35 protein-coding genes and 2 rRNA genes (1 of these 37 running past the window's edge) are annotated in these 57671 nt (G+C 61.1%); 12 read left to right on the top strand and 25 right to left on the bottom strand.

The features are described 5' to 3' along the window. The 10 genes from pgaB to BLL38_RS07505 form a co-directional block, all read right to left on the bottom strand. On the bottom strand, positions 1-1125 hold the 5' portion of the coding sequence (gene pgaB / locus BLL38_RS07550) for a poly-beta-1,6-N-acetyl-D-glucosamine N-deacetylase PgaB (protein ID WP_076961994.1). The gene continues 876 nt to the left of window position 1, outside the view; the window shows 1125 of its 2001 coding nt (coding positions 1-1125); its start codon is at positions 1123-1125; the stop codon falls past the left edge of the window. Between the two features lie 12 nt (positions 1126-1137). After that, positions 1138-3588: a poly-beta-1,6 N-acetyl-D-glucosamine export porin PgaA gene (gene pgaA, locus BLL38_RS07545; protein ID WP_076961993.1), complete on the bottom strand. Its 2451-nt coding sequence runs from the start codon at positions 3586-3588 to the stop codon at positions 1138-1140. 256 nt (positions 3589-3844) lie between these two features. Then, positions 3845-5341 (bottom strand): YdgA family protein, encoded by a 1497-nt coding sequence (locus BLL38_RS07540; RefSeq protein ID WP_076961992.1) that lies wholly within the window; start codon positions 5339-5341, stop codon positions 3845-3847. A 151-nt stretch (positions 5342-5492) separates the two neighbouring features. Continuing rightward, positions 5493-6125, bottom strand: a complete 633-nt coding sequence (locus tag BLL38_RS07535) for an NADH:ubiquinone oxidoreductase subunit N (RefSeq protein WP_076961991.1) — start codon at positions 6123-6125, stop codon at positions 5493-5495. A gap of 81 nt (positions 6126-6206) precedes the next feature. Further along, positions 6207-7649, bottom strand: a complete 1443-nt coding sequence (locus BLL38_RS07530; RefSeq protein ID WP_076961990.1) for an efflux transporter outer membrane subunit — start codon at positions 7647-7649, stop codon at positions 6207-6209. Continuing rightward, positions 7646-8536: an efflux RND transporter periplasmic adaptor subunit gene (locus BLL38_RS07525; protein WP_076961989.1), complete on the bottom strand. Its 891-nt coding sequence runs from the start codon at positions 8534-8536 to the stop codon at positions 7646-7648. The genes BLL38_RS07530 and BLL38_RS07525 overlap by 4 nt, the downstream gene beginning before the upstream one ends. After that, positions 8533-8742, bottom strand: a complete 210-nt coding sequence (locus BLL38_RS07520; protein ID WP_057438946.1) for a DUF1656 domain-containing protein — start codon at positions 8740-8742, stop codon at positions 8533-8535. Before BLL38_RS07520 ends, BLL38_RS07525 begins: the two co-directional genes overlap by 4 nt. After that, on the bottom strand, positions 8739-10817 hold the full coding sequence (locus tag BLL38_RS07515) for an FUSC family protein (RefSeq protein ID WP_076961988.1): 2079 nt from the start codon (positions 10815-10817) through the stop codon (positions 8739-8741). Before BLL38_RS07515 ends, BLL38_RS07520 begins: the two co-directional genes overlap by 4 nt. Continuing rightward, on the bottom strand, positions 10814-11245 hold the full coding sequence (locus BLL38_RS07510) for a MarR family winged helix-turn-helix transcriptional regulator (protein ID WP_076961987.1): 432 nt from the start codon (positions 11243-11245) through the stop codon (positions 10814-10816). Before BLL38_RS07510 ends, BLL38_RS07515 begins: the two co-directional genes overlap by 4 nt. Before the next feature lie 290 nt (positions 11246-11535). Further along, positions 11536-11778: a DUF2789 domain-containing protein gene (locus tag BLL38_RS07505; RefSeq protein ID WP_076961986.1), complete on the bottom strand. Its 243-nt coding sequence runs from the start codon at positions 11776-11778 to the stop codon at positions 11536-11538. A 149-nt stretch (positions 11779-11927) separates the two neighbouring features. On the opposite strand from BLL38_RS07505, the gene BLL38_RS07500 reads away from it, so the two are divergent. The 5 genes from BLL38_RS07500 (at position 11928) to BLL38_RS07480 (ending at position 16959) form a co-directional block, all read left to right on the top strand. Then, complete coding sequence (locus BLL38_RS07500) at positions 11928-14084, top strand: PA5441 family protein (protein WP_076961985.1); 2157 nt, start codon at positions 11928-11930, stop codon at positions 14082-14084. After that, positions 14081-14794: a DUF3142 domain-containing protein gene (locus BLL38_RS07495; protein ID WP_076961984.1), complete on the top strand. Its 714-nt coding sequence runs from the start codon at positions 14081-14083 to the stop codon at positions 14792-14794. The genes BLL38_RS07500 and BLL38_RS07495 overlap by 4 nt, the downstream gene beginning before the upstream one ends. Positions 14795-14864: 70 nt before the next feature. Continuing rightward, the gene (locus BLL38_RS07490; protein WP_076961983.1) at positions 14865-15590 is read left to right on the top strand and encodes a hypothetical protein; all 726 of its coding nucleotides are present in this window, start codon (positions 14865-14867) and stop codon (positions 15588-15590) included. A 14-nt stretch (positions 15591-15604) separates the two neighbouring features. After that, on the top strand, positions 15605-16291 hold the full coding sequence (locus BLL38_RS07485; RefSeq protein WP_076961982.1) for a hypothetical protein: 687 nt from the start codon (positions 15605-15607) through the stop codon (positions 16289-16291). Further along, positions 16288-16959, top strand: coding sequence for a protein phosphatase 2C domain-containing protein (locus BLL38_RS07480; protein WP_076961981.1), 672 nt, complete (start codon positions 16288-16290; stop codon positions 16957-16959). Before BLL38_RS07485 ends, BLL38_RS07480 begins: the two co-directional genes overlap by 4 nt. A gap of 50 nt (positions 16960-17009) precedes the next feature. Here BLL38_RS07480 and BLL38_RS07475 read toward each other — a convergent pair whose 3' ends face one another. From BLL38_RS07475 to BLL38_RS07430, 10 genes are all read right to left on the bottom strand, one after another. After that, positions 17010-19463 (bottom strand): TonB-dependent siderophore receptor, encoded by a 2454-nt coding sequence (locus tag BLL38_RS07475; protein WP_076961980.1) that lies wholly within the window; start codon positions 19461-19463, stop codon positions 17010-17012. Positions 19464-19690: 227 nt separating this feature from the next. After that, positions 19691-20647, bottom strand: a complete 957-nt coding sequence (locus BLL38_RS07470; RefSeq protein ID WP_076961979.1) for a FecR domain-containing protein — start codon at positions 20645-20647, stop codon at positions 19691-19693. After that, positions 20644-21153 carry a sigma-70 family RNA polymerase sigma factor gene (locus BLL38_RS07465; RefSeq protein WP_076961978.1) on the bottom strand — a complete coding sequence of 170 codons (510 nt, stop codon included), beginning with the start codon at positions 21151-21153 and terminating at the stop codon, positions 20644-20646. The genes BLL38_RS07470 and BLL38_RS07465 overlap by 4 nt, the downstream gene beginning before the upstream one ends. A 73-nt stretch (positions 21154-21226) precedes the next feature. Further along, on the bottom strand, positions 21227-22672 hold the full coding sequence (locus tag BLL38_RS07460) for an efflux transporter outer membrane subunit (RefSeq protein ID WP_076961977.1): 1446 nt from the start codon (positions 22670-22672) through the stop codon (positions 21227-21229). Then, on the bottom strand, positions 22669-23727 hold the full coding sequence (locus tag BLL38_RS07455; protein ID WP_076961976.1) for an HlyD family secretion protein: 1059 nt from the start codon (positions 23725-23727) through the stop codon (positions 22669-22671). Before BLL38_RS07455 ends, BLL38_RS07460 begins: the two co-directional genes overlap by 4 nt. Positions 23728-23752: 25 nt before the next feature. Continuing rightward, the gene (locus tag BLL38_RS07450) at positions 23753-25288 is read right to left on the bottom strand and encodes an MFS transporter (RefSeq protein WP_076961975.1); all 1536 of its coding nucleotides are present in this window, start codon (positions 25286-25288) and stop codon (positions 23753-23755) included. Between the two features lie 232 nt (positions 25289-25520). Continuing rightward, a complete protein-coding gene (locus BLL38_RS07445) occupies positions 25521-26441 on the bottom strand; it encodes a LysR family transcriptional regulator (protein WP_076961974.1) in 921 nt (306 codons plus the stop codon). Positions 26442-26774: 333 nt separating this feature from the next. After that, positions 26775-28136, bottom strand: coding sequence for an HlyD family type I secretion periplasmic adaptor subunit (locus BLL38_RS07440; protein ID WP_076961973.1), 1362 nt, complete (start codon positions 28134-28136; stop codon positions 26775-26777). Further along, on the bottom strand, positions 28126-30282 hold the full coding sequence (locus BLL38_RS07435) for a type I secretion system permease/ATPase (RefSeq protein ID WP_076961972.1): 2157 nt from the start codon (positions 30280-30282) through the stop codon (positions 28126-28128). Before BLL38_RS07435 ends, BLL38_RS07440 begins: the two co-directional genes overlap by 11 nt. 41 nt (positions 30283-30323) lie before the next feature. Then, entirely contained in the window at positions 30324-31685 is a 1362-nt protein-coding gene (locus BLL38_RS07430) for a TolC family outer membrane protein (RefSeq protein ID WP_076961971.1), read from the bottom strand. A 337-nt stretch (positions 31686-32022) separates the two neighbouring features. Between BLL38_RS07430 and BLL38_RS07425 the strand changes: the two genes are divergently transcribed. Continuing rightward, a complete protein-coding gene (locus BLL38_RS07425; protein WP_076961970.1) occupies positions 32023-44703 on the top strand; it encodes a retention module-containing protein in 12681 nt (4226 codons plus the stop codon). A gap of 160 nt (positions 44704-44863) precedes the next feature. Next, on the top strand, positions 44864-45202 hold the full coding sequence (locus BLL38_RS07420) for a tryptophan synthase subunit beta (RefSeq protein WP_076961969.1): 339 nt from the start codon (positions 44864-44866) through the stop codon (positions 45200-45202). 15 nt (positions 45203-45217) lie between these two features. Here the strand turns inward: BLL38_RS07420 and lapD are convergent, their stop codons facing one another. Both lapD and lapG read right to left on the bottom strand, forming a co-directional pair. After that, positions 45218-47164 carry a cyclic di-GMP receptor LapD gene (gene lapD, locus BLL38_RS07415; RefSeq protein WP_076961968.1) on the bottom strand — a complete coding sequence of 649 codons (1947 nt, stop codon included), beginning with the start codon at positions 47162-47164 and terminating at the stop codon, positions 45218-45220. Positions 47165-47178: 14 nt separating this feature from the next. Continuing rightward, on the bottom strand, positions 47179-47871 hold the full coding sequence (gene lapG / locus BLL38_RS07410) for a cysteine protease LapG (RefSeq protein WP_076961967.1): 693 nt from the start codon (positions 47869-47871) through the stop codon (positions 47179-47181). 276 nt (positions 47872-48147) lie between these two features. Between lapG and BLL38_RS07405 the strand changes: the two genes are divergently transcribed. The 5 genes from BLL38_RS07405 to BLL38_RS07385 all read left to right on the top strand — a co-directional run bounded on the left by BLL38_RS07405 (position 48148) and on the right by BLL38_RS07385 (position 54981). Then, the gene (locus BLL38_RS07405) at positions 48148-48858 is read left to right on the top strand and encodes a GntR family transcriptional regulator (RefSeq protein WP_076961966.1); all 711 of its coding nucleotides are present in this window, start codon (positions 48148-48150) and stop codon (positions 48856-48858) included. Between the two features lie 544 nt (positions 48859-49402). Continuing rightward, positions 49403-50167: a DUF3050 domain-containing protein gene (locus BLL38_RS07400; protein ID WP_076961965.1), complete on the top strand. Its 765-nt coding sequence runs from the start codon at positions 49403-49405 to the stop codon at positions 50165-50167. Next, entirely contained in the window at positions 50164-51111 is a 948-nt protein-coding gene (locus BLL38_RS07395; protein ID WP_076961964.1) for a diiron oxygenase, read from the top strand. The genes BLL38_RS07400 and BLL38_RS07395 overlap by 4 nt, the downstream gene beginning before the upstream one ends. Then, a complete protein-coding gene (locus tag BLL38_RS07390) occupies positions 51108-54497 on the top strand; it encodes an amino acid adenylation domain-containing protein (protein WP_076961963.1) in 3390 nt (1129 codons plus the stop codon). The genes BLL38_RS07395 and BLL38_RS07390 overlap by 4 nt, the downstream gene beginning before the upstream one ends. 22 nt (positions 54498-54519) lie before the next feature. Then, a complete protein-coding gene (locus BLL38_RS07385) occupies positions 54520-54981 on the top strand; it encodes an SRPBCC family protein (RefSeq protein ID WP_076961962.1) in 462 nt (153 codons plus the stop codon). A gap of 51 nt (positions 54982-55032) precedes the next feature. Here BLL38_RS07385 and BLL38_RS07380 read toward each other — a convergent pair whose 3' ends face one another. From BLL38_RS07380 to rrf (BLL38_RS07370), 3 genes are all read right to left on the bottom strand, one after another. After that, a complete protein-coding gene (locus BLL38_RS07380) occupies positions 55033-56913 on the bottom strand; it encodes a methyl-accepting chemotaxis protein (protein WP_076961961.1) in 1881 nt (626 codons plus the stop codon). Between the two features lie 263 nt (positions 56914-57176). After that, positions 57177-57292, bottom strand: a 5S ribosomal RNA gene (gene rrf, locus BLL38_RS07375). A gap of 109 nt (positions 57293-57401) precedes the next feature. Then, positions 57402-57517 (bottom strand): 5S ribosomal RNA (gene rrf / locus BLL38_RS07370). Positions 57518-57671 lie beyond the last annotated feature (154 nt).

The raw sequence follows: 57671 nt of genomic DNA, 5'->3' as shown, positions 1-57671 counted from the left end.
GCGCATCGGCAGATGGCGGTTGGGGAAGTACAGCGAACGCACCAGGCCATCGCCCTTGGGGTCGGCGAATGCCTGGAGGAACACCGTGTCGACCCCCATGTCCAGCACCCGCTGGACCAGCGCGTCGAGGTTGCGCGCCTCTTGGGCCTTGTCCGGGTCGTAGACATGATCGAGGTCCACATGCAGCACGCGCATCGGCGCTTTGACCTGTGCCGAGACCATGCTGTTGGCGAAGTCTTCGGCGTACGGGTCGTTGTCCACCAGAAAGCGCGGGCTGCTCATCAAGTTGCCGAGGTTGTCGAGGCCGTCCTCCAGGGTCAGGGCCATCTGGTAACCCTGCTCACCCACCACCGCCAGGGAGGTGCCATCCGCCGCGCCATACGGCCATACCCACACACGCGGCGCCTTGCCGGTGACCGCGCGGATCTTGTTGGAAATCGCCACCACGTCGGCACGCATCCGCGCCTGGAACTGCGCTTCGGACTCATAACGGTGGGTGGCCGGGTCATAGCGCCGGGTGGCGGCGGCCGGTTGCAGGTTGCCCTGGGGGTTGGCCAGCACGCCCTTGTGACTGGCGTCGGTGTGGGCGGCGATCTCCACCAGGCCCGATTGCGCCACTTCGCGCACTTGTTGCCAGGTCAAAAATTCCGCGCGGTTACGCGGCACGCCGGCAAAATCCACCGGCTGGTTCAACGGCGTATCGACCCAACTGCCCACCGGCGCCAGCACAGCCGGCCACTGGTAGGCCCGCAAAATCGGCATCACACGGGTGTAGAAGCTCGAATAGCCGTCGTCGAAGCTGAGCATGATGGCTTTGGGCGGCAGCTGTGGCCCGCCTGCGCGGGCGGCGAGGACCTGGTCGACGCTGACCGCCTGGTAGCCGTTCTCGCGCAGCCAGGACAACTGTTCGATCAGGCGTTCGGTACGCACCGCCACCACTCTTTGGTCGGGGTCGCGGTCGTTGACATCGTGGTAGGCAATGCCCAGGAAATGGTTTTTCGGCCACGGCGCTTCGTTGACCGGTTTGAGTCGTTCGGCAGGTGGCGTGAAAGGCGCGGGTGACTGGGCACAGGCACTGCTCAGCAAAAAACCCAGGGCCAGCAGGCAACGGGAAACAAGGGTCATGATCGGACTCTTCTAGAAACGGTAAGTGAGGTCGACGAGCAGGCGCACATCGCTTTCGCGCTCACCGTCATAAGGTCGGCTGATCCAGCTCAGGTTGGCGCCGGTTTCCAGTACGTCGTTCCAGCGATAACGCTGGCCATAACTGAGCAAACCGATTGCGCCGGTGGAGTAATCGCGCTGGCTGTAGCTGCCAGCACCGGCCTGGAACTGCTGACTCCACTGGGTTTCGTAGCGGTGATAGAGCACATGGTTGACGCTCACCGTGGGCAGCACGCTGAAGTCTGAGCGTGGGTTGAAATACGCGGCCTCTTCCTTGCTGTTGCGGCTGGTGCCGACTTCCAGGCCAAGGTCCACTTGCACATCCGGCGAGCGGTAGACGCCCTCGCGCCCGGTGAGCAACGCTTCGACACGGTCGTTGCCGTCGCTGAAGTGGGACGGGCTCAGCGCCAGTCTCCACTCACGGCTTTCATTGGCGCGCCAGCGGATAAAACCGCTGCCGCCGTTGGCGGTGACGTTGGCATTGAGTGCGCGCAACGGCGTGCTGGCGGCCAGGTAGTCAAGGCTGCCGCCGTACTGCCAGTGGTCGTTGATGTCACGGGCAATCGCCAGCCGCGCGCCTTGCTTGGTGCCTTTGCCGTAGGAGTGGTTGGAGACTTCGGCCTCCAGGGTCATGTCGCGGGTACGCCGCTCCACACCCAGGCGCTGCCAACGGTGGTGGCCCGTGCCTTCCTCAAAGTCGGCGGTGGCGTAGCCGATACCGCCGAATATCCGCCAGTCTTCATCGATGGGCGGGCTGTAGAGCAGGGTTTCGATCCCCCAGTCGCGGCTACCGGCAACCGCCCCGCCGCCATTACTTTTGCCGGTCTCGGCTTCGATGCGCAGCTCGGCCATCTCATGCACCTTGCGCAGGCGCTCAAGGCGTTGGACCTGGCGATTATCCGGGGCGCGGACGACTACGTCATCGGCCAGCACATCGAGCTGGCGCCACTCCTGCAGCACCAGGGCGTTGTAGCCTTGGGAGACTTCCAGGTCGATGTGGCGCGGGGTCTGGTTTTCGGCGTCCTTGAGGGCCCTCTCGGCACGCCGGGGCCAGGCGCGGGCGCGGAACATATCCGCCTGAGCCACACGCATGCCGACATTGCCGGGCGAGGTGCGCACCAGGGTCTCCAGGTTTTTTTCACTGGTCGGCAGATCGGCGCCGTAGGTCGCGGCCTGGGCTGCCAGTTGCTGGGCGTCCAGCCAGGCGTTATTGGGGTTCCCGAGGGTCAGCCCCTTGAGTTCAACCCGAGGGTTTTGCGTGCTCGCCAGGTGGTTTGCGAAGGCACGGGCTTCGCTGGTCTGGTCGTTTTCCAGCAAGGAGTAGTAAAGGGCAGTGCCGTCTACAACCTGGTTGCTGGGGTCGGCATCCGGCGCGGCCACCGCCTGGCGATACAGCGGCGCGGCCTTCTCGGGCAAACGTTGGTCGAGATAGGCCGCCGCCACCCAGCGCAGGGCGTAGTTGGGCAGTTGCACACCCTGGGCGTCCAGGGCTTCGTAGTCGTGGATCAGCTCGGCGGTGCGCGCACGGGCCTTAAGCGCGCCCAGGCGGTCGATGCGCCAGCGCACCACATCGTCATGGGCACTGGCGTCCGGGCCCCAGGTGGCGAGCAGTTGGTCGTAATCCTTGAGGGCACGGTCGGCGATCACAAAGCGTTCACTTTCACTGCGCGTCGGGAATTCAGCCAGGCGCACGCGCTCAGCAGCCAGGTCGCCTTCCAGGCGGCGCTGGATCACCGGGTCCAGCAGACCCGGGTGGCGGGCGCTCAGGCGCAGGGCCGGCTCAGGCATACGGGCACGTTGCAGGGCAATGATGTATTCGCGCACCACCTCGGGCCGGTTGCCGGCGCGGATAAACGCCTGGTCGAACTCGAACAGTGAATCAAACGGTTCCCCGGCCCGGGCCAATGCATAGCCCAGGGTCATGCGCCGCTCGACATCCTCGGGCTTGGCCGTCACCAGGGTGCGGGCACGCTGTACGGCTTCGGCGGTTTTGCCGCCATCGGCCAGGGTCAGGGCCAGGCCCAGTTGCAGGTCCGGGTTGTTCGGTTCGCGCAGCAAGGCCTGGCGATACACAGCCTCGGCAGGCGCCCAGCGCTGTTGATTGCGGTAGGTGCGGGCCACGACGGTCAGCGCTTGGGGGGTCAGTTGGCGCTGGCGTCCCTGGGTTTCATAGACCTTGAGTACTTCGTCATCCTGGCGTGCCCAGCTGGCAATCAGCAGGTGATCGCTGACCTGGCCAGAGGTCTGGCGCTCGGCAGGCAATTGGCGCAGCAGGTTGAGCGCCGGGGTGTAGTGACCGGTACGGGCCTGGCGAATCAGGGAATCGTAGGCAGGATCGGCCACGGCCAGGGTCGGCAGCAACAAGGCGGCACCGATCAGTAGACGCAGTCGGCCAGGGCCGGAGGGGCAGAAATTACGCAGCATGTCGTCAGCTTCCTTACTCGGAAAGCTGTAGCGATAGGTTCGCCTGTACAACACGCATCAGGCCGCCGGTGTCTGATGACCCGGCCAAGCTTTCCTGGGATGTAATATCCCTGAGCGGGGTAAGGAATAGGACAAATCAGTACAATTGTTCAGAATCGTCCTACAAGCCAGTGAAGATCAAATGTGGGCTTGTGTGGGAGCCAGCTCCCACACAAGCCAGCTCCCACATTTTGGTTCGGTGTTGGCCTACAGAGCCTTACTGCGCGCCGCTGACCGCCCCCAGCTTGCCGAGTACGCCGCCGATAAACTGCTCGACGGTCATTTTCTGGCCATTGAAGGTCACTTCATTGTTGGCGTAGTGCAGCTTGGCCAGGATGTCATTGCCTTCCAGGGTCGCCAGTTGCGTGCCCACGGCCATGTTGCTGAGCATCTCGCTGGCCATCTGCGATTGCTGCTCGATGGCTTTCGGGTCGGTCACGCCACCGATCTGCGCTTGCAGGCCGGCCACGTCAGCGATCATTGGCTTGGACAGGGTCAGGTTGGCATCCAGCAGCGTGATCATCTGCTTGCCCAGCTCAACCGGCGGCAGCTCCATGGTGGACGGCTTGGTCAGGTCCACCACCAGGTTGAAGCGGCTTTCGCCATTGGCGGTCTTGAGGGACAGGTTTTCCAGGGCCATTTGTGGTTTGGCGGCCAACAGCTGCTCCACATTGGCCTGGGCCAGCACTTGTTCGGCTTCGCTCAGTTGCAGCTCGGGGATCGGTTGGCCGGCCGCTTGAGCGGCCTGCACCGGTTGCATTTTGTCTTGATACAGCTTGGTCAGCACCATGGTTGCCGGCACGTCGATGTTCTTCATGCTCACGGCCATGGCCGCCGAACCCACGGGTTTGCCCTGGTAACCGATCTCGGCGATTTTGTAGTCGACACGGCCGCTGAGGTTGTTGTCCCGGGTCTCGCTGCTGTCTTTCTGCTCGAAGCCTTTGACGGTCAGCACCGCTTGTTGCGGGCCGAAGGTGAACTGGGTGTTGCTCAGTTCGATGGTGTTCTGGCCGACGTAGAAGCCGAAACTGCTCTTGGACAGGTTGCTGGCCACGGTCAGGCCGTTGAGGTGCGCCTGGAACGGTGCGCCATCCGGGTCGACCAGGGCGACCTTGAGGGCATCCATGTAGCCGTTGACCTTGATCTCTTCACCCTTGGCGGTGTTGAAGTAATCAAGTTTCAGGCCCGAAAAATTAACGCTGGTGGTGGCGTCCTTGAACTCCAGGGGCAGTAGTTCCAGGTTGCCGCTCACCGAACGGTTGAAGGCGATGTTGGCCACGCCCTTGATCGGCGAAACGTCTTGGGTGGCGGCGAACCATTTTTCGGTGGTCGGGTTCTTCTCCAGCGCCAGGTGGCTGGTGGCCAATACCGGCCACCACTTCAGGGTGACCAGGCGCGAGACAGGCAGCGGGCCGTGTTCGATACGGTCGACAAACAGCAGTTCACTGTCTTTGTGCTCTTCGCCGAACACCGCGCCCTGGGCCTTGAGGCGGAAGTGACCGGTGCTGCTGAACCAGCCGCGATCCAGCGAGACCATTTCCAGGGTCACTTGGCCATCGATGCCGGCCATGGAACGTTCCATTTCCTTGTTGACGTCTTCAATCGAGGTTTTCAACACCCCTTCCAGCTGAGTGCCGGTGTACCAGGCGCCACCGGCACTGACCACGCCGACGGCGGCAACAAAACCCAAGAGTACAACGGCTGATTTATTCATGAAGTGTCCTGATCCAATCCTGTGCGAAGTGGGCTGTCTTCCCTGAGCCCCGAAGTGGGGCGTCGGCTCAAGCCCGCCGAAACCGGGGCAAGGTTAGCACTGGCGAGGGGGCTTGTCGCAAGGCCCGGCACCGACAAGGCGCGGTGGGGGGTCAGGAATATTCCATCTCGATCTCATCAAGTTGATGATCAAAACTCTTCAGTCGTGCGGTCCAGGTGTACACCAGCACTTCAAACTCGCGGTGAATCACCGCATTGCCCGGGGTATCGGCCTTGGGGTCGTAGAAGTCCAGTTGGTAACGCTCGCGGGCCATGGCCGTGGCGACGTCGGACAGCTCCCGGGCGTTGTTCAGCCAATGCCGCCCTTCGGCCACTTGCCGGTCGAGTACCACGCATTGTTGCTTCAAGGCTTCGAGGCTTTTTTCCAGAGGGGTGCCGGTCAACTCGCCCATGACTTCCTGGAACGTGCGCCCCGGCTGCCAGTAGCTGCCCCAGAAATAGCGGTCGAACACGGTTTCGACCCGGCGCAGGGCAACCTTGGTGTCCCAGATCGCCACCCGCGTCTTGCCTTGTTCGAGGATTTTTTTCTGGGTGCGCTGGCCCTGGTAGGACGCCCAGGCCACCATGCCGACAGACAATGCGGCGATCAGCGCGCAGGCGCTGTCGAGGAACACCATGGCCTTATCCAGTTGATGGGCCAGCATGACGCCGTAAAAGTAAGTCGCCGATAACAACACCAGTGCGAAGAGCACGCACCAGAACGCGGGAGCATAAGGGTTTTTCATTATTGGAATCCCCATGAGCAACGCAGGCAGTGATCAGCGGGCCATCACGCAAGCCCGACTGATCAAAGCATAGCAATCGCCTCAGGGTTTGCCGGGTTCTGTGCCTTGCGTTCGTCCGCTTTCCCAGCCACCGCCCAGGGCCAGGAACAGGTCGATCTGGCTCATGGCTACCTGGCTATTGGCCTGGGCCAGTTGCGCGCGCATATCGGTGTAGGTGCGCGTGGCTTGCAGGTCGGCGAGAAACGACTCGCGGCCGGCCTGGAAGAAGCGGTGCGTCTGGTCGGCGGCCTGTTGCGCCGACTGCTCGGCCTCGGCCAGGGCATCGCGGCGCTGCAATTGCGCGGTGTATTGCGCCAGGCCCGTCTGGGTCTCGCGGATGGCGTTGAGCACCACCCCGTCGAAATGCGCCAGGGCGCCCTGGGTCGCGGCTTCGGCTTCATGGATGCGCGCACGCGAGCCGTTGGACGGCACCGTCCAGCTCAACAGCGGGCCGAAGCCCCAGCGGTTGGTGGCCGGTTTGCCGAGGTTGTCGATAATGCCCACGGTGCCGATGGAGGCGCCGATGCTGATATCGGGGTACAGCTCGCCAGTGGCCACGCCAATGCCCGCCGTTGCGCCGGCCAACTGGCGTTCGGCCTGGCGCACGTCGGGGCGGCGCTTGAGCAGGGTTGCGCCATCGCCCACCGGCAGCAACTGGGCGATATGCGGCAGTTCGGCGCAATCGTCGGTGCCGGTGGGCAATTGGTCCAGGGGCTTGGCCAGCAGCATCGACAGGCGGAACAACCCGGCCTGGCGCGCCGCCTCAAAGCGCGGCAGTTCGGCGCGCAAAGACTTGAATTGGGTTTGCGAGCGGGTGACCTGGGTTTCATCGCCACGCCCGGCATCGCGCAGGCGCTGGGTCAGGCGCGTGCTTTGCGCTTGCAGGTCGAGGGACTGGCGGGCGATGTGCAGCTCTTCGTTGGCCGCGCACACCTGGGTGTAGGAGCGCACCACGTCTGCCACCAGGGTGATGCGCGCGATATCCACGGCGGCCTGGGTCGCGTCGGCATTGGCCTGGGCGCCTTCGATACCGCGCTGCAGGGTGCCGAACAGGTCGAACTGATAGGAGGTGGTGAGGCCGATATCACCGACATTGGCCACCGGCACCTTGTCCGCCTGCAAGAAAGCCTCGCCGGACTCCTGCAAACGCTGGGCGCCAAGCTTGACCCCGCCGCTCCAGCCGCCCGCCGATTGCGCCTCCTGCACCTGGAAGCGCGCCCGTTGCAGGTTGGCCGCCGCCACGCGCAAATCGGTGTTGGAAGCCATGGCCTGGCGCACCAGTTCATCCAGGCGCGGGTCTTGGTACAACTTCCACCAATCGGCGGGCACCGGGGCCGAAACGACGTGATTGCCCTGCCCGGCCAGTTGGCCTTGCAGGTCGCCACGCTGGACTGCCGCCTCGTCCGGCACGTGGTAGTCCGGGCCCACCACCTGGCAGGCGGACAGCAGCAGCCCCAGCCCGGCGCTCGCCAGCAGTCGCTTCATGGCTGGTCTCCGGGCGGGGGCTGGTCATCGATGATCGAGACGGTGGCGGTTCGCCCGGCAATCATGCGGAAATCCGCCGGCACATCGTCAAAGGCAATACGCACCGGGATCCGTTGGGCCAGGCGCACCCAGCTGAACGCCGGGTTGACGTTGGGCAGCAGGTTGGCACCGCTGGTGCGGTCGCGGTCTTCAATGCCGGCGACGATGCTCTGCACATGCCCGCGCAAGCGCGCGTTGTCGCCGATTACGCGGATATCCACGCGCTGGCCGACCTGAATGCCGTCCAGCTTGGTCTCTTCAAAATAGCCATCGATATGGAAGGAGTTGCTGTCCACCACCGACAACACCGGGCGCCCGGCGGTCACGAACTCCTGGGCCCGGGGCGCACGGTCGTTGACGTAGCCGTCCACCGGGCTGCGGATCACCGAGCGGTCGAGGTTGAGCTGGGCGCTGTCCACCGTCACCTGCGCTTGGGCCAGGGCCGACTGGGCGCGGGCCACGCGGGACTGGCTTTCTTCCAGTTGCTCGCTGGCCACCAGGTTGCCCAGGCCACGGTTGCGCCTGGCTTCGCGCTGGGCCTGGGCCAGGGTTTCCTGGCGGTCGGCCACGGCGGCCTGGGCCTGGCGCAGGGCAAGCTTGAAGCGGTCCTGGTCCACCGAAAACAGCACCTGGCCCCGGGTCACCAACTGGTTGTCGCGCACGTCCACTTGCTGGATCAGCCCGGACACGTCCGGGGCGATCTGCACGATGTCGGCGCGGATATGCCCATCGCGGGTCCAGGGCGCGAACATGTAGTACATCACCATGCGCCAGACCACGACGCAGGCGAAGGTCACTACCAGTAGCGTCAGGACCACACGGCCGATCGTCAAAAAAGGTTTTTTCATGTCATCAGGTATCGACTGAGTGAGTCCACAGCGCCCAGCAACAGCGCGTAGAGGGCCACATTGAATAATGCCCGGTGCCAGACCAGGCGGTAGAAGTGGACGCGGGTCAACAGCCCGTGCACCACCAGGTAGAAGCCATACGTAATGCCCATCAGCACCAGCAGCGTGGGCAGGAACACCCCGCTGATATCCAGGTCACCGATCATAGAGGCGCTCCATCGGGTAACGGCGCGTCCATCTCGCCGGTGCTGACAAACTCCACACCCGGCAACAGCGCCAGGCGCAAACCACTGAGGGCATGCAACAGATGCAGGCGGGTTTCGCCCTCGCCTTGCAGGCCCTGGCCATTGAGGGCGCGGCGAGTGCGGTCCAGGGTCATCAGCAGAGCGCCGGGGGCCGGCAGGCGCTCGCCGGCCTTCAGGCACGCCTCGAAATACACGCCGACCTCGGCCACCACCTGGTCGAGCAACACCCGTGGCACGCCCAGGATGCGGGGGGCGTAGGCCAGCAGGTCGAGCAGGTTCAGCGCCACGCGCACCTCGCGCAGGGCGATGCCGGTGTCCTGGCCGGTCATGGCCAGGCGCGGCAGGTGCTGCATCAGCCGATCGAGTATCTGCACCCCCAGCCGTCGGTGCTCGGCGAGGGTGGCCGGTTGCGTAAGGCCGACGATATCGCGCCAGCTGAAACGGGTCAGGCGCTTGGCCGCCAGTTCGGCGCCAAAGGGCCGGGCGATCAGGGTCCAGACAAAGGCAAACAGCAAGCCGACGGGGCCGGCGAGGTTGGCGTTGGCGAAGCTTAAAAAGTCCGCGTCGTAGGCGCCCTGGATGCTGATAAAGGACGATGTGTTGACGATGGTCAGCAGCATGCCCAGGTAGAAGCGCGGTTGTACCGTCAGGGTGCCGACCCAGATAAAGGGCACGGCGAAAGCCAGCACCAGCATCGGGAAATCATGCAGGTTGGGCAGGATCAAAAACAGGTAGAGGCTGGCGAACAGCACCGACATCGCGGTCCAGAAAAAGAACCGGTAGATCTGCGGCGCCGGGTCGTCCATCGAGGCGAAGAAACTGCACGCCACGGCTGCGAGGATCACCGCGCTGCCACCGTCGGTCCAGCCCAGCAGAATCCACAATACCGAGGCAACGATAATCGCGCTGACCGTGGAGAACGCCGAGTAGAGCATCAGGCCACGGTCAAGGAATGGCGTCAGCCGGCCCAGGCGCCAATGGCGGTAGACCGCGCGCCACGGCGCCTGGTTTTCACTGTGGATGGCGGCTTGCAGGCTGCGGCAGTCTTGCCACAGGTCGATCCACTCGCCGAGGCGATACAGCGCGTTGGAAAACAGCAGCTGATGACGGTCGTCCAGGGCCTCGGCGGCGGGTTGCAGGGCTTCGAGCTGGTCTCGCAGGGCGCGCCAGCGCTCCACCGGCGCCTCACGGGTGGTGCTTTGCAGCCACTCGGTGGTGGCCGCCAGCAGCGGCGCGAACTTGCCGACCAGCTCCGGGGTGCGGCGTTCCAGGGCATACAGCGCGTCATCCAGGGCATCCACCACCGGCAGCAGATGGATCATGCGCCCGCGCAGCTCCTTGGTGTTGCGCACCGTTTGCGGCCGTGCGCCTTCGTGGGGCAGTTGGCCGATCATCAATTCCAGGGTGTTGAAGGTCGCCACCATGCCGCCGCGCAGGCTGCTGACTTCCTCGGGCTGCACGTTGCGCTTGAGGAAGCGCTGGCTGTAGACCGTCGCGTCGGCAAACCATTTGCGCACCGAGTCATCGAACACCGGTGCCAGGCGCCGTGGCCAGAACATCGCGCCGACCACTGCTGCCACGGCGATGCCGAGGAAGATTTCTTCGGTGCGCGCCTCGGCCACATCCCACACCGCCAGGGGGTTATCCACCACCGGCAAGGCGATCAGCGGCAAGGTGTAGCCCGCCAGCATCAGGGCGTAACTGTTGGCGGTGCGCAAATGCAGGGACAGGAACAGCAAGATGCCGGTCCACAACGCAATCACCACCACCAGCAGGAACGGCGTCTGCACAAACAGCGGCACGAAAAACACCGCCGCCATCGCCCCCAGCAGGGTGCCGGCGGCACGGTACAAGGCTTTGGAGCTGGTGGGCCCGACAAACGGGCTGGACACGATATACACCGTGGCCATCGCCCAATACGGACGTGGCATTTGCATGAGCATGGCGATATACAAGGCGATCATCGAGGCGGCAAAGGTGCGCACACCGTAGAACCAATCCCGGGCCGGCGGCACGCCGGTAAAAAATCCGTTCAAGAAGCCACGACCACGGGCGGCAGGCTGGCGTCTTCAAACGCGCGCAGCACACGCAACGCCACGGCCAGATCGGCAGGCGTCAGGTCCGCCAGCACTTCATGACGCAGGCGTACCAATTGCACTTCCACCGCCTGCACCAACGCCCGGCCACGCTCGGTCAGGCTCAAGGCCTTGGCGCGGCGGTCGTGCTGGTCTTCGGCACGGCACACCAGCCCTGCGCTGCACAGTTGGTCGAGCAGGCGTACCAGGGACGGGCTTTCCATCCCCGAGGCCTGGGCCACCTTGACCTGATGCACACCGTCGCCGAGACGGCCGATCATCAGTAAAGGCACGGCACAGGCTTCGGAAATACCGTAGCTCACCAGCGTGGCCTGGCAGATTCTGCGCCAGTTACGGGCGCCCGCCACCATGCTGCTGCTGAGGCTCATATGTAGGGTTTCGAGGGTTTGAGGCACGGGATCATTCGCATACAGTTAGTTTGCTAACTATCAATATGGTGGAGGAATGGAATCTCGTCAAGTTTTGATACAAATTCACAGATAGGTGGTGGGACCACCCAAATAAAGCGCCCACCCTGTGGGAGCTGTCGAGCCCCAGCGAGGCTGCGATGGCGGCGGTACTGCTTGCATTGATGTTGGCTGATCCACCGCTATCGCAGCCTCGCTGGGGCTCGACAGCTCCCACATTCAATTGCCGCTATCTTGAACAATGAGTTCACTTAAGCACGGCCGCTGCGCAGCAGCACATTCAGCTCATCCACCACTTCCGCCCAATCCGCATCCTCCAGAATTTCTTCGCGCAAAAACGCCTTCTGGCTATCCGTCCAGAAAAACGCATCTTCAAGTTTCAACTCCGGCTTGAGCGGTGAATGCACCGTAACAAAACGCTCAATGCTGGTGGCGTCATCGGGCAGCCCGAGTTGCTTGAACAAGGACGGCAGGCTGTGAACAGGCGATTGCATGACAACTCCAAAAATAAGTGATCGCCTACAGTCTAGACCGATAAAGCCCACAGATTGGCGGCCACTCGTGCAACATTTTGCAATGTTCACGCTATCATCCCCATCTTTAGCCCAGCGGCATTCACGGACTCCCGGAATAAGGACAATTCATGCGCATCGGTCTTCTGTCATCCCTGACCCTGGCACTGTGTGCCGGCGTTTCCCTGCAAGCCCAGGCCAGTGGCGACGACTCGTGCTACCCCGACTGGCGCGTGTCCCGGGATTCGCTGACCGCCTGCAGCAACATGCCGTTCCTGAGCCCCGGCAATGACAGCCGGACCAACCTGCGCCTGTTGCTCGCGGCAAAAAAGCATGCGCCCCTGACCCCCAATGCGCTGGGTGAAGACGACCTGGCCCAGGGCTTTGGCCCGGTGCCGTTCCCGGTGTATCGCCTGGTGCCCCACCCGCCCGAGGGGCCGACACGCGAGGAACAAGGCGCGGAACTTGCGCAGCTGCTGGCCTCGCTGGGCATCCAGCGCGAGGCCACGGCGGCGGCGGGCGACCAGTTTTTGTGGGGCGAAGGCAGTCGCTGCCGCAGCAACAATGTGCAGAGTGCCACCGACTTTGTGCGCCAAGTGATCAAGGCCGATGTGCCGGCGAATGAGCGGGCGCTGCTGGCCAATGCACGCCTGAAGTTGCTCGGCACCTGCGACTGGCAGGGCGAAGTGTTGCTGGAGCCGCAGTTGATCACTTCCACCCAGGGCCGCGAACTGACCACTTACCTGCTCGCCGCCTCTGACTTTTACAGCGGGCGCTTTGTCTATGCCGAGCGCGGGTTTGCCGCCGTTACCGTCACCGCGTTGCCGTGGCTGAAGGAAACGGCGGTGTACATGATCGCCCGTGCGTCGCTCAACCATGCCCAGGAAAACGCCTTCGATGAATACGGCATGCCCCAGCGCGAGGCTGTGGATAAGTCTGCCCTGGAAGAAGCCGAGCACAGCTTCCTCAGCTACCTGAAAACTTATCCACAGGGTGAATATGCTGCCTCCGCGCGCGGCCTGCTGCGCCGGGTGCACTGGTTGGCCGGCGATGCAACCCGCCTGGCGGACGACTACGCCTGGCAACTGACCGAGGCCAGCGATGCCGAGCGCAACGGCTCCATCGATGAACTGGTGGAAGAAACCGACAACAAACTGCTGACCCACTACGCCGAGACCATCCGCAACCCGTTGCTGCTGGTGATCAACGACCTGATGTGGATGCGCGCCAACAACCCGCCCAAGCTGACCCGCGCCATTCTCGACGGGCAAAAGGCCGCGTTTGCCAATGAACCGGCGCTGTACGACTACCTACAGGCGGCGTTCGCCCTGTATGTCGAGCACCAACCCGACCAGGCCTTAAAGCGTCTGCCGCAAGACGTACCCTCGAGCCTGGATTACTTCACCTTCAGCCAACAGACCCTGCGCGGCCTGGCCCTGGAAGCCAAGCAGGACTGGAATGCTGCCCAGGCGCTGTGGCTGCAACTGCTGCCCCTGGCCAAGCAGCCCCTGCAACGCGACCAACTGGAACTGGCGCTGGCGATGAACTACGAACGCAGCGGTCAAGTGGCCAAGGTGTTCGCCGCCGACTCACCGATCCAGACCCCGCAAGTGCGCTATAGCCTGTTGCGCAGCGTGGCCGGCCCCGAGTTGCTGCGCCAGCAGATCAGCCAGGCCAGCGACCCGCTGGAGCGCAGTACCGCGCAATTTGTCTTGCTCTACAAAGACCTGCTGCGTGGCCAGTTCGCAACCTTTGCCGAGGACTTGCAACAACTTCCGGCCTCCCCGGCGGCTGACAAGCTCGGCACCAGCCTGGGCTATGTGTACGACGGTGGCCAGGCGCTGACGTTGTTCCGCTGGAGCGGCGACAAGGCCGCCTCCGGCTACACCTGCCCAACCATCGCGCAAACCGCCAGCACCTTGCAGGACGACGCAAAAAACCCGCACGGCCTCAACTGCCTGGGTGAGTTCATCCTACGCAACGGCCTGGACGGCATGCCCCTGGAAGAAGCGCGCTCGGCCGGTAGCCTGGGCAGCACCGCATCGGCCTTCAAAGGCGAAACCTTCTCGCGGCTCGATGGTTACCAACAGGTGATCGCCAACCCCAAGGCGCCCCGTGACGACAAGGCCTACGCACTGTTCCGGGCGATCAACTGCTATGCGCCTTCGGGCTATAACAGCTGCGGTGGCGAAGATGTCGACAAGGCGGTGCGCAAGGGCTGGTTCCGCCAGTTGAAAACCGGGTTTGCCGACACCCAGTGGGGCACGTCGCTGCAGTACTACTGGTGAAACACCTGTGGCTAGGCTTGCTGCTGTTGGCGAGCCCGGCCTTCGCCACCGTCGACGCCCACGACTATGACGCTTTCTGGCTGTGGAGCGGCGTCGCGCCACAGCCGGTGCTCAAGCAGGCCAAGACCCTGTATATCCTCCAGGGCCAGATCAACTCCACCCGCCGCCAGCCCGAACGCGGCGTGCAGTTCATCGCCCAGGGCATGAGCGTGCCGCGCATCCGCCAGGGCGAGGTGTGGGTCGTCTATCGCGCCCACACCTTGCGCTGGCCAGAGCCGGTCTACACGAAACTGCTCGGGCAGGTGCAACGCTGGCGCGCAGCGGGCAACCCGGTGGTGGGCATCCAGATCGATTTCGACGCCCGCACCCAATACCTGCACGAATACGCCGCCTTCCTCAAAGACCTGCGCCAGCGCCTGCCAAAGGATTTGCGCCTGAGCATCACCGGCCTGATGGACTGGAGCAGCAACGCCGACCCGGCCGCCATCGCCCAGCTCAAGGGCGTGGTGGATGAAGTGGTGGTGCAGACCTATCAGGGCCGCCACAGCATCCCCGATTACGCGGCGTACCTGCCCCGGATGAACCGGCTGGGAATGCCGTTCAAGATCGGTTTGATCCAGGGCGGGGAATGGCAGGAGCCCGAGTATTTGCAGGGGAGTGAGTGGTTTGGGGGGTATGTGGTGTTTTTGCAGAATCCGCCAAGACCTTGACACCATTGCAACGTCCGTGCAATACATTGTCCACAGTCCATGGACAGTGGACGGATCAGGCCGGTTGCAAATGAAAAGTCAAGATATCGTAATCCTCTTCAAGTTGATCAGCCTGAACCTCCAAACCAGAGGGGAGCGGGTCAAAAAACGCAATTTCACTGTCTCCCTTGACCATGACGAGGCCATGGATCGGGTGCCGATTGATTCCCAGGATTATCTGGATCGCTTCCTTGACCTGCGCATGACGGGAAATATCGAGAAAGTCGACCTCTCACAGGGCCAGCGCTGGGAGGGATGGGAAGATATTGAGGAGGACGCGACCCCACCGAATATGGAGAGTTACTCCGTCCGAGCACTCGCGGCTTCACTGGCATTAAGTAAAAGTGAGGTATCCAATTCGCTGAATCGCTGCCGTGACATCGGCCTTATTCATACCGACCGCCTGAGCGGTCTACCGATTGTCAGGGCCCAAGCGCTTCTGGATTTCGTGAAATATGGGGTGCGCTATGTGTTCCCTGCCAAACCAGGCGCGATCGTGCGAGGTATCCCCACAGCATTTGCCGCGCCGATTATGGCCGGCAAAGTCCTGACTGGCGGCGACCTCATTCCTGTGTGGCCAGACGCTTATGGAAAGAACAAGGGTCAGGCAATCGCCCCCTTGTACAAAACCGTTCCTGGAGCCGTGAAAAAAGACGAACTGCTTTATCATTTTCTGGCTCTCGTAGACGCCATTCGTATTGGAGGCCCGCGAGAAACCAAGGTCGCAGACGCCATGCTGCGGGAGTGGATCCTTTGAACTCAACCAAAGCAATGATGCTGCTGATGCTCGAAGAGGTCGCCCAAGCCCTGGGCGAAGAACTGAGGGACCAGGTGGCCTTTGTCGGGGGATGCACAACCGTCCTGCTGATCACCGATCAATACACCCAAGAATCGATTCGCGGCACCGACGATGTGGATCTGGTCATTCATCTGAGCAGTACTGCCCAGTGGTATCGACTGGAAGAACAACTCAAATCCAAAGGCTTCAAGAACACCGGCCAGGACACTGTCACCTGTCGCCTGCGGTTAGGCGCCCTGAAGGTCGACTTCATGCCGACTGACGAAAAGGTACTGGGCTTTTCCAATGCCTGGTTCGTGGGAGGCCTGGCGAATGCCATCAATCACCAACTGCCAAATGGCACTTGGATCAAGGTGTTTGCGGCACCCTGGTTTCTTGCGGCGAAGCTGCAGGCTTATCAGGGCCGGGGTCATGGCGATGTGCTGATGTCCAACGATATTGAAGACATCGTTGCCCTACTGGATGGCCGGGAAGAACTGCTTGAGGAAACAAAACAGGCGCCTGCTGCATTACGACATTTCGTCAGCGAACAACTTGGCGCATTGCAGAGCCTCACAGCCTTCCATGATGTCATCCAGAGCACTGCCCAAAACGCCGAGCGCGAGTCGCTGATTCACGAGCGCATCAATACGCTGATTGCCCATGGGATACACGCTTGATCCTACATTCGAGCGTCACCCGACAAGGAACCGGAAGAACAGAAAACCGCGATGTCACAGGCTCTGCGGACAACAGCGGCATATACCTCTACGTGATAGCAGACGGCACCTCCAGGCCCGGCAGTGAAAAGCTGGCAACCGCTCTGACTGGCGGCCTGCTGAAGTCTTTTTCCAACGCAAGGCCAGCAAGCATTTCTTGCCTCGACACAGCTCTTGAATTGACGCTGTCCTCGCTCAGCGCAATACGTTCAACATTCTGCCCTGACTACCCCTTTGCATCAGCCAGTTACCTCGCGTTACTGGTGCTTGGCGATACTGCTCTTTCAATACATGCAGGGGACTGCTGCCTGGGATTGCTCGATAAAGAAAAAAACCTGAAATGGCTGACCGCTCCCCACTGCGGCCCCAATTGGAAGGGCAACTTGAGCCACACCGCCATCGCCAACAACCCGGCCCGCAAAACGCTGCTCAATTGCATGAGCCATCGCAGACCACATGAGCCACAGGTTCAATCCTTGGACGTTGTACCTGACACAAGATGGATTTTGGCCACCGACGGTTTTTGGGCCGAACTCTCCATCGAAGACCAGTTCAAGGCGATAGAAGAGTCCAGTCTTGAAGGCTGCCCAGGTGAGGACGATTGCACCTTTATGTTGCTAATGCCTTAGGGGCGACACGTCGCTATCGCCAGCTTGCCGGCCCCTACCATGACAGTGCCTTACCAGTCGTAAGTCAGGCTCGACACCACCGTACGCCCTTCGCCGTAGTAGCAATCCAGGTCGCTGGTGCACTGCGACACGTAGGTTTTATTGGCAAGGTTCTGCACGTTCATCGCCAGCTTCACGCCTTTGAGTTTCAGAGGCGAGGCGCCCAGGTCGTAGCTCAGGCTGGCATCGTAGACGGTGTAGGACGGCACCGTGAACGCGCCGGCAACGTAGTCACCCATACTGCTGCGCGAGTAGCGGGCACCCAGGCCGGCGCCGAGGCCGGCCAACGGGGTGTCGCCGATCACGCTGTAGTTGACCCACAGCGCTGCCGTCAGGGGTGAGATACCGGCCGGGTGGCGGCCTTCGCGACCTTCGTTGTCCTTGGTGTACTTGATGTCGTTGCGCGCCGCCGAAGCGACCACATCCCAGGCATCGTTCAACACTGCCTTGGCTTCAAACTCGACGCCGCGCGAACGCATGGCGCCGCTCTGACTGCTGAAGTTGGTGAGCGGAATGGCCGTCAGGATATTTTCCTGGTCCAGTTGATAGACCGAGACCTGCACAAAACTTTCCTGGCCCGGCGGCTGGTACTTCACGCCGACTTCGTACTGGTTGCCGGTGGACGGGTCGAAGGGCTTTTGGTTGGCATCGGTGCCGGACAGCGGCAGGAAGGATTCCGAGTAGCTGATAAACGGCGCCAGGCCGTTATCGAACAGGTACACCAGGCCCGCACGGCCGGTGAAGGCCTGGTCCTTGCTGCTGGTGCGGTCGTCGCTCAGCGGCGCCTTGTTGACCACATTGGCCCAGTCATAGCGCCCGCCGAGCACCAGCGCCCATTGGTCCCACTTGATCTGGTCCTGCACGTACAGGCCGGTTTGGGTGATGGTGTTGTCCCAGCGATAGGGCTGGCCGAAGTTCAGCGGCTGGCCATACACCGGGTTGAACAGATCAATGATCGGCGGGTTGCGGTCATAGAGGCCGAGGAACCTGGAGTTGGAGTGGTAGTAATCCAGGCCCACGATCAGGGTGTGGGAGAACTCGCCGGTGGTGAATTCGGCCTGGGCGATGTTATCCACGCCAATCACTTTGTTGTTCTGCCTCCAGTCCACGCCGAAGCGTTGCAGGTAGCGTTGATCCATGGCGCCAGTGGTCGGGTTGGCGACAAAACGGTAGCCGTGCAACGGCGCCACATAGCGGTCGTCCACTTCGGCATAGCGCGCGTTTTGCTTGAGGGTCCAGGTGTCGTTCAGGCGATGGGACAACTCGTAGCCGAAGGCAAATTGTTCGCGGTTGTACTGGTTGACGCCTGGCTCGCCGATAAACACATCACGGTCGATCTTGCCGTTGGGGTTGCGCCAGACCGTGCCGGACGCTGGTAGGCCCTGGGCTTCGGGCACGCCCTTGTCTTTCTGGTACTGGGCAAACAGGGTCAGGCTGGTGTCGTCGTTGGGCCGCCAGGTCAGGCTTGGCGCAATGAATTGGCGGCGGTTCTCGAAGTAGTCGATCTCGCCCTGCTCGTCCTTGAGGCGCCCGGTGAGGCGATAAAAGAATTGGCCTTGATCGTCCAGCGGGCCGCTGAGGTCGATGGCCGCGCTTTTGTGCTCGTAGGTGCCGGCTTCGAGCACCACCTGGCGCACCGGGGTCTCGCTGGGGCGCTTGCTGACCATATTGACGATGCCGCCCGGCTGGTTGTGGCCGTACAGCACCGATGCCGGGCCCTTGAGCACTTCGATGCGCTCCAGGGAATAGGGCTCGATCTGCAACGCGCCGCCGGTACTGCCGCCGCCATAAGGCAGGTGCAAGCCGTCGAGGTACAAGGGGGTGGGCGAGAAGCCACGGGAGGTCGGCTCGTCGAACAGCTTTACCCGGTCGGAGAAGCCCCCGGCACTCATGCCAGGGGTGTAGAGCAGCGCCTGGGTCACGCTTTGTGCGCCACGCGCCTTGATTTCGGCGGCGGTGATCACGTTGATGGTCTGGGGGATTTCCACCAGTGCCGCATCGGTCTTGCTGCCCGTGGCGCTGCGGGTGGCGACGATGCCATCGACCGGGCCCCAGGCGTTTTCCGGGGTCTGCTGGGCGCTGATCTGAGTTGCACCCAACTGCACCGAACCGTCCCCTGCAAGAGCCTGCACCGACCAGCCGTTCCCGGCCTGCATCGCCACCAGGCCGCTGCCTGCCAACAAATGCTCCAAGCCCGGCCCGGTGGCATAGCGGCCCTGCAAGCCAGGGCTGCGTTTGCCGGCAGTCAGTGACGCATCCACCGAGAGCAAAATCCCCGAGGCGCTGGCGAAGCGGTTCAACGCCTGGTCCAGGCTGCCGGCAGGGATATTGTATTGGCGCAAGGCTGCGCCGGCGCTCTCCTGGGCCTGGACCAGGGCCGGGACGAGCGGCACAGTCGCCAGCACACAGGCAAACAGGCCACGGCGCAGGGCGCGGGCCAGGGGTTGGATTGGGCGGTGCGGCATTGCAGGACTCCCCGTGAGAACGCTTCTTGATTGGCTTTCAAGAGGTATCCCGGACGGGATTGGAAAACCGACAAAAGAAAATCAAAAAAAACGGTGGCCACAGATTTTCCAAACTAAAACACCATCAATGTGGGAGCTGGCTTGCCTGCGATAGCGGTGGGTCAGTTGGCCCATCTGTCACTGATACACCGCTATCGCAGGCAAGCCAGCTCCTACAGTTGATCGAGTCAAACCCTGGGTTTGATGGTGACCCAATAGCGGGTCACCGCCTGCACCCGCACCGGCAATGAACGCTCAAGGGCGGCGAGGATCGCGTCAGTGTCATTGAGCGGAAACACGCCGGTCAGCAACAGCCCGGACACGGTCTCGTCACAGCGCAACAACCCTGGCCGATATCGGCTCAGTTCAGCCACAAACCGCCCCAGCGGCTGGCGCTCGGCAATCAGGCGGTGCTGGGTCCAACTGCTGGCGTTGGCATCCAGCGCGGTCACTGCCGAGGCCTGCGTTGCGCTGAACCACAGGCTCTCGCCCGCTTTCATCAGCACCGGCACCCCCTGCGCCGGGCGCACCTGCACGCGCCCTTCATACAGATCGACGCGGCTGCCGTCGTGCAGTTCGCGCACGGCAAAGCGGGTGCCCAGGGCCTGGATATCGCCTGCGGCGGTTTCGACGATCAGCGGGCGCGACGGATCGTGGCCGCTGGTCAGCAGGATCTCGCCGCGGATCAGGCGGATACGCCGCTGCGTGGTACTGAAGCGCAGGTCGATGGCACTGTCGCTGTTGAGGTCCAACTGGGTGCCGTCGCTCAAGGTCAGGTGGCGAATTTCGCCGGTGGCGGTGCGCTGCTCGGCAAACGCCGCCTGCCACGGCTGGCTGCCCTGCACCAGGTAGCCGCTGCCACCGGCCACCAGCAACAGCCCAAGCAGTTTCAACGCCGCCCGACGCTGGGGGTCCGGCGCGTCGCGCAACACTGCGCGGGCGCTGTCGGCGGGTACGCCGCCCAAGGTCTGCTGCAACTGCTGCAAACGCTGCCAGGCGCGACGATGCTCCGGGTCGGCCGCCTGCCAATGGGCGAAAGCCTGGCGCTGGGCCCCGTCGAATTCGCCCCCCCATTGCAGCATCAGCCACTCGCTGGCCTGTTCGACCACGGCCTGGGCAATCGGCGCGTCATGGCGGGTTCTCATTCTTCGTAGGCCACCTGGTAGCAGGCGATGATCGCGCGGGTCATGTACTTCTGTACCGAACTGATCGTCACCCCCAGGCGCTCGGCGATCTGCGCATAGGTCAGGCCCTCGAACTGCGACAACAGGAACGCCCGCCGCACCTTCTCGGGCATACGGTCGAGCATGGCGTCGATCTGCATCAGGGTTTCGAGAATCAGCGCGCGGGTTTCCAGGCACGGCGACTCCGGTTCCGGCAGATGGGCGATGCTCTCCAGGTAGGCGCGCTCGATGCGCAGGCGGCGCCATTGGTCGATCACCAGGTTGCGGGCGATCTGCGTCAGGTAGCTGCGGCTTTCCTGGGCCCCGGGAAAACGCCCCGACACCAGCAGGCGCAGGAAGGTGTCCTGCGCCACGTCGGCGGCGTGCTCGCGGTCGCCCAGGCGCTTGCGCAGCCAGCCTTGCAGCCAGCCATGATGGTCGCGGTACAGGAGATGAAGCTGTTGCTGGCCGTCAGTCGCGGTGTCCATGAATTGCCCGGATACACTATTGAGAGCAATTATCATTACAGCTTGTATCGCGACTGGCAAAAAACTTTATCTGTTACCGCCCGGCGGTCTGCAACGGATACACCGACTCCCAGCCTCCGCCCAGCGCCTTATACAGGCCGACCATGGCCAGGGACACGCCGGTGGAGCTTTCCACCCATTGCTCCTGGGTCGCCAGCAAGGCGCTCTGTACCGTGAGCACGTTGACGAAATCCACCACCCCTTCGACGTACTGGTGCTGGGCAGTGTCCAGGGCAATCTGGTTCTGGCGCACCGCTTCGGTCAGGCTGTCACGGCGCAGTTGGCTGGCGTTGTAGCGGGTCAACTGGTCATCGATTTCATGCCAGGCACGCAGCACGGTCTGCTGGTAAGCCAGGGCCGCTTCCTGCTGCTGGGCTTCGCGCAGGTCAAGCATGCCCTGCAAGCGGCCGCCGTTGAACAGCGGCAGGCTCAGCGACGGGCCGAAAGCAAAGGTGCGTGAGCCCCAGGAGCCCAGATCCGACAGTTGCATGGCCTGGGAGCCGAGGCTGCCCGACAGAGTGATCCGTGGGTAGAAGTCGCCCTTGGCCACGCCGATGCTCGCGGTCGCCGCATGCAGGCGCGCCTCGGCCTGGCGGATATCCGGGCGGCGCTGTGCCAGTTGCGACGGCAGGCCAATCGCAACCTGGCGCTGGGTCTGGGGCAGCGCGGCGTCCGGCGACAGTTGCGCATGCAAGGCTTGCGGGGCCTGGCCCATCAACAGGCTCAGGGCGTTGATCAATTGGTCCTGGCGCTGCTGCAAATCCGGCAGGCGCGCTTCGATGGTGGCCACTTGCGCGGCGGCTTCGGCGACATCCAGGTGGGTGGCCACGCCATCGGCCAAACGCAGTTGCGAGAGCTTCAGGCTACGCCGTGCGACGTCGAGGTTTTGCTCGGTGACCGCACGGGTGCTTTGCACGCCGCGTAGCTGGATGTAGTCCTGGGCGGTCTCGGCCAACACCGACAGCAGCACACTGCGGCGGTCGTTCTCGGCCACTTGCAGGGTGGCGTCGGCGGCTTCGGTTTCGCGCCGTACCCGGCCCCAGAAGTCCAGCTCCCAAGAGGCGGCGAAACCGGCGTCCCACAGGTTGAAGGCCGAACGGCCGTTATTGCCGGAGGGATCGCTCAGACCGTTGGCGCTATTGCGTTTGCGCCCGTAGTTGCCGTCGGCACTGAGCTGTGGATAGCGCTCGGCGGTCGTCACCTGGCGCACCGCGCGGCTTTGTTGCAGGCGGCTGCTGGCCAGTTTCAAGTCGAGGTTGTCGCTCAGTGCCCGGCGCACCAGGGCCGACAGTTGCGGGTCGTGGAACACGTCCCACCACTGCTCTTGCAATGGGTCGCTGACCGCGCGGCTGGCGGCCTGGCGGCCCTGGGGCTCGGCCCAGTGCGCCACCGGCTGGGCGTCGGGCCGTTTGAAATCCGGGCCGACGGTGCAGGCACCCAGGCTGAGCAGGCTGAGGGTAAGCAGTGCAACTTTTCTCATTGCTGCGCCACCTCACGCTGCTGCGCACGGGGATGGGTGTTGACGCTGGCCTCCACCGACATCCCGACCCGCAGGCGATGCACCTGCGCCTGGCCCGGCTCCAGGATGATTTTCACCGGAATGCGCTGCACCACCTTGGTGAAGTTGCCAGTGGCGTTGTCCGGCTTGACCGAAGCAAAGGTCACCCCCGTGGCCGGCGCCAGGCTTTCCAGGTGGCCGTTGAGCACTTCACCGTCGAGGCTGTCGACCCGCACTTCAACCGCTTGCCCGGCATGCATATGGGACAGTTGGTTTTCCTGGAAATTGGCCACCACATAGGCGTCGGCCAGCGGCACCACGGCGAGGATCTTGCTGCCCGGGGTGACAAAGGCACCGACCCGCACCGCCCGCTCGCCGACCATGCCGTCCACCGGCGCGACAATGCGCGTGTACGACAGTTGATAGCTGGCCATTTCCAGCGCCGCCTGGGCGCGTTTCAAGCCACCTTCGGCGGCATCGCGCTGGGCGCTGAGGATTTCCACCTGCTTGCGTTCAGCCGCCAATACCGCCGTGGCATTGGCCAGGCGTGCGGTGGCCTGGTCGATGCGGGTCCTGGCTTGCTGGGCGTTCTGCACAGTGCCGGCGCCGACCCCGGCGAGGTGGTTGTAGCGGTTCAATTCGTGTTCGGCAAAGGCCACTTCGGCGCGATCGGCGGCCACCGTGGCTTGGGCCTGGGCGATCACCGAGCTTTGCCGCTCAAGGGTGGCCACTGCGTTTTTCAGCTGGGCCTGGGCCATCAGGGTTTCGGCATCGGCGGCCTGGGCGGCGGCGCGCAAGTCGCGGTCATCGATCAGCGCCAGCAACTGTCCGGCCTTGACCTGCTGGTTGTCCTCCACCAACACCTCTTTGATAAAACCGGCGACCCGAGGCGCCACCAGGGTGTAGTCGGCAGCAACGAAGGCATCGTTGGTGGTCTGGCGCTTGCTGCCAAACATGCCCGGGGCCAACAGGTAAACCAGCACGCCCACGGCGAATACGCTGATAACAGTCACGGCAATCTGGTCTTTGCGTTTCATAAAAATCCTTTATCGGTGTCAGCAATCAAGCGGGTGCACGCGGCGGGAAAATCCGCGTCGGCATCCAGAAAATCAGGAGGATCAACGCCACCGCGACAGCGGCCATGACGTAATAGAGATCCGAAGACGTCAGCACCACGGCCTGCTGGTGCAGACGATGGGCCAGGCCCGGGGCCGTGCTGTCGGCCAGGGGCGAGTTGCCCAGGGCGTCCACCAGCATGCTCGAGTGAAAATGCAGGCGGTGGGTGGTCAGCACCTCGATCACCCCGGTGGCGACCACCGCCGCCAGGCCCTTGACCGTGTTGAACCAGGCCGAGGCAAACGGCCCGTCGGTGGGCACGATGCTGCCGGTAGACAGCATCAACAGCGGCAACACCGCCATCGGCTGGCCAAAGATTTGCAGCAGTTGCAGCACGTAGAATTCATCCCGGATCCACGCCGAGGTCAGTTGCGCACCGCCAAGGCAGGACAGGGTCAGCATGCCCAGGCCAATCCCCAGCACCCAGCGGCAATCCACCCAGCGCAAGTTGCACAGGGCAGCCACCAGGGGCAGCGCGAGCAACTGCGGCAGCGCCATGATCAGCATCACCGGTGCGGTTTGCAGCGGCCGGTAGCCCTGCACCTGCGCCAGGTAGCTGGAGGGCAGGATGATCACCGCCTGCAATACCACCAACACCCCGGCCAGTACGAGCAAGGCGAACGACAGGTTGCGCAGGCCGAGCATCTGCAACTTGAAGAACGGCAGCGGGTGCGACCATTCATTGAGCATGAACAGCACCAGCAACAGCGCCCCGCCCACCAGCAGCGTGCTGATCAGCGGCGACTCGAACCAGTCCAGGCGGTTGCCCTGCAAGATGCCAATCACCAGCATGCAGATCGCCGGGAAGCCCAGCAGCAGGCCGCGCCAGTTGAACTGCTTGAGGCGCTCCAGGCGCAGCGGGTCCTGGGGCAAGCCGTAGGCCACGGCGGCCATGGCCAGCAGGCACGGCGCGACGATCTGCCAGAACGCCCACTGCCAGCCGACGTATTCGGTCCAGAGTGCCGCCAGCGGCGTACCGAGGCTGGGGCCGAAGGTGGCGGTCAGGGCGTAGCCGGCCAGGCCGTAGAGCTTGACGTTGGCCGGCAAAAAACGCAGGGCCACGGTCATCAGCATCGGCGGTAGAGCGCCACCGGCCAGGCCTTGCAGGGTGCGCAGCAGCAGCAGGCTTTCGTAGTTCGGCGCCAGCGGGCACAGCACCCCCAGCAAGGTGAACAGGCCGATGGCCCACAGGGTGAAACGGCGCAGCGAAAACGTCACCGAACACCACGGTGCAAAGGCCATGGCCGAGACGGAGGTGGCGGTGTAGGCGGCGACCAGCCAGGTGCCTTCGTCAAACCCGATGTACAGCGCACCGCGAATATCGGCGAGGGCAACCTTGGTCACCATTTCGTTCAGGCCCGAGACCAGCACCGCCAGCAGCACGCCGACCAGGCCGATAATGATCCGTGGGCCGAACACAGGGGGGCTGACGGCGGCGGGTTTGGCGGCGGCCAAAGGCGCGGGGGCAGCGAGGGAGGTCATGAAAGTACAACTCGGCAATAGAATACCCGAGCAGTTTAATAAGGCTTAGACATGACGAAAACTGACTTATCGGAAGGTTATAACTGCGCCAGACGCAATGATTGAATGTGGGAGCTGGATTGCCTGCGATAGCGGTGTGTCAGCTAAGGCATCTGTCACTGATACACCGCTATCGCAGGCAAGCCAGCTCCCACACAAGCCAGGCTAGCTCCACACAGTTGGATGGGAGTCGTCAGGTGGGCTGGGCTTCGCGCCAGGTGGCCGCGCAGCTTTCGCGCATGGTTTCGCGCAACCATCGGTGCGCCGGGTCTTTGTCGAAGCGCGGGTGCCAGGCCTGGGTCAGGACCAGGGTCGGCAGGGAGATGGGCAGGGTAAAGGCGCGCAGTGGCAGTTTCAGGCGATTGGCGCTGTACAGCGCTTCCTTGGGCACCGGCAGGAGCAGGTCGGAGTCGGGCAACATGAACATCGCGCCGTGAAACCCCGGCGCGATCATCGCCACCCGGCGTTCCAGGCCCTGGGCATTGAGGGCGGTGTCGATCGGCCCACGGGCGATACCGCGCCGCGAGATGCTGATATGGGAATAGCTGGCAAAGCGCGCGGCGGTGATTTCTTCGTCAAACAGCGGGTGGCCTTCGCGGGCCAGGCCGACGAAGGTGGTGGAGAACAGGTTCTGCACTTTCACTTCCGGGGTGATCGGCATGGTATTGCCGACGCGCAGGTCCAGGCGCCCTTCGCGCAAGGCTTCGTCGTCACTGTCGCCTTCCGGGACAAAACGCAGCTCGCAGTGGGGTGCCACCCGTTCCATGGCATCGAACAAACGACCGCCATACACGCCGACAAAAAAGTCATTGGCGCGCACGCTGAACCGCCGGCGCAAGGTGCTCAGGTCAACCTCGTCCGCCGAGCGGAACAACAACGCCGCCTGCTCCACCACATTGCGCACCTGGCCCTGCAACTCCAGGGCCTTGGGCGTCGGCACCAGGCCGCGACCGGCGCGCACCAGGATCGGATCGCCCACCGCTTCGCGAATGCGCGTCAGGGTGCGGCTCATCGCCGCCGGGCTGAGGTTCATCCGCCGCGCGGCGCCCACCACACTGCCCTCGTCGAGCAAGGCGTCGAGGGCCACCAGCAGGTTCATATCCGGTAATTGCATGCCAAGCACTCGTGATGGGTTTGGAGTACAGCGCACGCAATCGTAGCAGGCTTTACCGGTACTGTTTCAGACTATGCGGCAGGTAATCGGCGTAGGTGGCGGTGGACATGAGATCACTTCCTGGCAGTCAGGAGAGTGACTTTATAGATATAAGAATTGGAATTTAAATACCGTTAGAGAATAATTATATGGCCTTTTTGCGGCAGGGAATGGGGGATGGGGTGAGGTTGAGGGCCCTATCGCAGGCAAGCCCGCTCCCACATTTTGACCGTGTACACCGATCCAATGTGGGAGCTGGCTTGCCTGCGATGAGGCCAGGCCGGGCAATCGAGATCAACGCTCCTGCAACGACTCCGCCCGGGCCTTGATGATGGGCTTGAGCAGGTAGCTGAGGATGGTTTTCTTGCCGGTGATGATATCGACCGAGGCGACCATGCCGGGGATGATGATCAGCGGTTTCTCATCGGTGCCCAGGTGGCTGCGGTCGGTGCGCAGGGTGATCATGTAGTAGGTGGTTTTCTTGTCTTCATCGGTGATGGTGTCGGCACCGATACGCTCCAGCTTGGCCTTGAGGCCGCCGTAGATGGTGTAGTCATAGGCGGTGAACTTGACCACGGCCTCTTGCCCTGGGTGCAGGAAGGCAATGTCTTGCGGGCGGATCTTGGCTTCCACCAGCAGGGTGTCGTCCAACGGTACGATTTCCACCATGTCGCTGCCCGGCTGGATGACCCCGCCAATGGTGTTGACCAGCAGTTGCTTGACGATCCCACGCACCGGCGAGGTGACCAGGGTCCGGCTCACTCGGTCTTCAAGGGCTTTGCCGGTGGCCTGGGCCTTGTTCAGGTCGGTGCGGGCTTCGTTGAGTTCGGTCAGGGCTTCGCTGCGGTATTTACCGCGGGTTTCGTCGATCTTGCGCTGCACTTCCTTGATCGCCGAATCGGCGCGGGGGATGGCCAGGGTGGTGGCGTCCAGTTGGCCACGGGTTTCCATTTCTGCACGCTTGAGGCGCAGCACTTCCACTGGCGACACCGCACCCTGGGCGACCAGGGGCTCGGACATGTTGATTTCCTGGCGCTGCAACGACAGCTGGCTACGGTACTGGCCCTGTTTGGAGGTGTATTCGCGCATCTCCTGCTGGCGCTGGGTCAGTTGCTCTTGCAAGCCGCCGATTTCGTCCTTGAACTGCTGGCGCCGGCTTTCGTACAGCGACTGCTCGTTGATGGCCTGGGTGGGCGCCGCGGCCCGCACGTCTTCAGGGATATTCAATGGCCGGTCTTCGACCTGGGCGTTCAAGCGTTCGATGCGCAGCAGCAGGGACAGGCGCTGGGCCTCGGTTTCCCCGGCGTTGGAGACAAAACGCGTGTCGTCCAGGCGAATCAGCGGCGCGCCGGCTTCGACGATCTGCCCTTCCTTGACGTACAACTCGGCGACGATGCCGCCTTCCAGGTTCTGGATCTTCTGCAGCTTGGAGGATGGAATGGCCTTGCCGTCCCCACGCGTCACTTCGTCGACCTGGGCAAAGCCGGCCCACAGCAACATGCACAGGAAAAACCCGATGATCCCCCAGATGGTCAGCCGCACCACGCGCGGGGCATCTTCGATCAGGGCCTTCTTGACCTCGGGCAGTGGCTGGCCATCCAGTGAATCGGAACCAATAAAGTAACGACGGACCGCGTCCTTGAATTTACGCAACACTGATCTGCCCCTTCTTCAACGCTTCCATCACGATGGCTTTCGGGCCATCCGCGAGGATCTGCCCACGGTCGATGACCAACAAACGGTCCACCAGGGACAGCAACGACGCACGGTGCGTCACCAGCACCACGGTCTTGTTGGCCACAACGGATTGCAGACGCTGTTTAAGCCGCTCCTCACCGGTGTTGTCCATGGCGCTGGTTGGTTCGTCCAGCAGCAGGATCGGCGGGTTGAGCAGCAGGGCACGCGCCAGGGCGACGTTTTGTCGCTGGCCGCCAGAGAGGTTCTGGCCACGCTCGCCCACTTGCAGCTCGTAGCCTTGCGGGTGCAGACGGGCAAATTCGTGGACACCCGCCAGTTCGGCGGCTTGCAGCACCACTTCATCTTCAACGTAGCGGGCGCCGGAGACCAGGTTGTCGCGCAGGGTGCCGGCCAGCAGCTGGATGTCCTGGGGCACGTAGCCGACGTTGTGGCGCAGTTCGCTGACGTCGATCTGGCGAATGTCTACACCGTCTACCAGCAAGGCGCCGGAGTCGGGTTGGTAGAGGCCCACGATCAGTTTGGCCAGGGAGCTTTTACCCGAGCCGCTGCGCCCGATGATGCCGATCTTCTCGCCGGGCTTGATCACCAGGTTGATGTTCTTGAGCGCCATGTTCTGCTGGTTGGGGTAGGTGAAGTTCAGGCCCCGGCACTCGATGGCGCCTTGCAGGGTGCGGCGGCTCAAGGGGCGCTCTTCAAAGTTGCGCTCCTGGGGCAGCTCCATCATCTGGTCGGTGGAGACCATGGTGACTTTGGCCTGCTGGTAGCGGGTCATCAAGCCCGACAGCGACGCCAGGGGGCTGAGGGCGCGGCCACTGAGCATGTAGCAGGCAATCAGGCCGCCCATGCTGAGGTTGCCGGCGATGATCTGGTAGACGCCGAAGACAATCATGATCACGCCCGCCAGTTGCTGGATCAGCAGGGTGATGTTCATCGACAGCCCAGAGAGCATTTTCACCCGCAGCTCAAGGCGGCTGAGGGTGCCAATGGTCTGTTCCCACTGGTACTGGCGCTCGCTTTCAGCGTTGTTGACCTTGACCGCATCCAGCCCGGCCAGGGTTTCGATCAGGCTCGACTGGCGCTCGGAGGCCAGGGCCATGGTGCGTTCCATGGTGGCGACCAGTGGCTTTTGCAGCAGGTAGCCGATGCCCAGGGCAATCGGGAAGGCCAGCATGGGGATCCACACCAGGTGCCCGCCGAGGATGGCGATCACCAGGAAGATCAGCAGGGTGAACGGCAAGTCGATCAGGCTGGTGAGGGTCAGGGACGCGAGGAAGTCGCGCAGGCTCTGAAACTCGTGGATGTTCTGGGCGAAGCTGCCGACCCGCGCCGGGCGGTACTTCATCGACATGCCGACAATCCGCTCGAACAGCGTGGCCGAGATGATCAGGTCGGTTTTCTTGCCGGCCAGGTCCAGGCACAGGCTGCGCAGGCTCTTGAGGACCAGGTCGAAGACATAGGCGATAAAAATACCGGTGGCCAGCACCCACAAGGTGGCGATGGCCTGGTTCGGCACCACGCGGTCGTAGACGTTCATCACGAACAACGGCGCGGCCATGGCAATCAGGTTGATCAGGAAACTGGCGGCGATGGCATCGGCGTAGAGCCAGCGCGAACGCTTGAGGGTGTCGCGAAACCACGAGCGGGCCCGGGGGATCAGGGTGCCGTGGCTGACATCGAATTTGTGCTGGGGCTGGGCGAAGAACACTTTACCGATGTAGTCATCGGCCAAGGCTTCACGCTTGACGATGGTTTCACCGCCATCGCTTTCGCTGAGCAGCACCTGGGCCTCGTCTTCACCCTGCCAGCCAAGCAGCACGGCACTGCGGCCGTCCTTGAGCAACAGCAGCGCCGGCATGGCAATCGCGGGAATCGAATCGAGCTTGCGTTGCAGCAGCCGCCCTTGCAAACCGGCGCGGGCGGCGGCCCGGGCCAGCAAATCGGCAGTCAGTTGCTGCGATGGCAATGGCAGACCGGTGGTCAGCATCGCCGCACTGGCGGGCTTCTGGTGCAGGGCGCAGAGCGCCAACAACCCGTCGAGTAACGGGTCGTCGTGCAATGTGCGTGGATCATGACTGAGATGGACTCGACTAACTTCTGATTCCACGCGGGCTCTCTCAACTAACGGATAGGTCTATAAGGAATAGCTCAATTCATCCCCGGCAGTTGAACTTTCGGCTTCACGTCGTTCTGTACGACGGAGGCCATCGGTGCGACCACTCCCTGGCTCTTGAGCAACTCGCCCATGGTCGCCTTGATTCGGTACTGAGTAAATAACTGAACGTTTTTTATATCTTCCAGACGACGCGAAGCGGTGAACAACTCGTTTTCACTGTCGAGCAAGTCGAGCAGGGTCCGCTCGCCCAGGGTGAATTGCTTCTGATAGGCCGTGCGCACACTGGTGCTGTGATCGACGTATTGCTGAGCGATCGGCACCTGGGCGTTGGCGTTGTTCAAGGCGTTCCAGGCCAGGCCCAGCTCTTCGTTCAGCACGCGCAGAGCATTGTTGCGGATATCCAAGGCCTGATTGGACTGATAGGACTTGGACTCCAGATCGGCCTTGTTGCTGCCACCGGCGAACAGGTTGAAACGCATGCGGACCATGGCTTCCCAACCGTTGCTGTGGGAAGGCTGACCACTGATATTATTGTCGGCATTCGTGCCCAGTTCGGCATCGAAACGTGGGTAGAAGGCAGATTTGGCGGCTTCATACTGCTTTTCGGCGGCGACGATATCGGACTCGGCCGAACGCAGGATCGGGCTGTTGTCGAGCATCTGGCGGCGCGCTTCGTTCAGGTCGGCGGGCAGCATGGCAAGGCCACCCGGACGCTCCAGTTGGTCGGGCATCTGGCCAACGGCGCTGAAGTAATTGGTCTGGGCGTCGGCCAGGTTGGTCTGCTCGGTAATCAGGTTGTTGCGGGCCTGGGCCAGACGGGCTTCGGCCTGGTCCAGGTCAGCGCCGCTGCCCACGCCACGCTGGGCGCGCAGCTTGATCTGGTCGTAGATACGCTCGTGGTTACGCAGATTGTCTTCGGCCAGGCGTACAAACTCGCGACGGGTCAGCACATCCAGGTAAACCTGGGCGACGGTCAATGCCGTGCGCTCGGAAGTGCCGAGCAACGAGTAGGCACGGGAATTGACGGTGGCTTGTTGACGCCCGACTTCGTTGGAGGTGGCAAAACCGTCAAAAATCATTTGCTGCAAACGCAGGCTAGACTCACCACGGCTCAGAGTATCCCAATCCTTGGAGCTGCCACGGGAAGCATTGTTGGCACGGGTCGTGGAATTATCAGTGCCTTCACGGCCATAACCCGCCAAAGCATCCACCCGCGGCAGGTAACCGCCCTGGGCCGCCTTCAATTGGTAGTCGGCAGACAGGCGGCTATTCACCCCGGCCTGGATTTCCGGATGCACATCCAACGCTTGCTGCATTGCTTGCGGCAAGGTTTGAGCTTGTACAAAGCTGGTAGCGAGGACGAACGGTATTGCCTTGAGCAGGTGCAGACGCATTTAGGAATTCCCCAGGACTTCTTGTCTCAAGTCACAGCAGATCAGGCCGCTGTGTCGGAAAATGGCAACCGTAATGACCGTACGTCGGAAAGTTCAAAAGCGGAACTGGTTCACACATGTAGGACGGTTCGCCGCGCAAATATCAATGTGACATTAGTGGAGCGATTGTTTAGGATGGCGCCAAGAAGGTCAATAGTTTGGCATAAAGTTAATTGCGAAATAAAGAAGCCAAAATATTGACGAAACAATCGTCAAATTTCAAAGCACCTCCAACCTGGCGTCTAACTAGTGGCCAGGCCTATGGAAGTCACCCGAACGGATCGCCGGAGAAATCTTCATGAGCAGTGTTGTTGCCATCGTCAAAAGCATTGTTGGCCAGGTTTTTGTTATTTCTCCGGAAGGGGCGCGGCGTGTACTCGTTGAAGGTGACCGCCTGTTCGCGGGCGACCAAGTCGACACCGGTATGTCGGGCGCCATCAGCCTGGAGCTGGCCGATGGTCGCATTCTGGACCTGGGCCGCGATACCCAGTGGAGCGCCGCGACACCGGACTCCAGCACCGACCTGGCCGCAGCGACCGCCCAGGCCGCGCCGTCAGTTGCCGAGCTGCAACAAGCCATTGCGGCCGGCGCTGACCCGACAACCGACCTGGAAGCCACCGCCGCCGGCGCAAATGCTCCCGGTACGGGCGCTGCGGGGGGCGGTCACAGCTTTGTCCTGCTGGATGCGACTGCGGGCAGCGTTGCGCCGCAGATTGGCTTCCCGACTGGCGGCCTGGGCTTTGCCACTTCGCCCCTGACCCAAGACATCGGAGGGCTGGGCACCAATGCAGGCCTGGTCCAACAGGCGGCCACCCTGACGCTGAGCGCAACCCCGACGATCACCGAAGCCGGTGGCGTGCTGACCTATACCGCCACCGTGACCCAGGCATCGAGCGGCGACCTGAATGTGACCCTGTCCAACGGTTCAGTGATCACCATCCCCGCCGGCCAGTTGACCGGCTCCGTCAATGTACCCTTGGCGCCCAACGACAGCCCGTACATCGACCCGGGCCAGATCACCGTCACCATCACCGGCACCACTGGCGGCGCCAACCTGATCGTGACCACCGACCCAACACCGGCCGTGACCCAGATCACCGACACCATCGACACCACCACGGTCACCCTGACAGCAGGCGAAACGGTGACCGAGGGCGGCCCGATCACCTACACCGCCACCTTGACCAACCCGGCGCAGACCCCGGTCACCATCACCTTGAGCAACGGCTCGGTGATTACTATCGAACCGGGCAAGTCCACGGGCACCGTGGTGGTCGAAACGCCGGCCAATGACGTCTACAACAATGGCAGCACGGTCAGCACCACGATTACCGGGGCAACCGGGGGCAACTTTGAAAACCTGGTGCCCGACACCACGCCAGCCGTCACCACGATTACCGACTCGCTCGACGACACCGGCCTGACCCTCACCGCCACCAACACGGTCACCGAGGGCGGCCAGATCACCTACACCGCGACCTTGACCAACCCGGCGCAAACCCCGCTGACGGTCACCCTGTCCAACGGTTCAGTGATTACCATCAAGGCCGGTGAATCCGTGGGCACCGTGGTGGTCGACACCCCGGCCAATGACGTCTACGTCAACGGCAGCACGGTCACCACGACCATCACCGGGACCACCGGCGGCAATTTTGAAAACCTGGTGCCCAACCCGGCGCCAGCCGTCACCACCATCACCGACTCGGTCGACACCACCACCGTGACGCTGACCGCACCGGGCGATGTCAGCGAAGGCGGCCAGATCACCTACACCGCCACGCTCTCCAATAAGGCGGAGACTGACGTTACGCTGAAGCTGGATAACGGTTCGACCATCATTATCAAGGCGGGCGAAACCATTGGTTCGGTCACGGTCGATGCTCCGGGCGATGACGTGTTTGTCGATAAGAGCACGCAAACCGTCAAGATCACCGAGACAACCGGCGGCAACTTCGAAAAACTGGAAGTGGCGGGCGATGGGGCAACCACCACCGTCAACGACACGCTCGACAAGGTCGATGTGGTCCTGACCGCGACGACCACCGTGGGCGAAGGCGGTACTATCGTCTACACCGCGTCGCTGGTGGACAAGGCTGGCAACCCCGTGACCAATGCCACCAATCCGCTGACCGTGACGCTGGACAATGGCCAGACCATTACTATCGGCGTCGGCCAATCCGCCGGCACCACCACCACGGTTGCGCCGAACGATGTGTATGAAGGCAACCAGACCGTCACCACCGCCATCACCCAGGTGACCGGCGGCGCGCATTTCGAGAACCTGGTGCCAGGCACTACGCCGGTCAACACCACCGTAACCGACACCCCCGGCACCACCGACACCACCACCGTCACCCTGACCGCGCCAGGCGAGGCCAACGAAGGCGGGACCATTACCTACACCGCGACCTTGAGCAACAAGGCCGGCAGCGACCTGACCCTGACCCTGAGCAACGGTGACGTCATCACCATCGCCAAGGGCGAGACAACCGGCCAGGTGACCTCCAAGGCACCGGGCGACGACGTCTTCAAAGACGCAGGTCCGATCAACGTCACGATCAATCCAGACTTCGTGGGCGGTGGTTTCGAGAAGCTGGATATCGCACCGGGTGGGGCGACAACGCAGATCAACGACACCATCGACAAGGTTGATGTGGTTCTGACGGCGACCAAAACCGTGGGTGAAGGCGGCGAGATTGTCTACACCGCCACGCTTGTGGATAAAAACGGCGCACCGGTGCTGAACACCACCGGCCCTGTGACTGTGACGCTGGATAACAACCAGGTCATCACCATCGGCGTGAACCAGTCGAGCGGTACTGTTTCGGTTGTGGCGCCGGATGACGTGTACAAAGGCGACCAGACTGTTACTACCGGCATCAAGGAAGTCACCGGTGGCGAGCACTTTGAAAACCTGGTTCCGGGTACCGATAAAGTCACTACCGTTGTGACGGATACACCGGGTACCGATAACACCACCACTGTGACTTTGACGGCTCCGTCGGAAGTGAGTGAAGGCGGCAAGATCACCTACACCGCTACGCTTTCTAATAAAGCGGATACCGACGTCACCCTGACGCTCGATAACAAGCAAACCATCACCATCAAAGCTGGCGAAACTGTCGGTACCGTGACGGTGGATGCCCCTGGCGATGACGTGTTCATCGACAAGTCTTCGCAAACCGTCCAGATCACCGACACCGCCGGCGGTAACTTCGAGAAGCTCGTGGTGGCTGGCAATGGCGCGACTACCACGATCAACGACACCATCGACAAGGTTGATGTGGTCCTGACTGCGACCAAAACCGTGGGCGAAGGCGGCCAGATCGTCTACACCGCCACGCTTGTGGATAAAAACGGCACACCGGTGCTGAACACCACCGGCCCGCTGACGATCACTCTGGATAACAAACAAGTCATCACCATCGGTGTAGACCAATCGAGCGGCACTGTTTCGGTTGTGGCCCCGGATGACGTGTACAAAGGCGACCAGACTGTTACTACCGGCATCAAGGAAGTCACCGGTGGCGAGCACTTTGAAAACCTGGTTCCGGGTACCGATAAAGTCACTACCGTGGTGACGGATACACCGGGCACCGATAACACCACCACCGTCACCCTGACCGCGCCAAGCGCCGTCAACGAAGGCGGCAAGATCACCTACACCGCCACCTTGAGCAACAAGGCTGACACCGACGTCACCTTGACCCTCGACAACAAGCAAACCATCACCATCAAGGCCGGCGAAACTGTTGGCACGGTGACGGTGGATGCCCCTGGCGATGACGTGTTCATCGACAAGAGCACCCAGACTGTCCAGATCACCGACACCGCCGGCGGCAACTTCGAGAAGCTCGTGGTGGCTGGCAATGGTGCGACTACCACCATCAACGACACTATCGACAAGGTCGATGTGGTGCTGACGGCCACTAAAACCGTGGGCGAAGGCGGCGCAATTGTCTACACCGCCACGCTTGTGGATAAAAACGGCGCACCGGTGCTGAACACCACTGGCCCGTTGACTATCACCCTGGATAACAAACAAGTCATCACCATCGGTGTGGACCAATCGAGCGGCACTGTTTCGGTTGTGGCCCCGGATGATGTGTACAAAGGTGATCAGACTGTTACTACCGGCATTAAAGAAGTCACCGGCGGTGAGCACTTTGAAAATCTGGTTCCGGGGACCGATAAAGTCACCACCGTGGTGACGGATACACCGGGTACCGATAACACCACCACTGTGACTTTGACGGCTCCGTCTGAAGTGAGTGAGGGTGGAAAAATCACCTACACCGCTACGCTTTCTAATAAAGCGGATACTGACGTCACCCTGACCCTCGACAACAAGCAAACCATCACCATCAAAGCTGGCGAAACTGTCGGCACCGTGACGGTGGATGCTCCAGGCGATGACGTGTTCATCGACAAGTCTTCGCAGACCGTCAAGATCACTGACACCGCCGGTGGCAACTTCGAGAAACTCGTAGTCGCAGGCAATGGCGCCACTACCACCATCAACGACACTATCGACAAGGTCGATGTGGTACTGACGGCCACTAAAACCGTGGGCGAAGGCGGCGCAATTGTCTACACCGCCACGCTTGTGGATAAAAACGGCACACCGGTGCTGAACACCACTGGCCCGTTGACTATCACTCTGGATAACAAGCAGGTCATCACCATCGGTGTGGACCAATCGAGCGGCACTGTTTCGGTTGTGGCCCCGGATGATGTGTACAAAGGCGATCAAACCGTTACTACCGGTATTAAAGAAGTTACCGGTGGCGAGCACTTTGAAAACCTGGTTCCGGGTACTGACAAGGTCACCACGACTGTTACTGATACCCCAGGTACCGATAACACCACGACTGTGACTTTGACGGCTCCGTCTGAAGTGAGTGAGGGTGGAAAAATCACCTACACCGCTACGCTTTCTAATAAAGCGGATACCGACGTCACCCTGACACTCGATAACAAGCAAACCATCACCATCAAGGCCGGTGAAACCGTCGGTACCGTGACGGTGGACGCTCCAGGCGATGACGTATTCATCGACAAGAGCACCCAGACTGTCCAGATCACCGACACCGCCGGCGGTAACTTCGAGAAGCTCGTGGTGGCTGGCAATGGTGCGACTACCACGATCAACGACACCATCGACAAAGTCGATGTGGTGCTGACCGCAACCAAAACCGTGGGCGAAGGCGGCCAGATCGTCTACACCGCCACGCTTGTGGATAAAAACGGCACACCGGTGCTGAACACCACCGGCCCGCTGACTATCACCCTGGATAACAAACAAGTCATCACCATCGGTGTGGACCAATCGAGCGGTACTGTTTCGGTTGTGGCCCCGGATGATGTGTACAAAGGCGATCAAACCGTTACTACCGGCATTAAAGAAGTCACCGGCGGCGAGCACTTTGAAAACCTGGTTCCAGGTACCGATAAAGTCACTACCGTGGTGACGGATACACCGGGCACCGATAACACCACCACCGTCACCCTGACCGCGCCAAGCGCCGTCAACGAAGGCGGCAAGATCACCTACACCGCCACCTTGAGCAACAAGGCTGACACTGACGTCACCCTGACACTCGATAACAAACAAACCATCACCATCAAAGCTGGCGAAACCGTCGGTACCGTGACGGTGGATGCCCCTGGCGATGACGTCTTCATCGACAAGTCTTCGCAAACCGTCCAGATCACCGACACCGCTGGCGGTAACTTCGAGAAGCTCGTGGTAGCAGGCAATGGCGCCACTACCACCATCAACGACACCATCGACAAGGTTGATGTGGTCCTGACGGCCACTAAAACCGTGGGCGAAGGCGGCCAGATCGTCTACACCGCGACCCTGGTGGATAAGAACGGCACACCGGTGCTGAACACCACTGGTCCGTTGACGATCACCCTGGATAACAAACAAGTCATCACCATCGGTGTGGACCAATCGAGCGGTACTGTTTCGGTTGTGGCTCCAGATGATGTGTACAAAGGCGACCAGACTGTTACTACCGGCATCAAGGAAGTAACTGGCGGCGAGCACTTTGAAAACCTGGTTCCAGGTACCGATAAAGTCACTACCGTGGTGACGGATACACCGGGCACCGATAACACCACCACCGTCACCCTGACCGCGCCAAGCGCCGTCAACGAAGGCGGCAAGATCACCTACACCGCCACCTTGAGCAACAAGGCTGACACTGACGTCACCCTGACACTCGATAACAAACAAACCATCACCATCAAAGCTGGCGAAACCGTCGGTACCGTGACGGTGGATGCCCCTGGCGATGACGTCTTCATCGACAAGTCTTCGCAAACCGTCCAGATCACCGACACCGCTGGCGGTAACTTCGAGAAGCTCGTGGTAGCAGGCAATGGCGCCACTACCACCATCAACGACACCATCGACAAGGTTGATGTGGTCCTGACGGCCACTAAAACCGTGGGCGAAGGCGGCCAGATCGTCTACACCGCGACCCTGGTGGATAAGAACGGCACACCGGTGCTGAACACCACTGGTCCGTTGACGATCACCCTGGATAACAAACAAGTCATCACCATCGGTGTGGACCAATCGAGCGGTACTGTTTCGGTTGTGGCTCCAGATGATGTGTACAAAGGCGACCAGACTGTTACTACCGGCATCAAGGAAGTAACTGGCGGCGAGCACTTTGAAAACCTGGTTCCAGGTACCGATAAAGTCACCACCGTCGTGACGGATACCCCGAGCACCGATAACACCACCACCGTCACCCTGACCGCGCCAAGCGCCGTCAACGAAGGCGGCAAGATCACCTACACCGCCACCTTGAGCAACAAGGCTGACACCGACGTCACCTTGACCCTCGACAACAAACAAACCATCACCATCAAGGCCGGTGAAACCGTCGGTACCGTGACAGTTGATGCTCCAGGCGATGACGTGTTCATCGACAAGAGTACCCAGACCGTCAAGATCACCGACACCGCTGGCGGTAACTTCGAGAAGCTCGTAGTCGCAGGCAATGGCGCAACTACCACGATCAACGACACCATCGACAAAGTCGATGTGGTGCTGACCGCAACCAAAACCGTGGGCGAAGGCGGCCAGATCGTCTACACCGCCACGCTTGTGGATAAAAACGGCACACCGGTGCTGAACACCACCGGCCCGTTGACTATCACTCTGGATAACAAACAAGTCATCACCATCGGTGTGGACCAATCGAGCGGCACTGTTTCGGTTGTGGCACCGGATGATGTGTACAAAGGCGAGCAAACCGTTACTACCGGTATTAAAGAAGTTACCGGTGGCGAACACTTTGAAAATCTGGTTCCGGGTACTGACAAGGTCACCACGACTGTTACTGATACCCCAGGTACCGATAACACCACGACCGTGACTTTGACGGCTCCGTCGGAAGTGAGTGAAGGCGGCAAGATCACCTACACCGCTACGCTTTCTAATAAAGCGGATACCGACGTCACCCTGACACTCGATAACAAGCAAACCATCACCATCAAAGCTGGCGAAACTGTCGGTACCGTGACGGTGGATGCCCCTGGCGATGACGTATTCATCGACAAGAGCACCCAGACTGTCCAGATCACCGACACCGCCGGCGGTAACTTCGAGAAGCTCGTGGTGGCTGGCAATGGCGCCACTACCACCATCAACGACACCATCGACAAAGTCGATGTGGTGCTGACGGCCACTAAAACCGTGGGCGAAGGCGGCCAGATCGTCTACACCGCCACGCTTGTGGATAAAAACGGCACACCGGTGCTGAACACCACCGGCCCGCTGACTATCACCCTGGATAACAAACAAGTCATCACCATCGGTGTGGACCAATCGAGCGGTACTGTTTCGGTTGTGGCCCCGGATGATGTGTACAAAGGCGATCAAACCGTTACTACCGGCATTAAAGAAGTCACCGGCGGCGAGCACTTTGAAAACCTGGTTCCGGGTACCGATAAAGTCACTACCGTGGTGACGGATACACCGGGCACCGATAACACCACCACCGTCACCCTGACCGCGCCAAGCGCCGTCAACGAAGGCGGCAAGATCACTTACACCGCCACCTTGAGCAACAAGGCTGACACTGACGTCACCCTGACACTCGACAACAAACAAACCATCACCATTAAGGCCGGTGAAACCGTCGGTACCGTGACGGTGGATGCCCCTGGCGATGACGTCTTCATCGACAAGTCTTCGCAAACCGTCCAGATCACCGACACCGCTGGCGGTAACTTCGAGAAGCTCGTGGTAGCAGGCAATGGCGCCACTACCACCATCAACGACACCATCGACAAGGTTGATGTGGTCCTGACGGCCACTAAAACCGTGGGCGAAGGCGGCCAGATCGTCTACACCGCGACCCTGGTGGATAAGAACGGCACACCGGTGCTGAACACCACTGGTCCGTTGACGATCACCCTGGATAACAAACAAGTCATCACCATCGGTGTGGACCAATCGAGCGGTACTGTTTCGGTTGTAGCACCGGATGACGTGTACAAAGGCGACCAGACTGTTACTACCGGCATCAAGGAAGTAACTGGCGGCGAGCACTTTGAAAACCTGGTTCCAGGTACCGATAAAGTCACCACCGTCGTGACGGATACCCCGAGCACCGATAACACCACCACCGTCACCCTGACCGCGCCAAGCGCCGTCAACGAAGGCGGCAAGATCACCTACACCGCCACCTTGAGCAACAAGGCTGACACCGACGTCACCTTGACCCTCGACAACAAACAAACCATCACCATCAAGGCCGGCGAAACTGTTGGCACGGTGACGGTGGATGCCCCTGGCGATGACGTGTTCATCGACAAGAGCACCCAGACCGTCAAGATCACCGACACAGCCGGCGGCAGCTTCGAGAAACTCGTAGTGGCTGGCAATGGCGCCACCACCACCATCAACGACACCATCGACGATGTGAAAGTTGTGCTGACGGCCACCACCACCAGCGTCGCCGAAGGCGGCCAGATCGTCTACACCGCCAGCCTGGTGGACAAGAACGGAGCGGCCGTGACCAACGTCGGCTCCGACCTGGTGGTCAAGCTGGACAACGGCTTGAGCATTACCATCGGCAATGGCAAGACCAGCAGTACTGCCAACTTCACCGCGCCGAATGACTTCTATGTGGGCGCCAAGGATATTTCCGCCAAGATCACCAATGTGGTCAGCGGTGGCGACAAGTATGAAAACCTGATCGTGGTCGGCACGCCAGTGGTCACCAAGGTGACGGACGTGACGAACAACACCGTGATCAGTATCGCGGGCGATGCCTCGGTGACCGAAGGCCAGACCGCTCACTACACGTTGAACCTGACCCAACCGGCGGACACTGAAGTCACGGTGACCCTCTCGTATAAAGGCGTGGCCCAGGACGGTTCCGACTTCACCGGTGTGTACACCGTGAAGATTCCGGCCGGCCAAAGCAGCGCGACGTTCGATATCAAGACTCTCGACGACAAGCTGACCGAGCCTACGGAGAAGTTCGAGATCAGCATCTCGGGCACTTCCGGCGGCAACTTCGAGAACCTGGTGGTCAGCCCTACCAACGGTAAAGTCGAAACGTCGATTATCGATAACGATGCACCACCGGCCATCGACCTGGATGCCAACAACTCCAGCGGCGCCACCGGGAACGACTTCAAGACCACGTTCACCGAAGGCGGCACTGGCGTGTCGATTGCTGACACTGACATCAAGATCACCGACCCGGACAGCACCCAACTGACTGGCGCCACGGTGGTGCTGACCAATACTCAGCCGAACGACTCGCTGAGCTATACCAACGTCCCCGGCATCAACGTGACCTCGGCCACGGACCCTGCCACCGGCAAGATCACCCTGACCCTCACCGGTGCGGCGTCGCTGGCTGACTACATGCAGCAGATCAAGAACATCACGTTCAACAACAGCAGCGACGACCCGAGCACCACGCCACGGACCATCACCGTGACCGTGACCGACGGCGGTAACTACTCGAACGTGGCAACCACCACGGTCAACGTGGTGGCAGTCAACGACGCGCCGGTTGCCACTGGCAGTGCCATCACCGGCACCGAAGACACGTCGCTGAAGCTGACCTGGGCCAATTTCGGGGTCAGCGATGTGGATTCTCCGCAGGCCAGCCTCGGGGTGAAAATCACCGAACTGCCAGTGGCCGGCAAGCTGCAGTACCTGGCAGCAGACGGCACCACCTGGACCAACGTGACCGCCGGCCAGACCTTCACCAAGGCGCAGATCGACGGCGGCCAACTGCGTTTCACGCCAAATGCCAACGAATCCGGGGCCGACGGCTACGGCGGCACAGGCGTGGGCAACAAGCAGGCGGACTACGCACAGTTCAAGTTCCAGCCCACCGATGGCAAGGATCTGGGCACCAGCACTACCGTGAAAGTCGATATCACTCCGGTTGCGGATGCGCCAACCTTGAGCGTTGCCGACAACAACATCGCCTCGGTCGGCCTGACCAAGCAGAGCTGGAACAGCATTGCCAACCTGGGTACCAACGGCAATGGCGCCTCGCCGACCGTGCTGAAAAATGCGATCGACAAAGCGGGCACGCCAAACAGCACGACGATTGCCACCGACGTTGCATCGACTGCTGACGTACCGGGCGGCGCGGGGTCGAAGACCTCCGGCCTGATCTACCTGGAAGCCGGCAAGACCTATACCTTCAGCGGCTATGGCGATGACAGCATCCTGATCAACGTCGGTGGCAAAGACGTGGCCAGCGGCACCTGGGGCTCGAACTCCGGCCAGTTCAGCGGCACTTACACGCCGACCAGCAATGGCTACTACAGCATTGATATCTACCATGCCAACCAGGCGGGTGCCGGCAGCTATGACGTCAACCTGTCGGTCAACGGTGGTGCGACCACGAACCTGAGCAACACCAATATCCCGATCTACACCGGGGTCAATGACCTGATCAACGCCGGGGCCCAGGTGTCTGACCTGCACGGCACCAATGGCCAGGGCTACTACGACGCGTACAAGCTCAATGAAGGGCTGGAAAACGGCACCGTCAAGCTGAGCAAAGTCACCACCGGCCTGACCGATACCGACGGTTCGGAAACCCTGAGCGTGAAGATCGGCAGCATCCCGGTGGGCGCAGTGCTCAGCGACGGTGCCGGGCATACCTTCACGGCGACCCAGGGCCAGACCGAAGTGGACGTCACCGGCTGGAACCTCAACAACCTGAGCCTCAAGCCACTGCCTTACACCAGCGGCCAGTACAACCTGACCGTGACCTCGACCTCCACCGAAAGCCTCGGCGGCTCGGCCCAAACCGTTGCCCAATTGCCGGTCAAGGTATACCCGGCCACGTATAGCGGGACCACGGCGACCTCTGGCGATGACAATGTTGCCGGTACCAGTGGCAACGATATCATCGTGGCGGACGTTTCTGGCCTGAACGTAGTCCAGGGCAAGAACTACAACATCGCGTTCATGATCGATACGTCGGGCAGTATGGGTTCGGACTCGGTAGCGGCGGCGAAAGCCTCGTTGACTACCGTGTTCAACTCGCTGAAAGACAGCATTGGCTCCAGCACATCTGGCACCGTGAATATCTTCCTGGCGGACTTCAGTGACCAGGTCAATCGCACGGTTACAGTCAACCTGAAAGACCCGGGTGCACTGGATGCGCTGCAGAAAGTCCTGGATAAGATGGTGTCGACCGGCGGCACCAACTACGAAGACGTGTTCAAGGCGGCATCCAACTTCTTCAAAAGTGGCCTGGCGACTGGCAACACTGGCGCAATCAACACCACATACTTCATCACTGATGGTGAACCGACGTTCTATCAGCGTGCTGAGCAGACCAACCCGACCTTGTACGGCAACGTCAAGCTTGATGACGTCGTTAACATGAACAACTACACCTTAGGTACCGCCACCCGGATCAATATCGAGTCGAATATCTCCCTTGAGATCAACTCTGTCGGTAAGGTGACCCTCTGGTACTACGGCACAGCGTACGACCGGGGGACCATCCACGCACAAGGGGATGGCACCTATGAGACATCCGTTCGTGACGGTTATGGCAACTACACCGATACAGCCACCGCTACCAACTCCCAGAACGCGTTCGCGCTGCTCAAAGGCCTGTCCACAGGTGGCGTAGAAGCCATCGGCCTTAAAAGCGGGGTCGGCCTGGAGCAGTTGGCACCGTACGACAGCGACAACAAGCCACAAGCCAACATCGATCCCAAGGACCTGGCCAACGCCATCCTCGGGAGCAGCGAGGCCACCCTACCGGGTGCCGACCGTGTCGACGGGGGTGACGGCAACGACATCCTGTTCGGCGACCTGGTGAGCTTCCCAGGCGTTACCGGCGAGGGCTACAACGCTATCCAGTCCTACGTGGCCGGGAAAAACGGCGTGGCCGTGTCGGCAGTCACCGGCCAGGATGTGCACAAGTACATCACCGAGCATTACAACGAGTTCAACACCTCGGGCGCCAAGGACGGTAATGACACCCTGCTGGGTGGCTCGGGTGATGACATCCTGTTCGGCCAGGGCGGCAACGACTACCTGGACGGTGGCAAGGGCAACGACATCCTGTTGGGCGGGACCGGCAACGACACGCTGATCGGCGGCCAGGGCAATGACATCCTGATCGGCGGCACCGGTGCCGATACCTTCATCTGGAGATCCGGTGACGTCGGCAACGATGTGATCAAGGACTTCAAGGCCTCGGAAGGCGACCGGATCGACCTGCGCGACCTGCTCAAGGGCGAAACCGACAGCACCATCGACAACTTCCTGAAGTTGACCACGGTGGATAACGTGACCACGCTGCAGATCAGCTCCGAAGGCAAGCTCAACGCTGCCGGCGGCCTGGCCAACGCAGATGTGACGATCAAGCTCGAAGGCAACAACTGGTCCGGCCAGACGATCAATTCGTTGATCAGTGGTGCTGACCCGACCATCAAGGTCGATCACACCTAATGCACCCATGACCCGGCCGCCTCTTGAGGCGGCCGATTCATTTGCGGCCACCGTTCACTGGCATGGGGCAACGATTGCACGGCATACTCATGCCCAATCGCGCGCCGTTGGCCTATGCTGCTGACAGGCTGTCGTCAGTTCTGCTCATGAGGGATGTTCAATGTTCTACGTGCAACGTGATGCACAGGGTGAGCTGATTCGCGCCGAAGCGGTCGCCTTCGCCGAATCGACGGGCACCCTGCCAGCGGATCACCATGAGATCCAGGCCTGGTTCGCCAATGAAGAAGCCGAGCTGAGCCTCAAGCAGCTCAAGCACAGTGACGCGGAGATGATCCGGGTGCTGGAAGACTTGATTCAGGTGCTGATCCAGAAAGGCGTGATCAACCTGACGGACTTGCCGGTCGCCGCGCAAGCCAAGCTCAAGGACCGTAGCAACGCCCGGGAATCACTGGGTGGCCTGAGCCACCTGATCAATGATGATGAGACCGGCCTGATCTGAGGCCGGCCTGCGGCCTCAACGCCAGGGTGCCGGTTCGCCAAACAGCTGGCCCTGCACACCGAAGATCCCCATCTCGCGAATCACCTGCAACTCACCCTCGGTTTCGACCCGCTCGGCAATCAGCGGCAAGTCGATGCTGTGGGCTGCGCGCTGGATGGCTTCGATAAACAGGCGCTTGTCGCTTTCCTGGTCGATATCGCGGATATAGCTGCCATCGATCTTCAGGTAGGCCAGGCCCAGGCGCGCCAGGTTGCCGATCATGCTGAAGCGCCCGCCAAAGCGTTGCAGGCTGAGGGAGAAGTGCAGCTCCCGCAGGCGCCGGGTCAACTGCTCCAACATGGCCTGCTCGGGCAATTGCTCTTCACCGATTTCCAGGGTTAGGCGCGGGCCCAGGTTGGCATGTTGGCGTAGCAGCTCGAACACGCGATTCAGGGCTTGCGGGTCGGCCAGCGTGGCCGCAGACAGGTTCAGGGCCAGCGAATGCTTGTGGCTGGCCATCTGTTGCAGCACCAGCTCCAGCATCAACCGGTCCAGGCGTGCCGTCCAGCCGAACCGCTCAAGCCAGGGCAGGAAACGTCCGGCCGGGATCGTATGGCCCTGGTCGTCAACCAAGCGCGAGAGCACTTTGTAATGCAGGATCCGTTGCGGATCCTGGCTGGCCACCACCGGCTGGAAGTACAGCTCGAAACGCTGTTGGGTCAGTGCCTGGTCCAACAGGGAGTGCCAGGCGTGGTGATCGTCGCCGACACTGGCCGCGGCACTGTGATCCAGGCAGACCCAGCTGACATCGCCCAGGGTTTCGGCCTGGGCCAACGCCTGGTCGGCCAGGGTCAGCAGGGCTTGAGGCGAATCACCGTGGCTGAACGGCGCCAGACCGATACAGGCGACCGGCGACACGTCACTGGCGCCGGTGGCTTGCAGGCTTTGCAGGGTACTTTCCAGATTCTGTGCCAGCTGCAACGCCTCTTCCCGCATCAGCCCCGGCGCCAGCACGGCAAACTCGCCACCGCGGATACGGGTGACCAGGTTGTGGGTTTCCGGGTAGGGCTCGCACTGGCGCAGCAGTTGCTCGCCAACCGCCTGTAGCAACTGGTCGGTACGCTGGCCGCCGAGGCGCTGGTTGAGGCCCGCCAGGTCCTTGACCCGCAGCACCAGCAAGTAGCCTGAACTGGTCTCTTCGGGATTGCTGACCCGCGCATTGAGTTGCATCTCGAAGTAACGACGGTTGGCCAGGCCGGTGAGGTTGTCCTGATAGGACTCCACCCGCAGCTTTTCGCTGCGCTCGGCCTGTTCCTGGAACAGTGCCTTGAGCTTTTCCACCATCTGGTTCATCGCCTGCACCACGCGGCGCAGTTCCGGGGTGCGCGGCAGATCCGGCAGGCTCAGGAACTCGCGGCGGGCAATGGCGTGGGACTGCTTGACCATGTAGTCCAAAGGCTTGAGTTGCCGGCGCAGCAACAGCGCGCCCAGCACCGCACTCACCGCGCCGCACAACAGCAGCCAGCCCAGGCTGCCCAGGGCGCTCTGCCACAGCTTGGCCAGGGCGAACATCGGATGGCTGACCACCTCGACCCGCGCCGCCTGTTCCCAGCCACGGCTGACCAGGGCATCGCCACCGGCCGGCTCCAGGCCGATCAGCTTGACGAACCAGTCGGGCACGCCATTGTGGTCGGGGATACCGCTGCGCTCGACGATGACCTGGTCATTGGTCACATCGACCACGCGGATGCTTGCGTAGTAACCGCTGTCGAAGATCGAGCTGACCAGCAGCTCGACCATCGCCGGGTCGTCGATATTGGGTGTCAGGGACAGCGCCAGGGCGGTCGCCGCGTCCTGCGCATGGGAGCGCAGTTGGTTCACGTATTGGGCGCGCGAGCTTTCCAGGCTGACCATGAAGCTGCCGCTGAAGGCGACCACCAGGAACAGACAGATAGCGATCAACAGCTGTTTGAACAGTGACATCTGAACAGTTACTCCTAGTTGGCCGACTCGGCAGGGAAGCCTTCCGCACGCATTTTTTTCAACACATCCTGCCAGCGCGACAGGCGCTTGGTGTCGCCCACCTTTTTGTTGCCCTTGGCGCCGGGCAGGTACAAGCCTGCGGCGTTGAAGGAATAGACCGGCAGCAAGTCGGTCCGTTGGCTGGCAGGCTGGATTTCATCGATCAGGCTGTCGAGTACCAGCGGCATGGCCTCTGGCGTCGAATAATAGGTCAAGACCATATGGGCACGATTCTGCCGCAATGCCTTGACGTAGGTAATGCGCAATTTGTCGCTGGAGACGCCCAGGTGACGCAGGCTGAAATACTTGGCGATGGCGTAGTCTTCACAATCCCCGGCGCCTTTCCACAAGGCTTCGATGGGGGTTTCCCAATAATCGACCTGGTTCCACAAGTCGATATCCTCGACATAGCGCACCCGCTTGTTGAAGAACAGGTTGACCACCTTGAGTTGCTCCAGCTCGCTGCCTTGCTTTTGCGTCGCCAGCAGTTGCTGCCAGTCGTCAATACGCTGCTGGCCTGCGCCCAGCGGCCCATAGAGCGTGGTGGCGCGCCGGCTGATCTGGGAGAAATCCCAATCGGCATGCAGCCCGCCAGGCAGTAAGCCAGCCAGCAGCAGTGCTGAAAACAGCCAGCACAGGATCCGCGAGGGAGCAAAACGTACCGCCAATGGCTTCAGTCCGTGGAAAGTGACGGAGAATCAAGCGATGGTGAAGGGTCGGCCAGCAAAAAACAATGGCACAGTGCAATCACCCAGTGCCCATTCAGCTAAAGCAATTGCGCCCTGTAAGGCGCCAGCAAGCCATAATGTGCGAAGAAAAACCGCGCTGTTGAGTTGCTTACAAAGGGAAACCTTGCTTGTTTGACAAGCCTGCATGCAATCTCTAGTGTTCTTTGGATCCAATTAGCCAAACCCACTCCAACAAGAAAGGAGGATAGCGTAGTCGTGACGCACAAGCCGAACCCTTTGAGCAGCATCAAGATCAGTGGGCCCATTCCCGCTCACCTCGCTCGCTCCGTTATTGAAGAAACATTGCGCAACGCCATACTGGATGGCCGCCTACCGTGCGGTACCGCCATGCGCCAGCAAGAGCTGGCCAGCCTGTTTGGCGTCAGCCGGATGCCGGTGCGCGAAGCCCTGCGCCAACTGGAGGCGCAGTCGCTGCTGCATGTTGTCACCCATAAAGGCGCCGTGGTTGCCCCGCTGATTGAAGATAACTCGGCAGAGACCTACGCCCTGCGTATTCTCCTGGAGTCGGAGGCGCTGCGCTTATCGATCCCGTTGCTGGGCCCGAGCGATATCGAGCAGGCGGGCGCCTTGATCGACACCCTGGAGCGCGAAATCGACTACACCGAAATCGGCCGGCTCAACCGCCTGTTCCATATGGCGCTGTATGGCAAGGCACCCAACCAGCGGCTGCTGAACCTGGTGGAGCACGGGCTGAACGAGGAAGAACGGTTCCTGCGTTTCAACCTTGAGGCCATGGGGCTGGGCGAAACCTCCCAGGAAGACCATCGCGAACTGCTGAACCTGGTCGCACAGAAAAAGGTCGAGGAGAGTGTGCTGACACTGCGCAATCACCTCATGCGAGGGATGGAAGTGATCACTCATTACCTCAACAGCCTTGAACAGGATAACGACAAAGGGCCGCGTTGATTTCTTCCGGCTTTGGCCGCCAAGCGCGCGGCCTGGAGGACCAAGCGCCACCCACGTCCAAAGCCCGCCCATGTCTGCCGTCCCCTTCCTGGACGGTTGCGCCAACAGACTCGACATTGACCGGCAGAAACGTCCAGCGTTGCAAACGCAATAACGGATCAAACCCTGCCCGTTAAGTCCACCCACTTAAAACTCGCAAACAACAAGGAAAGTTCCTACTTAGAACAGTAAGTTCAATTACAGCACTCCCCTTCCTGTAAAAAAACCTTATAAAACTTAGAAGCTATTTGAACACTTAACCAAGTGATTATTCTTTAATTGGTCTTGGCACTTCAGTCGAAAACGCAGGCACAGGCTTGGGCGCAGCTGTGGACGACGCTCTTTCCAATAAGACCTGGGTGCTTTGTCACTATTTGTTGCTTGCCGGGTAACCAAGCCAACCGAGAAAGCCCCGCGCCAAGGCAACAAAGCACTCACCAGAAACACACACTTGGCTTCACACACTTTTCATTTGAGTCGACATCACGACTTATGGGCATTGACCATGTTTCAACTCCAAGAACTACTTAGACATAAAAAACTACAACTACATGAACATCCGATTTTCCTGGAAATCAACTCTTTCCCTCAACTGCAACACTTTATGCAAAACCATGTGTTTGCCGTCTGGGACTTCATGACACTGACCAAACGCCTGCAACAGGACCTGACCTGTGTGCGCCTGCCCTGGCTGCCACCGACAGACCCGCAGGCCGCCCGGCTGATCAACGAAATTGTCCTGGACGAAGAATCAGACCAGCGCCTGGGCGACGGGCACGGCAGTCACTTTGAACTGTACCTGGAGGCCATGCGCGAGGTGGGAGCCTGCACCGCCCCCATCGAACGCTTCATCGCGTTGCAGCGAGAGGGTGCAAGCGTCGACAGCGCCTTGGCACAGATCCCGGTTGATCCTGCGGTAGAGCGCTTTGTCCGGCATACCCTGGACGTTGCCCTGAACGCGCCCACCCATTGTGTGGCCGCGACCTTCCTGCATGGCCGCGAAAGTGTCATCCCGGCGATGTTCAAACGCATCCTTGAGGGCTGCAATGTCGCCCACCGGCAAGCCCCCAGCTTGTGTTACTACCTCCAGCGGCACATCGAGCTGGACGCCGAAGGCCATGAGCCGGCCGCAGAGCGCTTGCTCCGGCGGTTGGCGGGTGCCAGCCCGCTGCACGGGGAACAAGCCTGGAAAGCCGCCCTCAGCGCCGTGGAGAGCCGCATTGCCTTGTGGGACGGCCTGCGCGCAGGACGCCAGGAGGTAGGCCTGTGAACGCTACCGACTACCGCTCGTTCGCGACCGACTGGGAGCATCAGGCGACCATCCGCACTCGCCCGCGACGCCTGCTGGAAGATGACGACAAGTTGATCTACCCCCTGTGTCGCCAACCGTTGGTACTCAGTGCGGGGTTTCTCCAGCATTGCCCGCAGTGGCGCGATTTTGTCCTGGTGCAGACGTTCTACAAATTCATCAATGACGTGGTGATCTTTGAAACCGAGATCGTCGATAAAACCGCACGGAACATCGCCAAGAACCGTTTTTCAATCCCCTTCCCTGCGGCCTGCCGCTACGACGCCATGACCGTGGTAGTCGATGAGGACTACCACGCCCTCGTCGCCCTGGACTTCATGCAGCAAACACAGGAAAAGACCGGGATCGCGCCGCTACAACTGCCCGCGGCCATCGAGTTGAGCCGCGCTATACCCACCGCCCTGGCGCAGGCGCCGACACATCTACAGGATGCCGTAGAGCTGATTTGCGTGGCGATTGCCGAGAACACGGTCACCCATGACGTGGCGGCGTTTGCCAAGGACGACAGCGTCAAGCAGTCGGTCAGGGGGTTGATGGCTGACCATCTGGCTGACGAGGGCCGCCACGCCAACTTCTGGACCGCCCTGGTACGGCTCTACTGGCAAACAGCAAGTGAAGAAGACCACCGCTGTATCGCCCGGGTCCTGCCGGTCTTCCTGCAACACTATTTGACCAATGACCTGCAAAAAGACTTCGACCTGCGGTTGATCGAACATCTGGATATCAGCCCCAGCGCCCGCGAAGCCTTGCGGGTCGAGGTCAACGCCCTGGCCTTCCCCATCACCCGCCAGCACCCGCTGATCAGCAACATCATGGCGTTCCTGCGCCGCAGCGGGCTGCTGCAAACACCTTGTGTCGCCCAGGCGCTGAGCGCTTATCTGCCCGCCTCCGGGAGCCAGTCATGAGATGCCTTGGGATTAAGCTGGTCGGTACCAGTGCGGCCTTGCATGAGCTGCGCCAGGCCCTCAAGCCTTATGGTCATGACCTCGCCGCGCAGGCAGCGGCCATTGACCTGCTGATTGAAGACGGCAGCCAGAGCGGCGCACAGGATCTGGCCGGCATGGCCGTGATGAGCCTGCGCCTGTCCATCGGCCCCTTGAGTGAGTCTGGCCTGCCAGCCCTGCAAATACGCTGCTATGACCGCGTACGGCAATTGCTGGCCGTGCTGGACGTGCCACCGCCCTCCAGTGGCAACGGTCAACAGCTGCGACGCCAGGCCGTGGCACGCCTGGTCGAGTGGGTCACGCTGCAGGTCAGCGGCTTCTCGCGCAACCCTGGACACTTCACACAGCGCACAAGCGCGTCCCCCCGCCCAGAACAAAGCTTGCAAGGCCTGGAGGGACTGGCCTACCTGCATCGCCTTAACCGGACCGACGAGCCAGCCCTGCTGCAAAAAGCCCGGACGCCGTTGATCAAACAGTTGGAGCATAGCCTGCGGGTCTACGCCGACAGGCCGGCCCTGGAGATCGCCGGCCTCACCCTGAGCTATCGACAATTGCTGCGGCACAGCCTGGCTGTTCAGCAGGTGCTACAGCCGTTGCTCGGGCCTGGGCAGACGCCGGTGGTCGGTATCTGCCTGGGCAAGTCTGTCGGGCTGTATGCGAGCATCCTCGCAACCCTGGGCTGCGGCGCCGTGTACCTGCCGCTGGAACCGGGCCACCCGCTGCCGCGCCAACGGGCCATGCTGGAGAATGCCGGGGCCATAGTGTTGCTCGATGACGGCCAGCACCCATTGCGCGGGCATTTCCTGGCGGTGGATGTCAGCCACTTAGACAGCCAGCACCTGGATGACCGCTCGCCTTTGGCGCTCACCTCGCCCTCGGCTGATAGCGCCAGCATGGTGCTTTACACCTCGGGCACCACCGGCCAGCCCAAGGGCGTGTTGCTCAGCCAGCATAACCTGGCTCATTTCTCTGCGTGGTACAGCCAGTATGTCGAACTCAGTGAATGCAGCCGCGTGCTGCAGTTTTCGTCCTTGAGTTTTGACTCTTCGCTGCTCGACCTCTTCCCGGCCCTGATCCAGGGCGCAACCCTGATTGTGCCTAGTGAAGAACAGCGCCGCGACCCTCGCCAGTTGGTTGAGTTGATCCAGCAACGGCGCGTCAGCCACGCCTTTCTGCCGCCCGCGCTATTGAGCCTGTTGCCGCTGGACCGACCGCTGGGCCTGGAGCACCTGCTGACCGGCGGTGACACCTGCGAGCCCCATGTCATCGAGCAAATGACCGGGCAATGCGCCTTGCACAACCTGTATGGCCCCACGGAGGCCACGGTGCTGGTCAGCAGCCATCGGATGCGGGCCGGCGACAGCAATCTCAACCTCGGGACTCCCATCGCCAACAGCCAGGTGCTGATCCTCGACGAGCAGCGCCAGCCGGTCGAGGATCAGGTTGTGGGCGAACTGTATATCGTCGGCCCCGGCGTGAGCCTGGGTTACGTGAACCAGCCCCGGCAGACTGCCGAAAGCTTTGTGCCGCTGGTACTGCCCGATGGCCAGACCTTGCGCGCCTATCGCACAGGTGACATGGCCAAATGGACTGAACAGGGCATCGAACTGGCTGGACGTCGGGACCAGCAGGTGAAGATCCGAGGGTTCCGGGTCGAGCCCCAGGAAATTGAGCAGTGCTTGCGCACCAGCCAGCTGTTTCGCCAGGTTGCGGTGGTGATTGACCGTGATCGAAGAGTCCTGGTGTTCGTGGCAAACGCCGATCCCGGCTATTCGGGCACAGCCCTGGCAGCGCTCAAGCAACATGCCAGGCAAATGCTGCCGGACTATATGCAGCCGACTGTGTGCCAGGAATTACCCAGCCTGCCGTACGGCAGCAACGGCAAGGTTGACCGCCAGGCGTTGCTGGCGCTGGCGGTGCACGCCGCCTCGGATAACCCTCGGCGCCGGCCCCAAACGCCAGTGGAGACGCAGTTACTTGAGCTGTGGAGTGAGCTGCTGGGGTTACCGGTCAACGAGATGTCGACTGACGACAGTTTTTTCCATCTCGGCGGTCACTCTATTCTGCTTTCAACCATGCTCCTGCGGATTCGCGAGTTGTATGGGCGCAGCCTGCCCCTCAACCGGTTTATCGAAGCGCCGACGGTGCAGACCCTCGCCGCACTGATGGGCGACAGCGCGCCGGGGGAGGCGCCCAGCGGGCGGGCGATGAGCGATGCGCTACGCACGCTGGACATGGCCCTGTTGCCAGGGGAGCTTGCCGGTGATCGCCACAAGGCTATCGTGACCGGCGCCAACAGCTTTTTGGGGATACATATCGTCGAAGCCTTGCTGGTGGCCGGGGCGACAGAAGTCGCCTGCCTGGTTCGCGAAAACCCAGGGCAATCGGCGGCCACGCGGTTTGCCGAAGCCTTGTGTGAATACCGCCTGGAACACCTGGACCTGAGCCGGGTACGCGTGTACGCCGCCGACCTGCGCCAGCCTCGCCTGGGGCTGGAGGCGCAGGTCTATGAGCACCTCGCCCGCCAGTACGGGGTGCTGGTACACAGTGCGGCCCACGTCAATCACGTCATGGACTATGCATCGCTAGCCAAGGACAACGTGGAGCCGGTGCTTGAATGCCTGCGCCTGTGCGAAACCCACTGCAAGAAGGTGCTCAATTTCGTCTCTACCCTTTCCGCGTCAAGCAGCGTCGGGGTCGACGGGCAGGTGCTTGAAGCGCCTGCGGCAAGCACACCACCGCTCTACATCAAGAACGGCTACAACCTGTCCAAATGGGTGGCTGAGCGTCTCTTGGGGCGTGCCGCCGGACAAGGTGCCTGGATCAATATCTACCGGCCCGGGAACATCAGCTTCAATAGCCGCAACGGCGTCTGCCAACCGCACAAAAACCGCCTGATGCTGATGCTCAAGGGATCGCTGCAATTGGGCCGGGTGCCGCGCCTGGAACTGAACTTCGACCTGATGCCGGTGGATTTCCTCGCGCGTTTCATTGCCTTTCACAGTGGCAACTGCGTTGCCGAGCGGAGTGTCTTCAACCTGCACAATCCGCAGCCCCTGAAGTGGGAAACCTACGTGGAGTCATTTCGCCAGGCAGGTCATGCATTCGAGTTGGTAAGCGTTGCGGACTGGCAACACCACCTGCGCGAAGTGGATCGCGAGAATGCCCTTTTTGGTGTGCTCGGGTTCTACCTCAATGGGCTGGGAGAGGACATTGGCGATATCTCAATGATTCGCCACGAAAACGCACGCCATGGCGTTGAGCAGATGGGTGTGCAGTATCCCGAAAAAGAGCCCGCGTTGTTACGCAGAGGGTGCCAGTACCTCAATGCCATCGGCTTTCTGTGACCTTCGCCATCAGGAAATACTTATGAGACAGCTGCAACCCGATACGTTGATCAAAAACCCCCTGGGCAGGCCTCTGGTGTCATCTGTGGTGATTGCCTGCAGCGCCATCGAACTGTGGAGGGTCGTGGGCCGCTTCGAGGGCTTTGACGTGTTCATTCCTGCCCTGGCACGTATCACGATGACCGGCAGCGGCGTGGGAGCGCTGCGCAAGAAATGGTTCCACGATGGCAATATCGCCGTGGAACAGCTCAACAGCCACGATGCGCAGGCGATGCACATGACCTGGACGACGATCTATAACACCTTGGGTGTGGCCCGACTGTGGGCGGCGATGAGCGTTGAGTCGCTCGGGGAGCACCAGGCGCGCGCCACCTGGACCATCATCGCCGAGCCTCTTGAGGCCAGCGATAAAGAGGGGTTTGAACAGTTCATCCAGGATTTCGCCGACCGTGCACTGGGAAACGTGCGCCGATTGCTGGGCTGAAAAAAATGGCGCAGTGCCTGGCTGCACTACGCCACCTTTACCGCCGGGTGATCAGATCTTGAAACTGTCGACCAGTTGCTTCAGGCGATTGGCTTGTTGTGACAGTGCGTCACAGTCTTTCAAGGTCTCGTTGAGGTTGGCCACACCTTGCTGGTTCAGCAGGTTGATCTGGTTGATATCAACATTGAGCGTCTCCACCACGGCAGTCTGTTCCTCAGTGGCAGCTGCTACCGATTGGTTCATGCCGTCGATCTCGACGATGCGCTGGGTCACGCTGACCAGGCGCTCGCCGGCCTGGTTGGCGACCTCGACGCTTTCCTCGCTGGACACCTGGCTGGCGTTCATCGTGGTGACCGCTTCGCGTGAGCCGATCTGCAACGAGGTGATCATCTTGTGGATCTCCTCCGCCGACTCCTGGGTGCGGTGAGCCAGGTTGCGCACTTCGTCGGCCACCACGGCAAAACCACGGCCGGCTTCACCGGCACGGGCGGCTTCAATCGCGGCGTTGAGGGCCAGCAGGTTGGTTTGCTGGGAGATGCCCTTGATCACATCGAGAATGTGGCCAATGTTGTCGGTACTGGCATTCAAGGTTTCGATCTGCGTGCAGGACAGGCTGATCTTCTGCGACAACTCGGACATCGCCAGGATGGTTTTCTCCACGACCTGGCGGCCATCATCGGCCTGCTCACTGGCGCCACTGGCGTGTTGCGAGGCGTCAGCGGCATTACGGGCGATTTCCTGGGTGGCGGCACCCAACTCGTTAATGGCCGCGGCCACGCTGTTGGTACGGGCGCTCTGCTCGTCCGAGCCGATAATCGAGGCGTTGGACGATGCCATCACGCGCTGGGAAAGGTCGTGCACATGCCTCGTCGCCGAAGACACTTCACTGATAGAGGCATGGATACGTTCGACAAACTGGTTGAACGCACCACCCAGCTCGCCAAATTCATCTTTGCTTTCCACAACCAGGCGGCGGGTCAGATCGCCTTCGCCCTGGGCAATGTCCTGCATCGCACGGCCCATGGTGGTCAGCGGACGCATCAGCACCTGAATCAACAGGCTCAGCAGCACGGCAATCGCTGTAACGGCAATGAACATCGCGATCAAAGCGGAGGTGCGGAATTTACTCAGGGGGGCGTAGGCTTTGTCTTTGTCGATTGACAAGCCTATGTACCAATCTGCGCCAGGCAAGTCGCTGATCGGGGTAAAGGACAGAATGCGCTCCTGGCCATTGAGAACGACATCCTGGTTGAGCTTCTCAATACGGACGCTGCTGCCTGGATAGATGTCCTTGAGGTTTTTCATCACCTGGTCCTGATCAGGACTGACGATCACCTGGCCGTCGCCACTGACCAGAAATGCATGGCCAATGCCACCGAAGTCTACCGAGTTGATGATCTTCACCAGGGTTTGCAGGCTCAAGTCGCCACCCACTACACCCAGCAGTTCACCATTGTTCTTGACCGGCATCGCGATGGTGACGATCAAGCCACCGACGGCGGCCATATAAGGCGGCGTCAGCATGGGTTTATCGGCAGCGACCGCCTGCTTGTACCAGGGGCGCTGACGCGGATCGTAGCCATCAGGCATTTTCGCGTCTGGGCGCTGGGTGAAGACGCCGTTGGTGGAACCGACGTATGTGAACTGGAAGTTCGAGGTGAATGCCGGTTGATCAACCAGGCCGGGCAGGTCGGCATTGCTGCCTTGGTGAGCAACGTTCTGCGCAAGGTTTTCCAGGACCAGCACCCGGCCACTGAGCCAGTTCTGCACGCTGCTGGCAGTCAGGTCACCCGACTGCTGGATGGATGACTGCAGGTTTTGCCTGATGGTATTGCGCTGCAGGTAGTCGTTGTACAACGTGAAGAGCGCGAAGGCCAAAACCACGACGCCTGACGCGGCCAACAGAATTTTATGACTGAACTTGAGATTCATTTCATCGACTTCTTTTTGCCAAAAGGGGGTGAGCGTGCCGAATGCAACATTCCATGTACGGGATAGGCGGACTCTACGACCGCTCTATTTCGGTGCACGCATGGCTCGTCAGGCTTTCGGCCAAGGTTGGATAAATCTTAGGAATTTGTGGGATACATCTTCTTTTTATGTAGGAAACCGACAGGCGGTCAGGAGAGGCCGTTTAGGATCCCAAAACGACAAAACCCCCGCTTGCGTTAGCAAACGGGGGTTTCGGAATTTGATCTTGACGATGACCTACTCTCACATGGGGAAACCCCACACTACCATCGGCGATGCATCGTTTCACTGCTGAGTTCGGGATGGGATCAGGTGGTTCCAATGCTCTATGGTCGTCAAGAAATTCTGTGTACCAGAGCGTTGCGTGAGCAACGGTCCGGTGAAATTCATGGACTTCTACATAAACAAAACCCCTGTCTGCGTTAGCAAACAGGGGTTCTGGAATTTAATCTTGACGATGACCTACTCTCACATGGGGAAACCCCACACTACCATCGGCGATGCATCGTTTCACTGCTGAGTTCGGGATGGGATCAGGTGGTTCCAATGCTCTATGGTCGTCAAGAAATTCGGGTACTGAGTCGTGGCAAATGCCTCGCTTCAGCAAATTGGGTATGTGACAGCTTTCGGTGTTTTGTGAGTATCGAACTTTCGGTTCATTTCGTCTTCACACACCGCAATCTGATGCTCTTTCGAGTAGTCAAATTGCTTGGGTGTTA

Origin of the sequence: Pseudomonas gessardii (genome assembly GCF_001983165.1) — a bacterium.
Lineage (GTDB): Bacteria > Pseudomonadota > Gammaproteobacteria > Pseudomonadales > Pseudomonadaceae > Aquipseudomonas > Aquipseudomonas gessardii.
This window is presented reverse-complemented; position numbering and strand designations above follow the sequence as displayed.

Coding starts and splice junctions, on each gene's coding strand:
- pgaA (WP_076961993.1), bottom strand. CDS start 3,588: ATGCTGCGTAATTTCTGCCCCTCCGGCCCTGGCCGACTGCGTCTACTG.
- BLL38_RS07540 (WP_076961992.1), bottom strand. CDS start 5,341: ATGAATAAATCAGCCGTTGTACTCTTGGGTTTTGTTGCCGCCGTCGGC.
- BLL38_RS07535 (WP_076961991.1), bottom strand. CDS start 6,125: ATGAAAAACCCTTATGCTCCCGCGTTCTGGTGCGTGCTCTTCGCACTG.
- BLL38_RS07530 (WP_076961990.1), bottom strand. CDS start 7,649: ATGAAGCGACTGCTGGCGAGCGCCGGGCTGGGGCTGCTGCTGTCCGCC.
- BLL38_RS07525 (WP_076961989.1), bottom strand. CDS start 8,536: ATGAAAAAACCTTTTTTGACGATCGGCCGTGTGGTCCTGACGCTACTG.
- BLL38_RS07520 (WP_057438946.1), bottom strand. CDS start 8,742: ATGATCGGTGACCTGGATATCAGCGGGGTGTTCCTGCCCACGCTGCTG.
- BLL38_RS07510 (WP_076961987.1), bottom strand. CDS start 11,245: ATGAGCCTCAGCAGCAGCATGGTGGCGGGCGCCCGTAACTGGCGCAGA.
- BLL38_RS07505 (WP_076961986.1), bottom strand. CDS start 11,778: ATGCAATCGCCTGTTCACAGCCTGCCGTCCTTGTTCAAGCAACTCGGG.
- BLL38_RS07500 (WP_076961985.1), top strand. CDS start 11,928: ATGCGCATCGGTCTTCTGTCATCCCTGACCCTGGCACTGTGTGCCGGC.
- BLL38_RS07490 (WP_076961983.1), top strand. CDS start 14,865: ATGAAAAGTCAAGATATCGTAATCCTCTTCAAGTTGATCAGCCTGAAC.
- BLL38_RS07485 (WP_076961982.1), top strand. CDS start 15,605: ATGATGCTGCTGATGCTCGAAGAGGTCGCCCAAGCCCTGGGCGAAGAA.
- BLL38_RS07475 (WP_076961980.1), bottom strand. CDS start 19,463: ATGCCGCACCGCCCAATCCAACCCCTGGCCCGCGCCCTGCGCCGTGGC.
- BLL38_RS07470 (WP_076961979.1), bottom strand. CDS start 20,647: ATGAGAACCCGCCATGACGCGCCGATTGCCCAGGCCGTGGTCGAACAG.
- BLL38_RS07465 (WP_076961978.1), bottom strand. CDS start 21,153: ATGGACACCGCGACTGACGGCCAGCAACAGCTTCATCTCCTGTACCGC.
- BLL38_RS07460 (WP_076961977.1), bottom strand. CDS start 22,672: ATGAGAAAAGTTGCACTGCTTACCCTCAGCCTGCTCAGCCTGGGTGCC.
- BLL38_RS07455 (WP_076961976.1), bottom strand. CDS start 23,727: ATGAAACGCAAAGACCAGATTGCCGTGACTGTTATCAGCGTATTCGCC.
- BLL38_RS07450 (WP_076961975.1), bottom strand. CDS start 25,288: ATGACCTCCCTCGCTGCCCCCGCGCCTTTGGCCGCCGCCAAACCCGCC.
- BLL38_RS07445 (WP_076961974.1), bottom strand. CDS start 26,441: ATGCAATTACCGGATATGAACCTGCTGGTGGCCCTCGACGCCTTGCTC.
- BLL38_RS07430 (WP_076961971.1), bottom strand. CDS start 31,685: ATGCGTCTGCACCTGCTCAAGGCAATACCGTTCGTCCTCGCTACCAGC.
- BLL38_RS07425 (WP_076961970.1), top strand. CDS start 32,023: ATGAGCAGTGTTGTTGCCATCGTCAAAAGCATTGTTGGCCAGGTTTTT.
- BLL38_RS07420 (WP_076961969.1), top strand. CDS start 44,864: ATGTTCTACGTGCAACGTGATGCACAGGGTGAGCTGATTCGCGCCGAA.
- lapD (WP_076961968.1), bottom strand. CDS start 47,164: ATGTCACTGTTCAAACAGCTGTTGATCGCTATCTGTCTGTTCCTGGTG.
- BLL38_RS07400 (WP_076961965.1), top strand. CDS start 49,403: ATGTTTCAACTCCAAGAACTACTTAGACATAAAAAACTACAACTACAT.
- BLL38_RS07390 (WP_076961963.1), top strand. CDS start 51,108: ATGAGATGCCTTGGGATTAAGCTGGTCGGTACCAGTGCGGCCTTGCAT.
- BLL38_RS07385 (WP_076961962.1), top strand. CDS start 54,520: ATGAGACAGCTGCAACCCGATACGTTGATCAAAAACCCCCTGGGCAGG.
- BLL38_RS07380 (WP_076961961.1), bottom strand. CDS start 56,913: ATGAATCTCAAGTTCAGTCATAAAATTCTGTTGGCCGCGTCAGGCGTC.